Annotated in this window: 64 protein-coding genes and 1 riboswitch (2 of these 65 cut by a window edge); of the genes, 12 read left to right on the top strand and 52 right to left on the bottom strand. The window is 35.5% G+C overall.

The features are described from left to right. The 9 genes from MHI39_RS02520 to MHI39_RS02480 form a co-directional block, all read right to left on the bottom strand. Positions 1-444, bottom strand: the 5' portion of a protein-coding gene (locus MHI39_RS02520; protein WP_342540634.1) for a GNAT family N-acetyltransferase. It extends 141 nt beyond the left edge of the window; the window shows 444 of its 585 coding nt (coding positions 1-444); the start codon lies at positions 442-444; its stop codon lies beyond the left edge, outside the window. Then, positions 429-743, bottom strand: a complete 315-nt coding sequence (locus MHI39_RS02515; RefSeq protein WP_342540633.1) for a hypothetical protein — start codon at positions 741-743, stop codon at positions 429-431. The genes MHI39_RS02520 and MHI39_RS02515 overlap by 16 nt, the downstream gene beginning before the upstream one ends. Beyond that, a complete protein-coding gene (locus MHI39_RS02510) occupies positions 733-873 on the bottom strand; it encodes an SCP2 sterol-binding domain-containing protein (RefSeq protein ID WP_342540632.1) in 141 nt (46 codons plus the stop codon). The genes MHI39_RS02515 and MHI39_RS02510 overlap by 11 nt, the downstream gene beginning before the upstream one ends. 27 nt (positions 874-900) lie before the next feature. Beyond that, positions 901-1,083, bottom strand: a complete 183-nt coding sequence (locus MHI39_RS02505; protein WP_342540631.1) for a hypothetical protein — start codon at positions 1,081-1,083, stop codon at positions 901-903. Continuing rightward, positions 1,083-2,636 carry an ATP-binding protein gene (locus tag MHI39_RS02500; RefSeq protein WP_242598343.1) on the bottom strand — a complete coding sequence of 518 codons (1,554 nt, stop codon included), beginning with the start codon at positions 2,634-2,636 and terminating at the stop codon, positions 1,083-1,085. The genes MHI39_RS02505 and MHI39_RS02500 overlap by 1 nt, the downstream gene beginning before the upstream one ends. Before the next feature lie 89 nt (positions 2,637-2,725). After that, positions 2,726-3,943, bottom strand: coding sequence for an MFS transporter (locus MHI39_RS02495; protein WP_341041179.1), 1,218 nt, complete (start codon positions 3,941-3,943; stop codon positions 2,726-2,728). Between the two features lie 86 nt (positions 3,944-4,029). Next, positions 4,030-4,605, bottom strand: a complete 576-nt coding sequence (locus MHI39_RS02490) for a metalloregulator ArsR/SmtB family transcription factor (RefSeq protein WP_058004023.1) — start codon at positions 4,603-4,605, stop codon at positions 4,030-4,032. Between the two features lie 336 nt (positions 4,606-4,941). Further along, positions 4,942-5,877 (bottom strand): M15 family metallopeptidase, encoded by a 936-nt coding sequence (locus MHI39_RS02485; RefSeq protein ID WP_342540630.1) that lies wholly within the window; start codon positions 5,875-5,877, stop codon positions 4,942-4,944. A gap of 141 nt (positions 5,878-6,018) precedes the next feature. Further along, complete coding sequence (locus MHI39_RS02480) at positions 6,019-7,113, bottom strand: citrate synthase/methylcitrate synthase (protein ID WP_342540629.1); 1,095 nt, start codon at positions 7,111-7,113, stop codon at positions 6,019-6,021. A 160-nt stretch (positions 7,114-7,273) separates the two neighbouring features. Here MHI39_RS02480 and MHI39_RS02475 point away from each other — a divergent pair, with 160 nt between their 5' ends. Then, entirely contained in the window at positions 7,274-8,152 is an 879-nt protein-coding gene (locus MHI39_RS02475) for a LysR family transcriptional regulator (RefSeq protein WP_341041176.1), read from the top strand. A gap of 86 nt (positions 8,153-8,238) precedes the next feature. Here MHI39_RS02475 and MHI39_RS02470 read toward each other — a convergent pair whose 3' ends face one another. From MHI39_RS02470 to MHI39_RS02390, 17 genes are all read right to left on the bottom strand, one after another. Beyond that, positions 8,239-8,766, bottom strand: coding sequence for a GNAT family N-acetyltransferase (locus tag MHI39_RS02470; protein WP_212946144.1), 528 nt, complete (start codon positions 8,764-8,766; stop codon positions 8,239-8,241). 161 nt (positions 8,767-8,927) lie between these two features. After that, on the bottom strand, positions 8,928-10,361 hold the full coding sequence (locus MHI39_RS02465) for a HAMP domain-containing sensor histidine kinase (protein ID WP_341041175.1): 1,434 nt from the start codon (positions 10,359-10,361) through the stop codon (positions 8,928-8,930). Then, positions 10,349-11,029, bottom strand: a complete 681-nt coding sequence (locus tag MHI39_RS02460) for a response regulator transcription factor (RefSeq protein ID WP_212946142.1) — start codon at positions 11,027-11,029, stop codon at positions 10,349-10,351. The genes MHI39_RS02465 and MHI39_RS02460 overlap by 13 nt, the downstream gene beginning before the upstream one ends. Positions 11,030-11,036: 7 nt before the next feature. Beyond that, complete coding sequence (locus tag MHI39_RS02455; RefSeq protein WP_212946141.1) at positions 11,037-11,807, bottom strand: ABC transporter permease; 771 nt, start codon at positions 11,805-11,807, stop codon at positions 11,037-11,039. Positions 11,808-11,819: 12 nt separating this feature from the next. Next, positions 11,820-12,647, bottom strand: a complete 828-nt coding sequence (locus tag MHI39_RS02450; RefSeq protein ID WP_342540628.1) for an ABC transporter permease — start codon at positions 12,645-12,647, stop codon at positions 11,820-11,822. Beyond that, entirely contained in the window at positions 12,644-13,348 is a 705-nt protein-coding gene (locus MHI39_RS02445) for an ABC transporter ATP-binding protein (RefSeq protein ID WP_071975556.1), read from the bottom strand. The genes MHI39_RS02450 and MHI39_RS02445 overlap by 4 nt, the downstream gene beginning before the upstream one ends. Before the next feature lie 183 nt (positions 13,349-13,531). Continuing rightward, positions 13,532-14,581 carry a HAMP domain-containing sensor histidine kinase gene (locus MHI39_RS02440; RefSeq protein WP_342540627.1) on the bottom strand — a complete coding sequence of 350 codons (1,050 nt, stop codon included), beginning with the start codon at positions 14,579-14,581 and terminating at the stop codon, positions 13,532-13,534. Further along, complete coding sequence (locus MHI39_RS02435) at positions 14,578-15,252, bottom strand: response regulator transcription factor (RefSeq protein WP_071975558.1); 675 nt, start codon at positions 15,250-15,252, stop codon at positions 14,578-14,580. The genes MHI39_RS02440 and MHI39_RS02435 overlap by 4 nt, the downstream gene beginning before the upstream one ends. 18 nt (positions 15,253-15,270) lie before the next feature. Continuing rightward, the gene (locus MHI39_RS02430; RefSeq protein WP_342540626.1) at positions 15,271-17,028 is read right to left on the bottom strand and encodes an ABC transporter ATP-binding protein; all 1,758 of its coding nucleotides are present in this window, start codon (positions 17,026-17,028) and stop codon (positions 15,271-15,273) included. A gap of 88 nt (positions 17,029-17,116) precedes the next feature. Continuing rightward, a complete protein-coding gene (locus tag MHI39_RS02425; RefSeq protein WP_071975560.1) occupies positions 17,117-17,428 on the bottom strand; it encodes a hypothetical protein in 312 nt (103 codons plus the stop codon). Positions 17,429-18,320: 892 nt separating this feature from the next. After that, on the bottom strand, positions 18,321-19,298 hold the full coding sequence (locus MHI39_RS02420; RefSeq protein WP_071975509.1) for an LCP family protein: 978 nt from the start codon (positions 19,296-19,298) through the stop codon (positions 18,321-18,323). Between the two features lie 409 nt (positions 19,299-19,707). Continuing rightward, on the bottom strand, positions 19,708-21,027 hold the full coding sequence (gene brnQ, locus MHI39_RS02415; RefSeq protein ID WP_342540625.1) for a branched-chain amino acid transport system II carrier protein: 1,320 nt from the start codon (positions 21,025-21,027) through the stop codon (positions 19,708-19,710). Between the two features lie 304 nt (positions 21,028-21,331). Further along, on the bottom strand, positions 21,332-22,528 hold the full coding sequence (locus tag MHI39_RS02410) for a M20 family metallopeptidase (RefSeq protein WP_280618439.1): 1,197 nt from the start codon (positions 22,526-22,528) through the stop codon (positions 21,332-21,334). An 84-nt stretch (positions 22,529-22,612) separates the two neighbouring features. Next, positions 22,613-23,461: a MetQ/NlpA family ABC transporter substrate-binding protein gene (locus MHI39_RS02405; protein ID WP_058004007.1), complete on the bottom strand. Its 849-nt coding sequence runs from the start codon at positions 23,459-23,461 to the stop codon at positions 22,613-22,615. Between the two features lie 45 nt (positions 23,462-23,506). After that, positions 23,507-24,169: a methionine ABC transporter permease gene (locus MHI39_RS02400; protein ID WP_058004006.1), complete on the bottom strand. Its 663-nt coding sequence runs from the start codon at positions 24,167-24,169 to the stop codon at positions 23,507-23,509. After that, positions 24,159-25,184: a methionine ABC transporter ATP-binding protein gene (locus tag MHI39_RS02395; RefSeq protein WP_058004005.1), complete on the bottom strand. Its 1,026-nt coding sequence runs from the start codon at positions 25,182-25,184 to the stop codon at positions 24,159-24,161. Before MHI39_RS02395 ends, MHI39_RS02400 begins: the two co-directional genes overlap by 11 nt. Positions 25,185-25,268: 84 nt before the next feature. Further along, positions 25,269-25,387, bottom strand: a riboswitch (SAM riboswitch). 146 nt (positions 25,388-25,533) lie between these two features. Then, complete coding sequence (locus tag MHI39_RS02390; protein ID WP_342540624.1) at positions 25,534-25,872, bottom strand: L,D-transpeptidase; 339 nt, start codon at positions 25,870-25,872, stop codon at positions 25,534-25,536. A gap of 337 nt (positions 25,873-26,209) precedes the next feature. Between MHI39_RS02390 and MHI39_RS02385 the strand changes: the two genes are divergently transcribed. After that, positions 26,210-26,683 (top strand): hypothetical protein, encoded by a 474-nt coding sequence (locus tag MHI39_RS02385; RefSeq protein ID WP_058004003.1) that lies wholly within the window; start codon positions 26,210-26,212, stop codon positions 26,681-26,683. A 35-nt stretch (positions 26,684-26,718) separates the two neighbouring features. Here the strand turns inward: MHI39_RS02385 and MHI39_RS02380 are convergent, their stop codons facing one another. The 10 genes from MHI39_RS02380 to MHI39_RS02335 all read right to left on the bottom strand — a co-directional run bounded on the left by MHI39_RS02380 (position 26,719) and on the right by MHI39_RS02335 (position 36,171). Next, positions 26,719-26,955: a spore germination protein gene (locus MHI39_RS02380; RefSeq protein WP_058004002.1), complete on the bottom strand. Its 237-nt coding sequence runs from the start codon at positions 26,953-26,955 to the stop codon at positions 26,719-26,721. 216 nt (positions 26,956-27,171) lie between these two features. Further along, positions 27,172-27,405: a hypothetical protein gene (locus MHI39_RS02375; RefSeq protein WP_078109280.1), complete on the bottom strand. Its 234-nt coding sequence runs from the start codon at positions 27,403-27,405 to the stop codon at positions 27,172-27,174. A 48-nt stretch (positions 27,406-27,453) separates the two neighbouring features. Continuing rightward, on the bottom strand, positions 27,454-27,681 hold the full coding sequence (locus MHI39_RS02370) for a hypothetical protein (RefSeq protein ID WP_058004000.1): 228 nt from the start codon (positions 27,679-27,681) through the stop codon (positions 27,454-27,456). Between the two features lie 93 nt (positions 27,682-27,774). Beyond that, on the bottom strand, positions 27,775-28,974 hold the full coding sequence (locus tag MHI39_RS02365; RefSeq protein ID WP_342540623.1) for an MFS transporter: 1,200 nt from the start codon (positions 28,972-28,974) through the stop codon (positions 27,775-27,777). Then, a complete protein-coding gene (locus MHI39_RS02360; protein WP_342540622.1) occupies positions 28,975-30,015 on the bottom strand; it encodes a metalloregulator ArsR/SmtB family transcription factor in 1,041 nt (346 codons plus the stop codon). Between the two features lie 157 nt (positions 30,016-30,172). Further along, positions 30,173-30,853, bottom strand: coding sequence for a diphthine--ammonia ligase (locus MHI39_RS02355; protein WP_342540621.1), 681 nt, complete (start codon positions 30,851-30,853; stop codon positions 30,173-30,175). Between the two features lie 65 nt (positions 30,854-30,918). Then, positions 30,919-32,016 (bottom strand): endospore germination permease, encoded by a 1,098-nt coding sequence (locus tag MHI39_RS02350; RefSeq protein WP_071975519.1) that lies wholly within the window; start codon positions 32,014-32,016, stop codon positions 30,919-30,921. 46 nt (positions 32,017-32,062) lie between these two features. Further along, positions 32,063-33,157, bottom strand: a complete 1,095-nt coding sequence (locus tag MHI39_RS02345; RefSeq protein WP_078109276.1) for an endospore germination permease — start codon at positions 33,155-33,157, stop codon at positions 32,063-32,065. 265 nt (positions 33,158-33,422) lie between these two features. Then, positions 33,423-34,595, bottom strand: coding sequence for a Ger(x)C family spore germination protein (locus tag MHI39_RS02340; protein ID WP_078109274.1), 1,173 nt, complete (start codon positions 34,593-34,595; stop codon positions 33,423-33,425). Positions 34,596-34,632: 37 nt separating this feature from the next. Further along, entirely contained in the window at positions 34,633-36,171 is a 1,539-nt protein-coding gene (locus MHI39_RS02335; protein WP_342541412.1) for a spore germination protein, read from the bottom strand. A gap of 205 nt (positions 36,172-36,376) precedes the next feature. Between MHI39_RS02335 and MHI39_RS02330 the strand changes: the two genes are divergently transcribed. Further along, entirely contained in the window at positions 36,377-37,786 is a 1,410-nt protein-coding gene (locus tag MHI39_RS02330) for an FMN-binding glutamate synthase family protein (protein ID WP_071975521.1), read from the top strand. A 20-nt stretch (positions 37,787-37,806) separates the two neighbouring features. Here MHI39_RS02330 and MHI39_RS02325 read toward each other — a convergent pair whose 3' ends face one another. From MHI39_RS02325 to MHI39_RS02310, 4 genes are all read right to left on the bottom strand, one after another. Then, positions 37,807-38,700, bottom strand: a complete 894-nt coding sequence (locus MHI39_RS02325; protein WP_071975522.1) for a D-alanyl-D-alanine carboxypeptidase family protein — start codon at positions 38,698-38,700, stop codon at positions 37,807-37,809. 237 nt (positions 38,701-38,937) lie between these two features. Continuing rightward, entirely contained in the window at positions 38,938-40,053 is a 1,116-nt protein-coding gene (locus MHI39_RS02320; RefSeq protein WP_058003990.1) for a HAMP domain-containing sensor histidine kinase, read from the bottom strand. Beyond that, positions 40,043-40,732 carry a response regulator transcription factor gene (locus MHI39_RS02315; protein WP_058004144.1) on the bottom strand — a complete coding sequence of 230 codons (690 nt, stop codon included), beginning with the start codon at positions 40,730-40,732 and terminating at the stop codon, positions 40,043-40,045. Before MHI39_RS02315 ends, MHI39_RS02320 begins: the two co-directional genes overlap by 11 nt. Before the next feature lie 354 nt (positions 40,733-41,086). Further along, positions 41,087-42,265, bottom strand: coding sequence for a nucleoside transporter C-terminal domain-containing protein (locus tag MHI39_RS02310; RefSeq protein WP_058003989.1), 1,179 nt, complete (start codon positions 42,263-42,265; stop codon positions 41,087-41,089). A 442-nt stretch (positions 42,266-42,707) separates the two neighbouring features. Here MHI39_RS02310 and MHI39_RS02305 point away from each other — a divergent pair, with 442 nt between their 5' ends. Further along, positions 42,708-42,917, top strand: a complete 210-nt coding sequence (locus MHI39_RS02305; RefSeq protein ID WP_058003988.1) for a hypothetical protein — start codon at positions 42,708-42,710, stop codon at positions 42,915-42,917. A gap of 217 nt (positions 42,918-43,134) precedes the next feature. Here MHI39_RS02305 and MHI39_RS02300 read toward each other — a convergent pair whose 3' ends face one another. Next, positions 43,135-43,623 (bottom strand): DinB family protein, encoded by a 489-nt coding sequence (locus MHI39_RS02300; protein WP_342540620.1) that lies wholly within the window; start codon positions 43,621-43,623, stop codon positions 43,135-43,137. A gap of 168 nt (positions 43,624-43,791) precedes the next feature. Between MHI39_RS02300 and MHI39_RS02295 the strand changes: the two genes are divergently transcribed. Then, entirely contained in the window at positions 43,792-44,469 is a 678-nt protein-coding gene (locus MHI39_RS02295; protein ID WP_058006963.1) for a helix-turn-helix domain-containing protein, read from the top strand. A gap of 32 nt (positions 44,470-44,501) precedes the next feature. Continuing rightward, positions 44,502-45,356 carry an IS3 family transposase gene (locus MHI39_RS02290; protein WP_139254916.1) on the top strand — a complete coding sequence of 285 codons (855 nt, stop codon included), beginning with the start codon at positions 44,502-44,504 and terminating at the stop codon, positions 45,354-45,356. 57 nt (positions 45,357-45,413) lie between these two features. On the opposite strand, the gene MHI39_RS02285 is transcribed toward MHI39_RS02290, so the two are convergent. From MHI39_RS02285 to MHI39_RS02275, 3 genes are all read right to left on the bottom strand, one after another. Beyond that, complete coding sequence (locus MHI39_RS02285; protein ID WP_342540619.1) at positions 45,414-46,010, bottom strand: DedA family protein; 597 nt, start codon at positions 46,008-46,010, stop codon at positions 45,414-45,416. 215 nt (positions 46,011-46,225) lie between these two features. Next, positions 46,226-46,636, bottom strand: a complete 411-nt coding sequence (locus MHI39_RS02280; protein ID WP_342541411.1) for a YkvA family protein — start codon at positions 46,634-46,636, stop codon at positions 46,226-46,228. 55 nt (positions 46,637-46,691) lie between these two features. Continuing rightward, positions 46,692-47,588 (bottom strand): LysR family transcriptional regulator, encoded by an 897-nt coding sequence (locus MHI39_RS02275; protein WP_058006873.1) that lies wholly within the window; start codon positions 47,586-47,588, stop codon positions 46,692-46,694. A gap of 121 nt (positions 47,589-47,709) precedes the next feature. Here MHI39_RS02275 and MHI39_RS02270 point away from each other — a divergent pair, with 121 nt between their 5' ends. Both MHI39_RS02270 and MHI39_RS02265 read left to right on the top strand, forming a co-directional pair. Continuing rightward, a complete protein-coding gene (locus MHI39_RS02270; protein ID WP_058006872.1) occupies positions 47,710-48,114 on the top strand; it encodes a CidA/LrgA family holin-like protein in 405 nt (134 codons plus the stop codon). Continuing rightward, positions 48,080-48,760, top strand: a complete 681-nt coding sequence (locus MHI39_RS02265) for an LrgB family protein (protein WP_058006871.1) — start codon at positions 48,080-48,082, stop codon at positions 48,758-48,760. Before MHI39_RS02270 ends, MHI39_RS02265 begins: the two co-directional genes overlap by 35 nt. A gap of 70 nt (positions 48,761-48,830) precedes the next feature. On the opposite strand, the gene MHI39_RS02260 is transcribed toward MHI39_RS02265, so the two are convergent. From MHI39_RS02260 to MHI39_RS02240, 5 genes are all read right to left on the bottom strand, one after another. Further along, positions 48,831-49,250, bottom strand: coding sequence for an NUDIX hydrolase (locus tag MHI39_RS02260; protein ID WP_342540618.1), 420 nt, complete (start codon positions 49,248-49,250; stop codon positions 48,831-48,833). Continuing rightward, a complete protein-coding gene (locus MHI39_RS02255; RefSeq protein WP_342540617.1) occupies positions 49,247-49,696 on the bottom strand; it encodes a DinB family protein in 450 nt (149 codons plus the stop codon). Before MHI39_RS02255 ends, MHI39_RS02260 begins: the two co-directional genes overlap by 4 nt. A gap of 19 nt (positions 49,697-49,715) precedes the next feature. Beyond that, positions 49,716-50,234: a DUF6886 family protein gene (locus MHI39_RS02250; RefSeq protein WP_342540616.1), complete on the bottom strand. Its 519-nt coding sequence runs from the start codon at positions 50,232-50,234 to the stop codon at positions 49,716-49,718. 322 nt (positions 50,235-50,556) lie between these two features. After that, complete coding sequence (locus MHI39_RS02245; RefSeq protein WP_058006867.1) at positions 50,557-51,366, bottom strand: ABC transporter permease subunit; 810 nt, start codon at positions 51,364-51,366, stop codon at positions 50,557-50,559. After that, positions 51,363-52,253: an ABC transporter ATP-binding protein gene (locus tag MHI39_RS02240; protein ID WP_058006866.1), complete on the bottom strand. Its 891-nt coding sequence runs from the start codon at positions 52,251-52,253 to the stop codon at positions 51,363-51,365. Before MHI39_RS02240 ends, MHI39_RS02245 begins: the two co-directional genes overlap by 4 nt. Positions 52,254-52,343: 90 nt before the next feature. Here MHI39_RS02240 and MHI39_RS02235 point away from each other — a divergent pair, with 90 nt between their 5' ends. Further along, positions 52,344-52,991 carry a TetR/AcrR family transcriptional regulator gene (locus MHI39_RS02235; RefSeq protein ID WP_342540615.1) on the top strand — a complete coding sequence of 216 codons (648 nt, stop codon included), beginning with the start codon at positions 52,344-52,346 and terminating at the stop codon, positions 52,989-52,991. Between the two features lie 232 nt (positions 52,992-53,223). Here the strand turns inward: MHI39_RS02235 and MHI39_RS02230 are convergent, their stop codons facing one another. Continuing rightward, the gene (locus MHI39_RS02230) at positions 53,224-53,493 is read right to left on the bottom strand and encodes a hypothetical protein (protein ID WP_058004154.1); all 270 of its coding nucleotides are present in this window, start codon (positions 53,491-53,493) and stop codon (positions 53,224-53,226) included. 217 nt (positions 53,494-53,710) lie between these two features. Between MHI39_RS02230 and MHI39_RS02225 the strand changes: the two genes are divergently transcribed. From MHI39_RS02225 to MHI39_RS02215, 3 genes are all read left to right on the top strand, one after another. Beyond that, on the top strand, positions 53,711-54,043 hold the full coding sequence (locus MHI39_RS02225) for a helix-turn-helix domain-containing protein (RefSeq protein WP_058004155.1): 333 nt from the start codon (positions 53,711-53,713) through the stop codon (positions 54,041-54,043). A gap of 249 nt (positions 54,044-54,292) precedes the next feature. Next, positions 54,293-54,778: a C40 family peptidase gene (locus MHI39_RS02220; RefSeq protein WP_342540614.1), complete on the top strand. Its 486-nt coding sequence runs from the start codon at positions 54,293-54,295 to the stop codon at positions 54,776-54,778. A 255-nt stretch (positions 54,779-55,033) separates the two neighbouring features. Beyond that, a complete protein-coding gene (locus MHI39_RS02215; RefSeq protein ID WP_342540613.1) occupies positions 55,034-56,086 on the top strand; it encodes a hypothetical protein in 1,053 nt (350 codons plus the stop codon). A gap of 1,072 nt (positions 56,087-57,158) precedes the next feature. On the opposite strand, the gene MHI39_RS02210 is transcribed toward MHI39_RS02215, so the two are convergent. Continuing rightward, positions 57,159-57,314 (bottom strand): hypothetical protein, encoded by a 156-nt coding sequence (locus MHI39_RS02210; RefSeq protein ID WP_161809585.1) that lies wholly within the window; start codon positions 57,312-57,314, stop codon positions 57,159-57,161. A gap of 4 nt (positions 57,315-57,318) precedes the next feature. Next, a protein-coding gene (istB, locus tag MHI39_RS02205) for an IS21-like element helper ATPase IstB (RefSeq protein ID WP_058006956.1) crosses the window boundary here: on the bottom strand, positions 57,319-57,671 show its end. Its footprint extends 421 nt past the window's final position; the window shows 353 of its 774 coding nt (coding positions 422-774); its start codon lies off the right edge, out of view — the gene reads right to left on this strand; the stop codon is at positions 57,319-57,321.

The raw sequence follows: 57,671 nt of genomic DNA, 5'->3' as shown, positions 1-57,671 counted from the left end.
TAAAGCAGACCTTATCAATCGTTTTCCGACACCTTTTTTACGATGGTCTTGCGAGACACCAATATATTCCAGACTTCCTTCATGAAATTCAGGATTTGCCTCGAAATATACATAGCCCTGTAATTCCTCGTTATCCTTAGAAATAAGAACTTTTCGATCATCGTTTAATCGTTGAATAATGTCCTCCCCATTATAATATGTATGAGGAAACAACTCTTGATGTAAAGTAATAAATGTCGGAAATAAATCGCTTGTTATTTCCTGAATCCCTTCATCACAGAGAGAATCGTCTGGAGATGGTTTAGCAATTAATATATAATGAGCATTTCCCTTCTCAAATTGAAGCTGATCCATAAATGGAGCTGCATACTGATGTTCCTTATGATAAAAGCCGTTATATTGTTGGACAGAAATAGATAACTTTTTTATTAACCCATCCCACATCTTTGTGCAACATCTAACCAATCATCCCACTGGATAAAAGGGCCCCAAATTTCTACTTCTTGAGAATCCTTCTCTATATCTAACCCAAGAACACCTACAAGCTGATCATGGTGAAAAGCCCCAATCAATGACTCTGCAAGGGGCAGATCCGAAAAGTCATATTCAAGGGTATGTAGAATTTCCTTCTCATTCTCACCGCAATAGCCAACATGCTGATGGGAAGTGGAGTTGCATTTTGATATAAATGCAGCTGCAACTCTCAAGTCGTCTATTGCTTTAATTTCTAAGTTATAGCTCATATTCACCTAATAAGCTTTCCAGCTTCAATGCTAATCCAATACTTCCTTGTACTTTTAATTTCCCCATCATAAATGCTGCAGCACTATTCATCGTCCCTTGTAAAAACTTTTTGAAGTCAGTTACCTTCATTTTAAGTGTACATTTCGGCTCTTTAAACTAATTACGTAAAACCTTTACTGTTTCATTGGAAAATACCAGTTGAAAGGTTCCACCATCTTCCCCAGTTAAATCAAATTGATAGATCACATTTAAATCCTTAAATGGAATAGGATTCTCATTCATCAGCCTTTCGATGTCAATCCATATTTGATCAACTGTTTTATTTGTTAGATCAGTCACTATACATCTCTCCTCATCAAATATTTCTCCAAAGCCTGATTTAACGTCCCATATGTTTCCGCTTTATCTGTAATAGTTAAATTTAAATCAATCATTGTATTTACACATTCAGGACGAATCCCTGTAATAATCGTTTTACATCCCATCATACTAATCCCTTCTAAAATTTTTAGAAAGTAAAGAATGGCCTCCTCTTCAATAATAGCAACCCCAGAAAAGTCCATGATGAGCGTCATAATTTTGTATTGACTGATTTGATTAAAAATCTTTTCCTTCATCCCCAACATTCTGTCATTATCCACCTTGCCAATTAAAGGCAATATACACATCGAATCGATAATCGGGATAATCGGCACTGATAAATCTTCTATTATCTCCTGTTGGGATTGAAGTACTTCTTCTTTATAGTTCGTATAGCTAATAAAAAAGCTATTTAAAAATTGATCAATGAGGTCATTGATATTTTTTTCCAGAGTAAAGAACTCTTCACGATTCGTTTCAGTCCCTCTAATACGATCAAAATTATAAAGGAAATTCCACAGCACACGACGAATGGCTTGAAGCCATTCTAACTTAAACGCAATGGTTAACGAATGTTTTGCCCATGCTTCCCCTTCTTTTTGAGCAAACATCATCAATTCGTGACGGCGATTTTCTACTATGAACAAAACTAGTTTTTGTGCATTCCCTAACAAATCAATATTTCCTATAGTATGTATTTCGTTAATTTTATCGCGTACGTTTACTGCCTCTGATAATAAATGCTGTTCAAACACATCTTGATTTTCTAATAAGTATTCCTTCAAATTTCCACTTTCTACATTTTTAATATTCAATCTAACCACTCCATGCTGTATATGTGATATATCTATCGGAAGGATAATACGGAAAGTTGTCCCTACATTTTCTTCACTATCCACTTCAATACGACCACCATGCTGGTAAATCGTTGTAAAAACCTGTGTTAACCCCATTCCTGTCCCATTTTCCTTTGTAGTAAAAAAGGGGGTACCAAGCAGCGCACACTTATCTTTTGGTATCCCAACTCCCGTGTCTTTAACTAAAATATATACATACCCATCACGAATAAATTGATTCACATAGATGGTTCCCTTATCAGGAATCGCTTCAAACGCATTCTTAAATAAATTAAAAAAGGTCTTTTTCAACTGATTTCTTTTACCTGAGACAATAGCTGAATCGACGTTTTCAAAATTAGTTTCTAATTTCACTCGATATTGTTGGTCTTGAAATAAGTAAAGGATCGATTCTATTTCTGCACATAAATTAAAAGTGGATAATAATTCATCTTCCATATCCGGTTTAGAAACTTGAAGGAGGTTCTCTAGAGTAAGTAATGCATTGTTCAATTCCGCCTCAGCTACATCAATATAGGTATCAGGACTTTTTTCTTTTAATAGCTGTAAAAAACCCTTTACAGAGGTTAAAGGATTCCTTACCTCATGAGCAATTCCTGCTGCTATTTGTCCAACTGAAGCTAATTGTCCTATATGAACATCACTTATTTGATTATTCATTGGATCATTTCCCATCGTTTGAACCCCCATTTATCTAGTTGTATTAATCATAATGTTCCAATAATTATTTTACACCACATTTCTCCTCAAAGTAATATATTCATCTAAATATTGCGAAAATATTTTACATATTTCTTCCTTTTTATCTTCAACATAAAAATCAAAGCAATGGCTACAAACATAAAAGATATGCCTCCAAGACATCCTAATAATCGTGGATCAATGATCTCTAAGACGATACCAGCTAAAAACATCGATATTCCCAGCAATGTATTCGATATTGTGGCAGATAGAGCAAACATTGTACCTTGATATTTTTCGGGTACCTCCTTCATTAAAACTGTATCAAAGCAAGCATTTCCAATCCCCGACATAAGTGCAATAAAACAGAAAACCACAAACGAAAGGAATACCAAATAGACCTGACTTAATAGGACTAGTCCCAATCCTTCCAATATTAAACAGAAAAGTCCTATTATTAAAAAATGCTTCTTTATTCTCTTTGCAACTGTAAAGCTTGTAATTAACCCAATCCCAAGCGCTCCATAAAAAAGCCCAACCCCTACTTCGCCAAGTTTGTATTCTTCTACTGCGTAAATACTAATTAACACATTATCGATTCCATTCAGCAATGAAATAATCAATTCACATAATAAAATCACTTGTAAAGGTAAAGAAAGTATAATTACCTTTTTTAGTTCAGAAAGAAATCTTGAATTAGATGGATTTGAATTGTTGTCTAAGTCTATTTCAGGAAAAGCAATGCTGGAAATAAAAAGAGCAGCAACTAAAAATGATAGTCCATTCAACCAAAAAGTCATATCTGGTCCAAATAAATAAGAAACGAGGCCACCTGAAAATGCCCCTCCAATTAATACAATACCAACCATTACTTGTTCCAAACTATTTACCATTAATAGGTTTTCTTTTTTTACCATTCTAGGAATCGAGGCCTTTCGTGTCGGGGCATAAATTGCTTCACCTGCCGCTAAAATGAAGGAGCCTATATAAATAATCCAAATATCCTCTTTACTATTTACAAGTAAAAAAGATAATGCGAAGAAGATTCGCACAAGATCCGTTGTGATCAGCACCCGTTTTCTTGAAAAGCGATCTGCAAGCCGCCCACCTAATGGACCAAATAACAGGAAAGGAAGTAAACGAAGAGCCATTGTTACTCCCACCGCTAGACCAGATCCTGTTAGTTGAATAATTAAAGTAAGCATAGCAACCTGGCTAAATCTGTCCCCAATTCCATTAATGATTCCCGCTGCAAATAATTTTCGGTATGATTTTTCTTGTTTCAATAAGGATATCTTCATTTTATCCACCTACTTTAATGATTATCTAATTAAATAAATGTCGAATTAGTTGAGCAAAAAAATATGGATAGGTTCTATCCATTTTTTTAGCGCAGCCACCATAATTCAGGCGGATTCATTTCATACTCATTATTTTCTCGGTACATAAATTGACACATAATCAATTCACGTCTTAAAGTTGCATAGTCTTCATGAAATTGCTTTAAGTATTCATTCACTTCTTTTTCAGGATACACCTTTCCAAATTCAAAGCCTCTTACAATATGCGCTAATATCACCAGCTTTTTCTTACGTTGCGCAGGTATAGTTTTTAACTTACCATCCCTTGTAAAGAAATTATTAATAATACTCGCTCTCTCTGTTTCTGTAACTGTCATTTCCATATGATCTCCCCCTTTTCCTACAGTTAATATCGCCATGGCACTTCCTTTAAGAATCTTTTCATTTAAAGAAAAATAGATAGTATTTTTTTCACGCCTTTCCTTAATTAGCCCCACCTCACGCAGCTTTGCTATATGATGAGTAATAGTTGGCGGCTTCAAGCCTAGCTTTCCTGCAATCGCCTGTCCATGAAGAGGTCCTTGCTGTAACAGTGCAATAATCCTCACTCTCGTTAAATCCCCCAAAGCTTTATGAAAATCAACAATTTTACTCATTTGCATACTAAACACCCCTAATTCAACATATATCTAATTAGATAATAATAAAATTAACTTGTTTTTACAAGTCTTTTAGAATATTTTGTAGCCTATTATTCAATTTGCCTAGTTCATTACGATCACAATGGGTATTAGTATTCTTAAACTGTTTATGTGGTTCGATGCTTTTTGACTGGTTTATACACTTTTTTGAGTGGTTATCGTATATTTTTATTGGTTCGACACCTCTTTTGAGTGGTTCATTTTTCCCTTTGTATAATAAAAAATAATGGCCCATACTGATAACAGTACAGGCCATTAGAATCTATATAAAATGCGGGGGGCGCATTGATTTGCTTCTTAAATTCCCTTTTTATTTTGAAAATATTCTTCAAGGGTGATTCCCTTATGGTAGATTTCAGTTGCAATTTCCTTTCCTACATATCGAAAATGCCATGGTTCAAATTGATATTTTGTAATATTCTCTTTTCCCTTTGGATATCGAAGAATAAATCCATATTCATGGGCATGTTCTGCTAGCCACTTACCTTCTGGTTTGTATTCAAAGCTTTCATCTAACGTATAGTTCATGCTCGCTGCTGAAATATCCATTGTTAATCCTGTCTGGTGTTCACTCGTTCCCGGTTTCGCCACTGCAAGCTCCGCTTTTTGGCGACCAACCTGTTCAATTTCCCGATTGAATAAATATTCTTGGGTTTCATAGGAACGAAAACCTGATGCAGCATAAAGCTGAATCCCATTTGAGGAAGCTTGATTGAACATCCTCTCTAGTGTATCTGCAGCTTCTGCTCGCATTAATGCCTTATCTAGCTGCTGACTCCCGAAAGTAAACTTCACCTTTGGACGGACGAGATCATTTGGACGATATCCTTTAGGCAGGGCATTGGATTTATTGACCATAACAGTTATCGCAGTCGGATTACCAACAACAGAGACAGAATCCTGCTTGGAATGATCAACAACTTTATCTGATGATTGACTTATTTGATCATTCTGAGGTACTTCTTTCCTCTGATCTGATTGCGTCTCGTTATTTTTATTCTGATCCTGTTTACTACCGTCATTTTCCTTTGTATTATTTTCAGTTATTCGTTCACTACTATCGCCTTGAATGTCTTCCTGTCGATTATTATCGGTATCTTCTTGTGATTGATTATTATCAACCCCTGAAGATACTTCCTTATTCCCTGTTGCCTGATTAGACGGGTGATCTTTGTCACCACATCCCGTAAGAAGGAGGATGATTAAGCATGAAGCAAGAGCCAATTTATTCATTAGAAGTCCCCTTATTTATTATCACTATTACAGACGTTTTAAGGTGGAAAAAGGTTTCAATATTTCTGTTCAATATAGAAGATTTTTTCTCTACAACATCATAGGAGCCATCTGACTGTCAGATGGCTCCTCTTGAATTTTTTATGATAAAGTAGGTAATTGTCCAATATACTGAGATTCCGGTCGAAAGATAACATTTCTCTCTGCTTGCTCTAATACATGTGCTGTCCAACCTACTATTCTACTCGCTGTAAATGTCGGGGTGAACAAGTCATCCTCCAAATGAATGGAGCGCATGACTGCAGCGGCAAAAAACTCAACATTTGTGTACAGCTTTCGGCCCGGTTTATATTCTTCTAATAGTTGAATGGCTGTTTCCTCAACATACAGTGCAAGTGCAAGCCACGGATCATCCTGACCAACCTCTAATGCTTTTTCCTTCAATGCTAATGCTCTCGGATCCTTTGTTTTATAAATCCTATGACCGAACCCCATTAGTCTTTCTCCATTTTCCAATTTCTCTCTCAACCCACTCTCAGCATTTTCCTTTCTTCCGATACCATTGAGCATTTTCGTTACATCTGAAGGTGCTCCCCCATGAAGCGGGCCCTTCATCGTTCCAATAGCAGAGGTAATCGCAGATACCATATCCGACTCAGTGGAAATCGTCACTCTTGCAGAAAATGTCGATGCATTCATTCCATGCTCCAATGTTAATATCATATATGTTTCTAACGTTTTCACATGAACATTGGATGGTGTTTCACCAGTTAACATATATAAATAATTCGCAACATGATCATAATTTTCATGTGGAGCAACGGGAGATTTCCCTGCTTTTCGCCTATGCCAATAAGCGATGATCGTTGGAATAATAGCTGTTAATTGAATTGCTTCCTCGACAGTTGGCTTCCATTGGAAATGCGAATTCCCTAAACTTGAAATCAACGTTCTTAGTACACTCATTATCTCCATATCAGTTGGGAGAAGATGAAGCATCTTTTCCATATGCTCGGGTAATACCCGATACTTCTTTAATTTTTCACTAAGTAACTCCACCTCTGTTTGAGAGGGCAGGGACCCATTCCATATAAAATGTGCTGCTTCTTCAAATGAATAATTCAGTGCAATATCCTTCGCTTCCAGCCCCCGGTATACTAAATGCCCTTTCTCCCCATCGATATAGCTAATTGCTGTTTCAGCAGCAATAACTCCCTTTAATCCGTGTTGAAGCATTTTATCATCCTCCTTGTTTTTATGAGAATTCAATGTGTTCTAATTTCTTCATAATCAACTATCTCTATTGGTTATCTTAAGTATAGATGCTATAATCGATTAAAAAAATTAAACATTTTTAATCAATTCAATTAATTTTTATAATTAGGGGTGAAATATAGTGGAATTAAAATGGTTGCATACCTTTATTGCGGCAGCTAGGCACGAGAATTTTCGCAAAACAGCAGAAGAACTTTTTATTTCTCAACCAACTGTTACAGTCCATATTAAACTCTTAGAAGAAGAAATAGGCAGTTCATTGTTTGAAAGAGAAGGAAGAAAAATTATTCTAACAGAAGCAGGGAAAAAGTTTATTCCCATTGCTAGAACTATGATTGGAGTATACGAAGAAGGCAAAGCGGAAATGGACCGTTTTCGACAGGGCTACACACAAAAACTAATTTTAGCGATGTCTCCCTTAATAGCCGAGTCCATTATGCCCTATGTCCTAAAAAAATTTATGCTTGCCTATCCAAACATCGAAATCTCCGTTCAAGTTTTAGATTCTATCAAAATACCTGAAGCGGTTCTGTCTGGAGAAGTTGATTTAGGTCTATCACGTTCAGAAATAAAAAATGCCGAGCTGACTTGTCGACCCTTATATGAAGATCCCGTTATTCTTGTAGTCCCACATGATGGAAGAGATAGTGAAACAGCCCCACCGCTTGATGCCGAGGAGCTATTAATGAATCATTATTTAATTACCCATAACCATCCTGAATATTGGGATGGACTTCTTAGATCCCTTCGCTTAAAAATTCCTACGATTAAAACAATGGCTGTATCACAAGTACATGTAACAAGGCGTTTTATTATGGAGGGACTTGGTATATCCTTTCTACCTTCTTCAACTGTCCGACGGGAATTATTAGAAGGACGCTTACTCGAAGCACCCTGTCCTTTTTTACACCTACCTGTTGCTAAAACCTACGCTATTCTCAAACACGAAAGCGAAAAAGAAACTCAGTTTTTACAATTTTTATCCCAGTTCCGGTTATAGTGCTCTTTTTATTCCACTAAGAAAAGAGCTACTAACAATACGAAAACAACCAAGTAAAAAAGTGTAAATCATTATAGATTTACACTTTACTTAGCTTTTCTATTATATTTTAAATTAAACGTATCCTTCATAAAGGCTACAAGAAACTCCTTATCCGTTTCATAGACTTTTCCAAATCCAAACCGAAGTAGAGCATCATGTCCTTCTATATTATCCTTGTTTGTGGAATACCTCATGATTTCTCCATTCCACACATTAAAATAGTAGTCGAGCATCAGTTTTGCCGCTTCCGATGCATAGCCTTTCCTTCTTTCACCAAAGGCAATTTTAATATTAAGGGTTGCTGTTTTGGCAATCTTATCGAAATCATGAAAACTTATTTCTCCAACTGGCTTATTTTCCTTGTTGAAAATCAGACAGTAAAAATGCTTTCCGTTACTAGGGTTTACAACAACTTCATACCAGCGTCTTTTTTCTTCCTCGGTGAATTGAACCGGGCCACCGATTGTTTTCATTGTTTCTTCATCCGCCCATAGCCATGTCACATACTCTAAGTCTTCGAAACTAGGTTTTCTCAGTGAAACGTTTTTTCCTTCTAAAGCAAACTGATTCATCGATGATCCCCCGCTATTTCTGTAAAATAATATCCCGTGTATATATTATACGGGATTTTTAATTAAATTCCTTTGGTTAATGTTACCGTTTTCATTTTGTTTTAATGTAAATTTGACATTTTCGAATAATTGTCAAATTTACGTAAAAACAAATGATGCTATCATGTCATTTCACTGATGATTATTTTTGTAAATGCTCCACCCTCAGGTCGATTTTGAATAGTTATAGCTCCATGATGTTTCTTTACAATCGTTTGTGCAATATAGAGGCCTAATCCGAAATTGGCTTCGTTTCCTGACCTAGACTCATCTTCACGATAAAATTTATCAAACACTTTCTCAGTCGCTTCACTATTAAAGCCGGGTCCATTATCCATGATTTCAAAAATGATGGTCCCATAACCAATTGTTGTATCCCAATTAATTCGCCCCTTTTCTGAGCAATAGCGAATACTATTTGTAATAATATTGTCTAATACTTGCGAAATACGGTATGGATCCATTTTCATTTTTTCTTTCCCTTTTATAGAATATCTTAGTGTAATCTGTTTCTTTGAACAAAGAACTTTATATTCTTCGACCTTATTCTGGATAAATTCTTCTATATCTACTAGCACAGGCTCAATAGTAAAATCACTCCGGTCAATTGCTGATACTTCATTTAACTGATCTATCAGTCTAATTGAACGTTTCGTGCTTGATTCAATCGTTTGTAAATATCGATTGAGACGTTCGGTATTATGGAAACCACCCGCTAATAGCCCTTCAATATGTCCATTAATTATCGTCAAAGGTGTACGCAAATCATGTGCAATAGCAGCGACCATTTCCTTCCTCTCTTCTTCTAATTGCCACTGTCTAAGAAGAGATTCTCTCAGAGCAAGTCGCATCTCTTCAAATGAACGAATCAGTTGATTTAACTCTTTAGATGACTTTGATTCAATTAATTGAAAATCCAAATCTTGTGTTTGAATTTTCCTTGCTCCCTCCATCAAATGTTGAAATGGTATCTCAATTTTTTTACTAAATCTTTTTCCAATCAGATAAGAAAAAAGATAGAAATAGATAAATGGACAAGCAAATGAGAGAATGAGAAGTGCCCCCAGTAATAAACTTTTCTCTGGATTTGCTCCTATTAGGCTAAGCTTATAGCGAAAGCCAATAGCTCCTACCTGCTCCTTTTTTTGATTAAATAAGGGATGCATAACAATAATTCGATCTCTATCATATATATTTTTATTAAAACTGCTTACTAATTCACGTTCGTTTTTCACATATTTCTTTTTCATTGACCCAAAGAGAAAACTTCCATCTTTACTGAGTACTTGATACTCCAAACCATCTAATGGAATTTTCTTTTCTAATTTCGCTTGGTTTTCTATTCTCACCCACTGGTCCCCGTCCTGATCAATCTCTTTAACTATTCGCGGAATTTGCTGTTCATAGTAGTTTGCTGGGTTCATATTATTCGATTGAAAAATAAGCAAAAGTAACAAAATCCCCCATGTTAGAGCAGTTGCGACAATGCTGAATAGGAGAATTAAGTAAAAGGAGGTAGCGATTTGCTTTCGAAGCGGACGAGCTACTTTTCCCATTTGTACCCTACTCCCCAAACGGTTGATATATAACTCCGATCTGGATCATGTTTCGCTAGTTTTGAACGTATCTTTTTAATATGTTCCGTTATTGTTGAAGAATCCCCCTCTGCATCATATCCCCAAATTCTTTCATACATACTTTCTCGAGAAAAGACCTGACCCGGATGAAGAGCAAGAAATTGTATCATTTCAAACTCCTTCGATGTAAAGGAAAGCCTTTCATTTAAGTAATAAACCTCATAACCTTCTAAATCAATCATTAAGTTGCCAAAATACAAACATTTCTTTGTTTCTTCGGCTACCCTATGCTCCCTTCGTAAGTGGGCAATAATTCTTGCATGTAATTCTTTTAAGCTAAATGGTTTAGTAAGATAATCATCTCCTCCAACCATTAATCCTTTGATACGATCTTCCTCACTATGTTTAGCACTTAAAAAAATAATGGGACATGTAACCCTCTTTCTAACTAACTCACAAAGTTCAAATCCATCCATACCAGGCATCATAATATCAAGAATAATCATGTTAGGTTGTAGTTGAAGAGAATGTAATGCTTCTTGTCCATTGTACGCCGTTATCACTTGATATCCCTGATCCTGAAGATAATCCTTTGTAAATGCAACAATCTCAGGTTCATCGTCAACTATTAATATTTTCGTATCCATTTATCGCTCATCCCATCCATTGCTTCTTTTTCCAAATACCTACATTCAATATCGTACTTATAAAGAATAGCAGAAATAGACTAACATAAAAACCACTCTGACCGATTCCTCCTAATACAGAGAATATAGAATCAGATACAGATAGCAGGTAAACGAAATGGTCCGAAATATAAACGCCGCCTACTAAGCAACCTAACGTTCCCACAAAAGCTAGAATTGAGTTAGGCATAATCACGCTAATCAAACTACAAAGCCCAATTACGCTTAAGAAGATGAGAAAAGTCATTGAATAGAATTTCAAGGTATAGATCATCCCCTGAAAGGCATCCATTTTTCCTGTATGAAAAAAAGTGGTTTCACTGACATGTTCCATGACTAGACGTCCAAATAGAGTGGATGTAATCCATGTAATAATTGTTATTCCTAAGAAAATACTTGCTTGAACGACCCACTTCGCTAAAAATAATTTCAATCTTGCTTGCGGACGAATTAACACTAAACGTAAAGCTCCCGAAGTATATTCCCCATTAAAACTATCTACTACCAGCATAGGAATTAAAATAAAATTGATAAATATGCCTACTTCCCTTATAAAGAATGGTGCTGTATTTATTGAATTTAATTGCACTGAATGTTCAGGATCATAGAAACTTAAACCATTCATTCCATACAAAAATAAACATTCGAATGCTAAAACAATACAATAGATAATTAAACCTATTACCGTTTTCTTTCTTTTAAATGTCCGTTCATACTCACTAACTAAGATTCCTTTCATTTCGTACACCCCTCACAAAAAATTATCCTTTTTCCTTGTTACAAAAAAGAGTAAAAGCCCAAATAACAGAATATATCCAATCAAAATGTAGTACATCCAACTAAATTGCTGAGCATTTTCTGAAAGCATTGCGGTTATTCCTTCTGTTTGAATCGCTAGTATAGAAGAAAAATAGAGCTTTGTAGTCATTTCATTACCAAGGATCGGTTGGAATAGACGTAAAGTATATTGAAAAACTAAGCTTAATAGTAAAAATCCCACACCTGCACCTAGTGCAGTCGTCGTGGAGTAGGAAATAGTTGCGATAAAAATCAGAACACAACTCATAGCTAATAAAGTAAGCCATGCGACTCCATAAAACTTCAGATTATATAAGAAGCCTTCTAATAATGTAAAAGAGTCCTTATGATAAAATTGTGAATAAGCTTCCGGACGCGAAAACATTAAGGAACCAATCAAGTAGCTAATTATGAAATATATGATTAAATACAGTGTCAATACGCCCACCATTACGATGAATTTCGCGAAAAACACCTTTTGAAAAGAATAGGAACGAATCATTACCATTCGTAGCTGTCCTGTTCGATATTCATCTGTAATTATAAACGCAGCCAAGAGTAGAATAATTATGTTAAATGCTGTCATTAGCATCTCTGAAAGTCCAAGAATAGGGAAATTCCCAGCTACAGCAAACTGTGGATCATTCTTTGTAAAAAATAGATTCTGTTTCTGATAATATTTTGCTGCAGCAAAAACTAGAATTGGTATAGCAACAAATAAAAGCCATGTTGTTTTTCGTTTCCATAATCTTTCCCATTCACTTATGATAAGCTGTTTCATTTTGACACCAACTCAATAAACATTTCTTCAAGGTTCTGTTGATCTTTCAGTTCACCTGTCCATACCAGTTCACCTTCGCGAATTATCACTATTTCATCGCATATTTTTTGTAATTCATCTAGAAGATGACTAGAGATGAGAATGGTCTTTTTGTATTGATGTTTTAAAGAAAGAATCAGTTCCCGTAGCTCCCGAATGCCCATTGGATCAAGTCCATTTGCAGGTTCATCCAATATGAGTAGATCTGGATCACCTAATAATGCCTGTGCAATTCCAAGCCGCTGCTTCATTCCTAAAGAATACGTTTTTACCTTTTCATCTGCACGCTTCTCTAATCCGACAATTTGTAGCACTTCTTCCACTTTTGGTTTCGTTCCATTTCCATGTAATCTTGCTAAATTTCTCAAATTTTCTCTTCCTGTCATATAAGGGAAAAAGATTGGTGATTCTACAATTGCACCTACATTTGTCATCGCCTCTTCACGATTTTCTACTACATTTTTACCATTAATGAAAATTTGACCTGATGATGGGCGAATGAGACCCGTTAGCATACGAATAAAAGTAGTCTTCCCTGCCCCATTTGGTCCAAGCAATCCACATATGGCTCCTCTTTCCACCTGTAACGTCAAATTATTAATTAACTTCCTACCTTTCACCTTTTTGGATACGGATTTAAATTCCACTATTTTTTTCATCATTAAATTCCCTCCTATAGGTGGAGTATAAAATTAAAATATAAAGAATTTATAAAGTAAGGTGGAATATTCATTTTTTATTCTAAATCTAGTATTGGTTTTGTTGGACTACAAATCACGTGAAGCTAGAATTTTCAAGACTTTCAAATGCGAGCTTATCATTCCATAAAAAATAGGATGGTAAATCTACCATCCTAGCGGAATAATTACAGTAAACAAAGCCCCATTTCCCTCTTCACTTTCAACAAAGATTGTTCCATGATGCATTTCTATGATTTTTTTGACGATGGATAATCCTAATCCACTTCCTCCCTTTGATCGTTCTCTCGCTTTATCTGCTTTATAAAATCGTTCAAATATGTGGATTTGATCTTCCTTAGACATTCCAATACCAGTATCTATAATTTTCACAATGGCTTTGTCATCTACTTGTTGTAATTGCACATGTATCGTACCAGAAGGAGGAGTAAATTTAATACTATTATGAATTAAGTTCATCCATACTTGACTCATTAAATCCTCATCTCCAACAATCGTCACCTTGTCCAATGAGATATCTAATTCTAAATCCTTTTCAGCCCATTGTGGTTCGCAGGTTAAAATGATCGTTCTAATTTGCTTATCCAAAGGAAACTCCTTTTGATCAAATGGATGATTCGTTGATTCAAGTGAAGTAAGTTTCAACAAATTATCACTTAATTTGGATAATCTTTTACTTTCCGTTTCAATTATTTGGAGGTAATGTGCTCTCTCCTCCTGGGTCAGTTCTTCATATTGGAGTGCACGTGCAAAACCACTGATCGATGTTAATGGGGACTGAATTTCATGAGATACATTTGAGATGAACTCCTGACGCATATCTTCCATTTGTTTCAGTTTTACAGCCATATGATTAATATTATCGATAATTTTTGTATGCGGATGTTCCCTATTTGTCTTGAATTCCAGATGAACATCAAAATCACCCTTGGCAATTTTTCTTAACGCATCAATTACCTCTTGAAAGTGAGTTCGTTGCTTCGTTCGAGTAAATAAGGAGATCGTAAAACCAATCCCCCCTAGAATGAAGAAACCAAGAATAACTGCTAGTAAATGCCGAATATAATCAGACATTTGAAAGTGAAACACTGGAAAGATATCATTCACGATAAAATAACCTACAGAAAAACTAACGGACATGAGAACAAGAAACATTAGGAACCCAAAAAGATGCTGTAGAAAATTTTTAACTTTCATTTGAGAACCTCAAGCCGGTACCCTAATCCTCTTATTGTTTTTATTCGAAATGGAAATTCTTGATCGGAAAAGCGCTCCCTTAGTCTTTTAATATGCACATCCACTGTTCGTTCATCCCCCTCATAATCATATCCCCAAATATCCTCAATGAGCTGTTCTCTTGAAAAGGTTTTTCCAGGATAGCTGGCCAATTTAAATAACAGCTCAAATTCCTTTAAAGGAATAGTAAAATCCTGATCATAAAACGAAATTTCATGTGTCCTTCGATTAAGTGTAAACCCACCTATCTCAACTGTTTGCGATATAGTAATATTGTATCTTTTCAACAATGCTTTAACCCTTGCCACCAGTTCAATCGGTTCGAAAGGTTTGACTAAATAATCATCCGCTCCTAGTTCAAAGCCCTTTACCTTTTGTGTAGTTTCTCCTTTAGCTGTGAGCATTAGAATAGGAATATCACTATATTCCCTAATCTCTTGACACAACTGCCAGCCATCCATATTGGGCATCATAATATCGATAATTGCAAGATCCATCTTCATCTTTTCCATTATATTTAATGCCTGTTTTCCATCTGACGCTTCATAAAGCTCGAATCCCTCCTTCTTTAAAAAAAGAAGGACGAGCTCACGGATATATGAATCATCATCAACTATTAGCAGCTTTGACATGGTCCGTCATTCCTTTCCCTACACTGGTTCCTTCATACGTAATTGTTGATTGGCAAATTCACGATAGAGAGCATGTAATTGTACGAGCTCCTCATGTGTACCTTGCCCTGTAATTTTCCCCTTTTCAAAGAATAAAATTTGATCCGCATCAATAACTGTCGATAATCGATGGGCAATTACAAGAGTGGTACGTCCCTTCATTAAGTTTTGTAAAGCTTGTTGAACAACAAGCTCTGATTTGCTGTCCAAACTAGAGGTGGCCTCATCAAGCATTAATATTTTTGGATCCCTCAAAAAGGCGCGAGCGATCGCAATTCTTTGTCTTTGACCACCAGACAGCTTAATCCCTCTTTCCCCTACTTCAGTGTCGAAACCTTGAGGTAGCTCAGTAATAAACTGATCAGCATAAGCCATTTTTGCTACCCGATATAAATCTGCTTCATCAACTTTTCTATCTAAACCATAGCAAATATTATCACGAATCGTCCCTGAAACGATGGGACTTTCTTGTGACACATACCCGATTTGACTTCTCCATGATAACAAGGAGAAATGATGAATTGATTCCCGTCCTAATCGAATTTCTCCTTCCTGTGGTTGATAATATCTCTCTAATAAAGAAAAGAGTGTCGTTTTTCCACTTCCGCTAGGACCTACTATTGCCGTTACTTTACCCGATTCAACTGAAAAGCTAATGTCCTTTAGCACTTGCTCCCCATTACCATAGGAAAAGCTAACACGTTCAACAGTAATAGGCTGGTTCACATTTTTTACTTCCTGTTTGATCTTATGCTCTTCTTCCTCTGTTTCTAATATTGAAATGATTCGTTCCGTTGCACCTGTTGCTTTTTGAAATTGAGTAAAAAATGTGGTTAATTGTCCCATAGGCATGACAATTTGAAATAAATACATGATAAAAGCGACTAAATCACCTGCTGTTAATACTCCGGAAGAAACTCTCATTCCTCCATAACCAAGAATAACAACAAGTAACAGCATAATCACTAAACCAATCAGCGGTGCGATCATGGCTTGAATTTTTGCCTCTTTGAGGCCAAATTGAAATAACTCTGTAATGCCTTTTTTGCCATTTTTATATTCAATCTTTTCCGCATTCGATGCTTTTACTAAACGGACTTCCGATAGTACTTGTTGAATAACAGAAGTAAACTTTGCCGTCTCATCCTGCATTCCTTTTGACACCTTGTGCATTTTCTTCCCTAATGGAAATAAAATAACAAATGATAATGGAATTGCTATAAACATAAGTAATGTCATTTTCCAGTCTAAAATAAGCAAGACAATAATTGAACCGATGATTGAAATAATCCCCGTTAGAAAATTAGCTAAATGGTCGGTAATCAATCCTTTAACCACCGCTGTATCATTTGTCATTCGACTAACCGTTTCACCGGTTTGATTCTCATCATAATAGGATACAGGCAAAACAAGGAGCTTTTTCCATAAACGATCCCTAATTCCCGCTACCACTGACTGTCCGATATGATTCAAAATATAGATGGATATACCACTGGCTAATGCTTGAATAAGCATGGCTACTACAAGTAGTATAATTTTACCCGTATTTAAAGAGCTCAACGAGAAATCATTGATTAGATTTTTCGTAAATAAAGGAACTAAGAGTCCAACAATTGTTGTACTAACACTTAGTACCAAGGCAATACATAATAGTAATTTTGATGGTTTTGTTTGCTTGACTAACCGAACAAATTGCCGCCACCCCTGTTGTTTTATTGTATCTTCCATTTCCTTCATCCTTTCATATCTTGTAAGCACACTATACAATGTTTTTATGAACTGAATATGAATAGTTTAAAAAGTCCCCTGCAAATCATATAGTATATTAATAAAAAGCGGAATAATCACTATTATCACCACTTTTTAACAGGATAAGGACATGGCGAATGACATAATTAAAGGCAGTTTTCGTAGGGTTTGTTGCCTTTGTAAAAGCCAAACTGCATGTTAAAGGATTCAGAGCGGTCTTATGGAGTTTTCCGCTTTTTTCCTTTGAAATGAAAAGGAGGGAGTTTATTTCTTTCTTCAGGGTAGTCAATCGCTCTCTTTCTTTACGGGCTCTCGCACTTTTCTCCTTCCCGGTAACCAATCGCTCTCTTTCGTTACCGGGCTTTCGTGTTTTCCTCCTTCTCGTCATCTATCGCTCTCTTTTGTTACCCGACACACATATTTTCCTCCTTCTTGGTAACCAATCACTCTCTTTTGTTACCCGACACACATATTTTCCTCCTTCTCGGTAACCAATCACTCTCTTTCGTTACCTGACACACATATTTTCCTCCTTCTCGGTCATCATTCGCTCTCTTTTGTTACCCGACACACATATTTTCCTCCTTCTCGGTAACCAATCACTCTCTTTCGTTACCTGACACACATATTTTCCTCCTTCTCGGTCATCATTCGCTCTCTTTTGTTACCCGACACACATATTTTCCTCCTTCTCGGTAACCAATCACTCTCTTTCGTTACCTGACACACATATTTTCCTCCTTCTCGGTCATCATTCGCTCTCTTTTGTTACCCGACACACATATTTTCCTCCTTCTCGGTAACCAATCACTCTCTTTCGTTACCCGACACACATATTTTCCTCCTTCTCGGTAACCAATCACTCTCTTTTGTTACCAGACACACATCATTTCCTCCTTCTCGGTAACCAATCACTCTCTTTTGTTACCAGACACACACGTTTTCCTCCTTCTCGGTCATCTATCGCTCTAAAAGTTCTCGCACTTTTCTCCCTCTCAAGATTCACACACTCTCTTTGGGTACTGCTTATTGATTTATCTTTACTCTTAAATAGCAACAATGTTTGAGAAAAGAGACAAAATAAACAATTAGCTCTAAAAGCAAGCCAAGCAATCGAAAAAGAAGAGGATCGCAAACTTTTACTTAGTGACCTAGATACCATTTCACTAAAAAAGAGCTACAAACCTCATAAGAACATTTATAAATATCAAAAAAACAAAAAAGAGGATACCGATAAGTGTTTTGTTTTCCACTCCTATCGGGTACCCTCTTTTCAAATTTTAAGGATTCGTATCTTCATTTGTTGTATCTGTGTTTTCCTTATTCCTGTCATTTAAGAAATCATCGATTGCCTGTTTATTTTTTTCTAAATCCACTTCAAGAACGGATCCAGCATAATCTGAGTAACCAGGTTGATAAGCACCCTGAACAGGCACAGTTAACGTTTCAATTTTATCTGGTTTGTTTAATAACACCTTGGTTAATAAAGCAATACTATCTGTTTTGCTCATATTTGTTTGTATATAAGGTTGAATCGTTCCGAAGAGCTTTGGTGCCTTCGTAATACCATTTACACTTAAAACTTCATCTTTTAATGCATTAATAACCTTTTGCTGACGTGCAACACGTCCAAAATCAGCTTCAGCATCATGTCTGAATCTTGCATAGCCCAAAAGCTCTTTACCGTTTAATCTTTGTAATCCTGGTTCAAGCGTTACATCAATATTTTCGGACATTTTCTTTTCAACATCCATTTCAATTCCGTTCGGAGCAAGTGTATCGACAATTTTCTCAAAGCCTTTGAAATCTACCATGACATAGTATTGAACATCTAAACCAAAGTTTTGCTGAATCGTTTTTCTTAATAATTCAGGACCATCTAGGAAAAACGCAGTATTAATTTTCCATTTTTTATAACCCGGAACATCCACAAACATATCACGCATTAAAGATATAATTTTAACATCATCTTTTTTCGGATCATATTGTGCAACCATTATCGTGTCAGTATGAGATTTTGTTTCACCTTCACGCTTATCTATACCTAGTAATAGGAAGTTTACCCTTCCTTTTGCGTCCTTTTTCCCATTAAATTTAACATTTTCTTGTTTCTCAAAACCTTCACCAGCTTGGTTTTTACCTATATAGTATTGAGTTACTGCATAGCCAACAACCCCTAAGATCAATAATAAAACGATAAAGAGAAACACTCTTCTTTTACGTATTCTTCTTTTTTTTCTTTTATATCTAGAATTCATATAATCCCTCAAATTTTTTGTTTTTTAATTATCATGCTATTACTAGCATTGCCTTTATATTATCTTAAAAAAACATAAGTTTGTCATCTACAAATATTATTTTTGATAAAATTGGATAAAAAAGTGACGAAATTAAGGGAAATTTGTTATATCCAAGAAAGTTTTTATTAAAAGGCTCTTTTCTCAAACATTGTTGCTATTTAAGTAAAGTTATAAGTATAAATATCGTCTGAGCATCGCTACACGTTTTATTTTACTGAGAAAAGAACTGCAATCCCCATAAGAACCGCTAGAATCCTTTATTGGGAGTAAAAGCCGGCAGTTGGGCTTTTACAAAAGCAACAAACGATACGAAAACAGGCTATAAAAAAAAGAAATCTGTTGTGATTCCTTTTCAATTCATTCTATTCTATCTTATCTTTTTTATATAAGAAAGTACAAACCCTAAAAACCCTCCAATAATCGCTGGAATCAGCCATCCCATTCCAACTGAATAGAAAGGAAGGATACCTTCTAATAATTGATCAAGTGATCTTATATGTAGTCCCGCCTCTTTCAAGCCATCAATTAAACTAATGATAAAGGTCAAAAATAAACTCCCTATATAAACCTCAGATTTACCCTTAAACATTGAATGAAAGAATGTTAAGAAAATTAAACAAATAGCTAATGGGTAGATAGCAACTAATACTGGTTCGGAGATACTAATTAACTTCATTAAACCTACATTGGCAAAAATCGCACTAATGATCGACAAAATAACTGAAAACATCTTATACGAAATTTTTGGGAATAGTTTATGAAAATATGATGCACTAGATGTAATTAACCCAATGCTAGTTGTTAAACACGCAGCTAGAACAATGAACCCTATTAAAATTTTTCCGTAGGAACCAAAATAATGACTAGATACACCTGCTAAAATAGTTGCACCATTATCTAACAAACCAAGTTCATTAACACTGCTTGCACCAATATAAGTAAGTGCTGAATAGATAATGGCCAATAATATAGCTGAAAGTAATCCTGCTTTTATACAGGTAATCATAATGTTACCTTTACTTACAATTCCCCTGTCTTTAATCGTCTGAATAACGATAATTCCAAAAACGAAAGCAGCTAAAGTATCCATTGTCAAATAACCATCCTGAAAACCTTTAAAGAATGAATGATTTAAATAAGGTTTTGTAGGGGATTGAAACTCACCCATTGGATGAATAATTGCTGTAATAATAAGGATAGCTATAAAAATTAAGAGTAAAGGCGTTAAAATTTTCCCAACAATATCAACGATCTTTGATGCATTCATCGAAAAATAACAGGTCATTCCAAAAAAAATAATCGTGAAGATTAATAATGGAAGAAAACCAACAGCTTCAGGTAAAAATGGTCTTACACCTATTTCAAAGGAAACACTTCCTGTTCTCGGAATAGCAAATAGTGGACCAACAGCTAAATAAAGCACGGTAGTAAAAATAAGGCCAAAAACAGGATGTGCTCTACTTGCCAAAGCTTGCAGATCACTTTTCCCAGAATAACCTAATGCCAATACCCCTAGTAATGGCAGACCAACTCCTGTAACAATAAAACCTGCATTCGCTAGCCAAATATTAGAACCCGCAGATTGACCTAACATAACTGGAAATATTAAATTTCCCGCCCCAAAAAACAAGGCAAAAAGCATAAAACCAACTGCTATCACAAACATAAATGATTCTTTCTTTGACAAATGTTTCTCCTCCAGAAAATCAACTAAATAATCAAAATTTACTTAATATTTCCTTTCCAAAAAGGCTATTTTGGAATGAAAGGACTTGTCGGTCTTCCAAACTTTTTATTCGTTTTAACATTCCCTAAATAGCAACGATATTTGAAAAAATAGTTTTAGAAAAATATTATAGCTAAGTTATCTTATCATAATTTCTGAAGGAACTCTAAACTAATTTTCAATAAAAATAAGGTGTAAGACAAATGTCCTACACCTTTGTTTTTATTTACTCTCTCGAGAGATTAGTATATTCAATGTTCATTTCTTACTTCTTTAATTGTGCCTCAAAATCAGCACGGACTTTTTCCAGTAAGCCAGGCTCTGTTAAAATTTGATATCCAGTAAAGGCCAATGCTTTCGCTCCCGTAATTAATGCTTTATCCCCGAGTTCTGATTTAGCACATTCCCGAAATTCATTTGTATGGCCAATTAAATCATCAGGGCCAATTTTAATATATGGATGTGCGGTCGGAACAACATGACTAACATTTCCAGCATCCGAAGATCCAATCCCTTTTTCCTTTTCTGTCGATACCACTTCACCTAGTAATTCAAGTTCTTTCTTTATTACTTCATCGAGCGTATCATTGATGACGAAATCATGAACCTCATTTTGGAAACGTTCAACTTTTACTGTACTTCCCGTCGCAAGTGCTGCTCCTTGAGCGATATTTCGTACCTTCTCAGATACTTCTTCAGCACGCTTCCATGTACTTGCACGGATAAAGAATCGAGCAGATGCATATTCAGGAATGATATTTGGAGCTTCTCCACCATGTGTAATGATACCATGAATTCTCACATCTGTAGGTAATTGCTGGCGTAATGCATTGATTCCATTGAATAATTGGATAACAGCATCCAACGCATTAATTCCCTTTTCAGGCGAACCAGATGCATGGGCTGCCTTTCCATAAAAATGAAAATCTAGCGGATCTACAGCAAGAAAAGGTGTCGTGATACCTGTTTTTCCAGAAGGATGAATGATTAAAGCAATGTCAACTCCTTCTAATAATCCATGTTTAACGAAGCTTCCTTTTGCACTGCCATTTGGCCCTCCTTCTTCCGCTGGTGTCCCAAATACTACTACTTCTCCACCTGTTTCATCAATTACTTCAGCTAAGGCAATCCCCGCTGCTACACTTGTCGTACCAATGATATTATGACCACAAGCATGACCTAAGCCTGGCAAAGCATCATATTCGGCAAGAAATGCAATTCGAGGTCCTTTTTTAGCTGAAGATTTTCGTGCAACAAATCCTGTTTCATGCCCTGCAACATTACGAGTTACCTCGAAACCAGCTTTTTCAAGAATAGCTGTTAATGTCTTTGCTGCAAAGAACTCTTGATTTCCTATTTCAGGATTTTCGTGAATTTTATGGCTTGCCTCAATGTATAGCTCCTTTGAATCCTCAATGCTTTTTACAATACTTTCTCTTAAACTTTCTGTTTGTATTGTCATTATTTTTCCCCTTCCTATTTCTTGTTTTTCATATATGTTTAATCAGAATTAAAGGTAGTGAATGCTAAAAAAATCGACTAGTCCTTATTTAATAATCCCATCAAGATCTTTAATTGGCATATCAACCACGATTGATCCACCTTTTGTATCTTTTTTGATTGCTTCCTCTACTTCCTTACTATGATAAATTTCAAGAATTTTTTTATAGATTTTGTTATCCTTTTCCTTTGTTCGTGCAGCAATAATATTAATATATGGCTTTACCGAATCACTATTTGGATCCTCGAGATAAATAGATTCCTTTGTAATATTAAGACCAGCTTGGCCGGCCACCCCATTATTAATGACTGATGCAGCAACATCTTTTAGAACACGAGGTGTTTGTTGCGCCACAACTGGTGTAATCTTAAGCTTCTTTGGATTTTCTACAATCCCACTTGGGTCACCAAATAGACCAAAATCATCCTTTAATTTAATTAGACCTGCTGATTGTAATAATAATAGAGCACGTGCTTGATTTGACGGGTCGTTAGGAATCGCAATTTCTCCTCCAGTCGGGATGTCATCAGGATTCTTATATTTATCAGAAAACATTCCCATAGGTGCGATTTGTGTAGTTCCAATTGGTGTAATATCTAGGTTATGTTCTTCTTTAAATTGGTTTAGAAAAGCTATATGCTGAAAGGCATTCAGATCGATATCTCCATCGGCTAGTGCTTGATTTGGAATCGTATAATCAGAGAATTCCTTCAATTTAACTGTTATACCCTCTTTTTTTGCCTTTTCCTTAATAATATCCCACATTTGTCCGTCCGATCCTGTCACTCCAATCGTCACGACTTTACTATCTTTTCCACTAGTTTCTTTGCCACATGCAGCAAGAAGGGAAAGAGTGATTACTGCAATAATGCTTAGTAAAAATGATTTTTTCATTTATATTTCCTCTTTTCTTATGATGTTTTTATCATTGCTTTATTTTTATCTACGAAGGAAAATTCTCGCTAAGTAGTTGCCAACAAATTGAGCAATTTGTACAAGAATAATTAATAACACAACTGTCACAATCATCACTTGCGTATCAAAGCGTTGATAACCATAGGTCATCGCCAAATCTCCAAGGCCACCGCCGCCTACTGTACCTGCCATGGCTGAAAAATCAATTAATCCAACGGTGATAAAGGTAATTCCTAAAATTAGTGGACCCAAGGCTTCACGAATTAATACCCCGAAGATAATTTGTAGCTTACCTGCCCCCATGGCCTTCGCTGCTTCTATAATTCCCGGATCGATGGATACAAGATTGTTTTCGACCACACGTGCAATTCCGAAGGATGCTGCTATTGTCATCGGAAAGATAGCTGCAGCTGTTCCAATGGTTGACCCCATCACCATCCTAGTAATTGGGCTAATGGCAACGAGAAAAATAATAAATGGAATCGGTCGAATAATATTTATTAAAATATTTAAGATAGTAGATACCGTTTTATTTTCTAAAATATTGCCTTTTCGAGTGACGAAAAGGAGTAAACCAATAATCGTTCCAATGATTGTTGAAAAGATTAATGTAAAAATAACCATAGTCACTGTTTGACCCGATGCCTGCACTACTCTGGGCCAAAATGTACTCCAATCAACTTGCATGAGTTGTAACCTCCTTTATTTGTACAAATCTTTCTAAATGCTTCACTGCCTTATCAACTTCATGATCTGTCCCTTGTAATTCAACGATAAGCTGGCCAAAAAGCACTTCCTGTAACTCGCTAATATTGCCGTAAATGATATTAACATCTACTTGATAGGACTTCGCAATATCAGAAAGCAACGGTTTACTTGTCTCTTCCCCAGTAAAAACTAATCTGTATAAGCGACTTAATGGGTTAGATCGTAATTTTTCAAATAGTTTAGAAGAGATTTTGTCATTTAAAACAGAACTAATAAAATTCTTAGTTGTTTGTGTTTTTGGATTCGTGAAAATATCAAAAACCGATCCTTCCTCTATGACCCTTCCGTTTTCCATCACTGCTACTCTGTCACATATATTGCGAATGACTTGCATTTCATGGGTGATTAATAGAATGGTCACATTGTACTCTTCATTTACCTTTTTTAACAGATTCAAAATATCACTAGTAGTTTCTGGATCTAATGCAGAGGTAGCCTCATCACAGATAAGAATATCTGGGGATGTAGCAAGTGCTCTTGCAATACCTACCCGCTGTTTCTGACCACCAGACAATTGTTCAGGATAATACTTCGCCTTATCTGCTAATCCTACAAATTGTAATAGTTCTGTTACTCTACGATTAATCTCCTGTTTTGGCACTTTCGCAAGTTTTAATGGATAAGCAACATTTCCAAACACCGTTCGGGAGTTAAATAGATTAAAGGTCTGAAAGATCATTCCAATTCTTTGCCTCATCATCCTGAGTTCCTTCTCTGTAAGCGATAAATTTTCCTGATCATTGACAATCACTTTTCCAGTTGTTGGTCGTTCTAATAGATTTACCAGCCTAAGTAGGGTACTTTTCCCGGCTCCACTGAAGCCGATGACCCCAAATATTTCCCCTTTTTCAATCGACAAGGAGACATCCTGCACAGCTGCAACTTCTCTGCCTTTTGACTGGAAAACCTTACTTACACCTTCAAACTTAATCATGTTGTATTCTCCTCTCAAGAACAAAAAAACCCTTCTTCTTATCCGCACACAGATAAGAAGAAGGGTTTATATTAACCGCTCTACTTCTTATCTTTCAAGCTGATAAAACAATCAGCTTGCAGGAATTAGCACGGTATTTGCAAAATAGCAAACCCGTTGCCGAGGCTTCGCAGGGCCAGTCCCTCCACCTCTCTGGATAAGTAATAGTCATTTTATTTAATTTTTGTTCAATTAATTATGTTCAATAATATTCCGAAATATAATATAAGTCAATATCTTTTTTTATTTTTCTTAAATAATTTTTTTGAATGAAGTCTGTGGACTCGACCTAGTGGATACTTTTTAACCACTAATTTCGGCTTATCCTCACCTTAGTGCCTATCGGAACAATTTTCGAAAGGGAAAGAACATCCTTATTGTACATTCGAATACACCCATGTGAAACCAGCTTCCCAATTGAGGCAGGATTATTAGTCCCGTGTATTCCATAGTGCGGCTTCGATAATCCCATCCACATGATACCGAATGGACCTCCTGGATTTGGCTGTTTATTGATGATTGTATATACCCCTTTAGGTGTAGGGGTCAGCATCTTCCCCCCCCCGATTGGATAGGTTTTGACAACTCTTCCGGCATTCAACAATGTCAAACGGCGTTTTGCTGTTGATACATGAATTTCATATGCCACTTTCCCCACCTCCATTCATACATTATGCATACTCATGGATAATGAACCAATAGACATAAAAAAATTTAGTATGTATCAAATAGATGCAATCATTTTCAATGCCTCAAGACTCGTTTCCTTTGAACCAAAAGCTGTTCAGATAGTTTGTTGCTTTGCAAAGCCCTATTGCCGGCTTTTCTCCTAATAAAAGGTTCAGTGTTATTATGAAGTTTGTAGTTCTTATCTCGGTGTCATGAAAGGTTCTCTTATTCTTAACCTATTCTATTAGAGACAAATAACATCATGGAGGAGAATTTTTGGTAAAATATATTTAACAATCATAAGGAGCTTGATAATCATGAGCAAAAGTGATTTAGAAAAATTAACATTCGAATTAAATAAAATAAAAGAACTAAATAGTAAATTATTGGAGAATAATATTCAACCGATATTGAAAGAAAAAGTTCAGGATTTTTTAGATGCCTTTGAAGATTATTTTAGAGAAAGAGGGCTTGTTGTAAACGCAGGTCACTTGACTGTTCGCGCAGCTTTCGATTCCTTAGAGTTTACTGCTTTTTCAAAGGGCGACCCGACTATATTTATATTAAAGGATAGAGAAACGATTGCCTCCATATCTGTTAAATACAAAACACCAACACGGTCCGCATCATATCAGTTTGACACTGAAGAAGAACAGTTAAAATGGGAAATAAAAAAGGAAAACACATTATTTAGTTATCTGGAGAATCCTGAATTCTACTATACCGGTAGCGAATTCGGAAGACCATATTATGATCCTTTGGTTGTACTTGAGAGTATATTTCATGTGTAAAAGCACTCATTATCGTGCTTTTACACATCCATATACTAAATAAAACTGTTTTTGGCAGTTGCACTATCACTAATATCCGGATCAACAACAGAGGATAAGGGGAGATTCATTAAAGAAAAATCCCCATTCTGTTCTCCGAATGCCTGGTTCCGCTTATATGAAGTAAACTGGTCAATGGCTTGAACGGGGCCAGCATTAATTACAGATGAATTATCCACTGAATTAATCTTAAAGCCTAGCATATTTACAACTGTTGGTGTGAAAAAGAACATTGATAACCACTCTCAAAGCTTCTGTCATTTATATTGGCTCTTTCCTTAAACAATTTTGCAGTTTAGTAATGTTTTAGTAAATAACTATCATCTGAAGACCGCTGCGCTTTTCATTTCAAAAGAGCTACAAACTCCATTAAAATTGCTGAATCCTTTATGGGTGTAAAAGCCGGCAGTTAGGCTTTTACAAAGGCAACAAACTATAAGGCAACAGCCTTATATAAGACTATTTTTGACCGATGGTGAATCGAGAATATCTGAATCAGCTACCGCTGAAACTGGTAGTAGCATTTGAACAAAATCACCATTTTGTTCACCAATTCCTTGATTTCTCTTATATGAAACAAAAACATCTAAATATTGATTCGTTCCCATATTTAACACTGCAGAATGATCAAGGGAATTTACTTTTAAGGTTTGAAAGTTAATTGTAACTGGAGCAAATATCATCGAATCTCCCCCTTTTAGGAAGGAATAATCTAGCAAACACCATGTTTTTTATAACGAATGTTTGCTACTAAACATATCCTCAATATCATCGTCAATAGTCATACTAACTGGAGTAATATGAATGATAGAATCAGCTACATTTTGACCAAATGCTTGATTTTTCTTTGCATATACTCTCTTGCCAATCATCACTGTTGAACCGAAAGAAATTGAACTTCCATGATCCGAAGAGTTAATTTTTATATGATCTAAGTTAATGTTTGTTATTTCAAACATGAGTAATTTTCATCTATCCTCCTTCCACATCCCACTATAAAATTTATATTCCCCACAATGAAAAGAAGAACAGCTATTTGCCAATACCATAAATCACTGGATTACATGTTCGCGTTTTGAAGAATACATAACTAGATAACATAAACCCAATCCAGAGACGAAACAAATAATTCCTCCAATCGATAAAAATAAAAAGGGTAGACTAATTTTTGTAGCAACGAAAGTCCCATAAACAATCCCTAAAGGAACAACTGCTTTTGTTAAAAGAAAACGGACGGACATCACCTGACCTAAAATTGTTTCAGGGACAAGCCGCTGATATAGCGTGGTACTAAAAACATTCCAAAATGGCATGACGATTCCGGCAATTGTCTCAATCAATAAGGCGACGATGATTGCTTTTGTTAAACCTAAACCTATATAGGTACAACCACCAATAAATAAGGAGGAACTCATGACTACATATAAATATTTTTTTGGTTGCTTCAACTTCCCTACAATAAACGTCCCAATGATATAACCAAATGGAAATGCAGCAGCAAACAGACTATATTCAAAGGAGGAACCATCTAATACTTCAGATACATAGGGAAGATACATTGCTTGTGTGGCAAAAACTCCAAAACTAGTAACCGATACTAATAACCCTAATAAAAGGAGGATCTTATACTGTTGATAGATCTGGATTCCTGCCTTGAATTGTTGCATCCATGTTTGTTTGCGAGAAACTCGACTTTTTGGTTCATGAATGAAATATAAACTACTTAGAGAAAAGCTATATAAAATTATAATAAGGAGTAGACTTTTCACACTTCCTATATTCCCCATTATGAATCCAGCAATAGGTAAGGAAAGGAATCTCATCAGCTGAACGAGTCCAGATATTCTTGCATTGATTTTCACTAGATGATCACTATTGACTAACTTTGGAATTAAGGCACTTGCTGCTGAATCATAAACAACAATCGAACTGATAAATGAACAAATATATAAAATCCCTACTGAGTTTTGGTTAAGCACCCAAAAAATAAAAACGAATAAGTAAGTACATACTCTTAACCATTCTGATAGTTTCATCATCGTTATTCGTTTCCAGCGATCAATAAATGGACCAGCAAATAACTGTACAATTAACTGGCCGATTATACTTACAAGCCACAGCCCTCCCATCGCCATTTTTGAACCTGTTACATCATAAACAAGCCAAGAAATACAAAATGTTCCAAATGTACTAGCAAATGTTGAGATTATTTGACTAAGAAATAATAGTGTAATAGAATAATCTCTTTTCATTCACTTATTGTCCTCTTCTTGTAAAAATTCTAATAGCTTAGGTTTTAGCGTACTTAATGTATGATGCACCAAAGAATAAGTTGAATCTTTCATCTTAATTATTTGTGCAGACCGCAAAATCACTAAATGATGATGAACAGTCGTTTTTCCAATTCCTAAACTATCAGTTAATTCCTTTAAAGATCGATCCTTCTCATGGAGGAGTTTGATTATTTTTAATCTCTTTTCATCACCAAGAGCCTTATAAAATTGGGCTAATAATGCAACATCCGGCTCATCAGAAAGACTTGTTTGGCTCACCGGGTAATAAAAGACTTTCGTACCTTCTAAATTTGCATGAATTGTCCAGGGGCTGTAAATATAGTGTGGAATAAGCAGTACCTTACTTATATTTGTTTCCGGTTTATATTCCTCTCCTGTAGCCCATTGGACAAATTCCTCGGCGGATACTTTATTCATCATCCTTTGTTTTTCCTCAAAGTCCTTTTTCAATATTCGTTTTGTTTCTTCTTTATCTTTTTCAATAACTTCAAGGAACCACCCATTCATTAAACAAATGAGGTGACGTCTTAACTCATTTTGATCAACCTCTGAAATAAAATGAATCAGATTCGGAAAAAAAATATGCTGTCTACTAGCTAAAATCATTTCGCTAAAGGCATCTTTATCACCTTTTGAGGCAGCCTCTCGAACATGCTGTTGGGATTCTTCTAAAAATGGTAGCGCATGATAGACTAATTGTTGGTTTGATACATTTGCTAGAAATGCTAAGAAGCTTGGGAGGGAATCAAAATCCTGTGTATGTAAGAGCTGAAGAAGTATTTTCCAAGTATTATGTTCCTGGCAATATTGCAATTCTGCATCCAATGATTCTGAAAGACTATTTCTTAAATGCTCCCAATAGGATTCAGACTTCTCTAATTTCCCCTTTAATTTAGGATAAGTAATCATCGCTATCCCTAAAACACATTCATATAAAATTGAATATTTTACTTCTACCTCATAGCTTGTTCGTTTAAATGACATATCAATTACATTCAATTTGCAGCCCCCCTTTTTCTATGTATTGTAAACTTTCTGAATAAATTATTCAATATTTTTCGAACACACTGTACTATTTTTATAGAACGGAATGTCATTTTCAGTTCAAAAAAAAGCGATCAATTCTTTATTGGAGAATCAATCGCTTCTTCTACTACTATTCTAAAAGGAAAACTTCTAATCTATTAGATAAATCTTCCTTAAGCTTGTTACCTACCCGAATCTTAATTTCTTCATGAAACAATGGACCATCATAAACAAATGTATGATACTCTCCAGACTCACCCATCGGACAAATATCATATTTTTGAATATCCTCAAGAAACTGGCCATCAAGCTGTTTTCCAAGCCACTCATCGGATAATTTTTCGCGCATCACCCGAATGACGATAGCTCGGTATCCAGAATCAATAAATTTTGAAAGCTCAAGTAATGTATCCTTTTGTTGCATCCATAAAGGATACAGAGCCTCTAAACCCGTATCCTTAGCTAAAGCTTCTCCCCATTCTCGATGACCATCTAAATACAAATCCCCGAAGGCAATTCCCTTTAACTGGTAACGATCCTTTAATTGAGTTAGCTCTTTTCGAAAATCATCTGTGTATGTATCAAAAGTACAATGAATAATATGGACAGGTATTCCTAAAGACCTTCCTTGTGCCTCTATGAGTTCAATTCTCTCTCCATGTGCGAACGTTACACCGGTTTCTTTAGGAGCAGTAGTCACTAGACAACTCACTTCAAAGCCCTGATTTGTTAGTTCCTGAAGAGCAAAACAGCTATCCTTTCCACCGCTCCATGAGAGAGCAATTTTACTCTTTACTTGTCTGACATCCATTTTGTCCATCCTCCTTTGTATTACTTATTGTACCATGGAGGGCATGTACATAATTGCACCCAATATCATGTAGATGCATTCTTCTTTTTTCGATTTTTTATTATTGCTATAACTAATAAGATTAGTGGAATTAGGGTCTGAATCAGTACACCATAAAAAGGAAAAGTGAAATTATCGTAACGCTCCACTTCCGTCCTACTGGGAAGTGCCCAAAAGCTGAATTCTACTATCAGAATGCCAATTGGCCATACTAACGGCTTAACAGTGGATACATTCAACCAATTGGCAGTCACTATTGCCGTCACATAATAAAAAACTGATATTTTAACGAATGCTCCTAATATCCAAATTGCCATTATGAACGATTCAAGATTTTCAAACACTTGGCCAATACTTATATATCGTCCTACCACCATTAGCGGATAATCCTTTGAACTCACTGTTGTCCCAAGAACAAAAAGGACAATTAAGTTGACTAGAACTAACGATAGCATAACGTATACCACCGCTAAAATGCCATATTTCATTCCCTTTTGTTTATCATTTAAAAAGGGAAGTAAAAAACTAATAATGAAAAATTCAGTAAACCAGCCCCCTGGAACAACAGCTCCTTTAAATGCAGGGGTTACCCCTTTCTCCAGTATGGGAAGAATATTACCAAAATCAAGATCAGGACTAATTAATATCGTGAAAAACAAGAGTGGTACAATTAATAGCGGAAATATCAATTGAGCCATTCTTCCCAAAACTTCTACCCCACCATAAACTGCCAAAGCACAGAGTAAAATCATTGAGCCAGTAATAACACTAATTGGTGTTTTACTTAAAAAGGCAGAAACAATAAATTCACTATAGGATCGGACAATTTGCCCAGTATTTAATAAGTAAAAAAACAAGATAATAAGGCCAAGCAGCTTCCCAAGAAATTTCCCAATAATACGATCACTTATTTGAATAAAAGTCTCACTGGGATACATTTTATGTAATTGTGTAGTGATATAGACAGTTATAAACCCAAATATTGCCGCAATTATAGGAGAAAGCCATAAATCCTGATTTGCGTATTTAGCTGTTGCACTAGGTACCGAAAGAATAGCCGTTGCAAGAATGGTTGGGTACATTAACAACACCATTTGAAGGGATGAAATTTTTCCTTTCTCCATCTGTTTGCCCCTTTGTAACATAATTAACTATACTCTGTTTACTTCATCACATATTTTTACTTTCCCTTTTCTTTTGTATCGTCGCAATTAATAGTAAAAATACAGGTATAATTACTTGTATGAAAATAGCGTAAAAAGGAAAGGCAATAAAATCAAAACGAGAATATTCCATAATATTAGGAATGGACCAGAAACTGAATTCCACTATCAAGATGGCTACGGGCCAGATAACTAAACGGAAATCTGATAAATTAAACCACTGTGCTATCCCAGAAGAAACTGCATAGTAGAATACAGATATTTTCACAAAGGCACCCATGATCCAAATCGCCATCGAGATTGACTCCAAATGCTCAAAAAAATCCCCTACTCCGATATATCGACTTACATTCATCAAAGGATATACTTTCGTCGCTGTAGTAGTCCCGAGAACTAATTGAACGGTCAGATTAACTACCACTAGTGTTAGCATAACTACCACAACTGCTACCATTCCATATTTCATCCCCTTTTTCTTCTCATTTAAAAAAGGTAGAAGGAAAATCATTATAAAAAATTCGCTAAACCAGCCACTTGGAACAATCGCCCCTTTCATCGCTGGGAAAAAGCCTCCCTCCAGTATAGGGGAGAGATTACTTATTCTAAATTCTGGAATTAATAAAATGATTAATATGATAAGAGGAATGCAAAATATCGGTGAAAATAATTGAGCTACTCTACCTAATACTTCGATACCTCCACGAACAGCTAAGGCACAAAGGAATACCATTGACCCTGAAATAATCGTAATAGGTGTTTTGAAGAAAAAGGAACCAACAAGAAATTCACTATAATCCCTAACAATTAGTCCAGTAACATGAATATAAAAGAAAAGAAAAAATAATGTAATCAGTTTACCTGGAACTTTACCCATAATGTTTTCACTCATTTGAATGATTGTCTTGTTTGGGTACAGTTTATTCAAACTGCACGTTACATACACTGTAAATAAACCCACCACTGATGCTAATATTGGTGAAATCCATAGATCCTGTTTTGCATATTTCGCAGTTAAGCTTGGAACAGCAAGAATAGCAGTTGCTACAATCGTAGGATACATCAGCAATGCCATCTGAAGTGAGGTTATTTTCCCCTTCTCCATTAACTAACTCCTTTCCACAAGAAAAACAGAAGCAGACTCATTCTTCCATGAACTGACCGATTGGTCTAAAAATTGCAGTAACCCATGTGATCGGGCCACTCATATTTGATAAATCAAACATGGATAGCATCCAGCCAATAAATAAAAGGATAAAAAATGCAAACTTATCTTTCTTAGGTTTCTTCTTTAGTTGAGACTTCTGAAATACAATGATGACCAAAACAATTAATGTAGTTATAGCAAATGCACCCCATCTCAGTTTCCCTCACCTCTCTTCTCTACTTTTAACTGATTCGTTTATATTCCCCTGTCTCCGTATATTCCCTTTAACATTTACATTTACTTTTACTTGTGGAAAAATTTCATCCCAACGATTTTTAACACTCCTCCAATGTTTCGGATATTTATGATGAAATTCCTTGGCAAAGTCTAAAATATCGGTATCTAACTCTTGCTGTAATTCGTGAATTGTCGATTCAATTCGATGTTTAATATCCTTCTGAAATGCAATTTCCGCTAATCGAATGGAGCTAGGATTAGTAAGGTCCATTGTTGTGCTATTTTGTACAACTGCTCCCTCCGTTCTAATGTTTACATCCATTTCCCACTCATCATTATAAATATGGGGAATCATTGCGACATGAGTAGAGACCGGATTAAGCGATATATCTCCATCTATGTTTTTAGGTTTCAACGTTACTGTGTATTCCTCTATTTCATTTTTCAACCAAATGACTCCTCTTGTTTTAGCTAAGGATAGCGTACCAACCATTTTGTCCTTTTTAAAAACAGCTGTACCTACAATATGTGGATATTGATAATCACTTTGTGTGCCTTTTTCTGTAGATAGTTTAATAAAAGGGAGAGCAGCTGCTTGAGCTTCACTTGATAGCATTTCATCTAACTTTTGCATCGTCGTCTTTAATCCCACTCCTAAGTTTGCCTGACGGCGAATGGTCTCTGCGGAAAAATTCTCCAAACGTGTTTGCAATTCTGTCAATGGTCTTGCCTTTCCATCACTAACAAATACAAACGCCCTCTCCCTAGGCTGTGGATGACGTAGCAAAAAATCTAAATGATCTTGTATCCCTTCTCTCGCCACTTCTTCCCCAAAGATAAAAATATGACAATGTCCCCAGAAAACTTTTCTAGGTAACTCTGTCTGAAGTTTTGAAAGAGCTTCGGCTAAATTCTTCCCTTCGTAAGATGATACAAACGTTACTGGCTCACCACTTCCACCACCGCCTCCCTGCCCTCCTCCACTGCTCATAGCTCTTGGGATAAACACTTGGAGAGACAGTTCAATGCGATCATCCTCTTTTTTATCAATAGCCGCTGCTGTGATAATAGCTAAATCATTTACTTCTACTCGATCCCAGCAACCCGACAATAAAAGAAGGGATCCACCAAATAGAGCCAAGTATATGATACCTCTCATCAAATGACTTTCTCCTTCCAAAATGGGATGTGATATACTAATTCTCCGTTTCTCCTCCCCTATTTGGATTCGGTGATTGATCTGTAGGTTGACGATATTTATTATATGATCCAGTAAAATGTGGTCGTTGGTCCATCATCCATAAAGGAGATTTCCACAATACGTCCTTTAATTCTTTGCTTTTCAGAGGTGCAATCGGAGCTAAATAAGGCTCACCCAAGGAGCGGATGGTACATAAATGAATGGCTATCGCTATTAGTCCCATAACAATTCCTAGCAAGCCGAAAATACCAGCAAGGACAATCATTGGAAAACGAATCATTCGTATAGCAATCCCAGCAATATAGCGTGGGATCATAAACGAGGCAATTCCGGTAATAGCAACGACAATCACCATTGGTGCCGATACTAACCCAGCTTGTACGGCGGCTTGTCCTATAACAAGTGCTCCAACAATACTAACAGCAGCACCGACCTGCTTAGGTAAACGAATCCCTGCTTCTCGAAGCGCTTCAAAAGTAACTTCCATCATTAACGCCTCTACTAAAGCAGGAAAAGGAACCGATTCCCTTGCTGCTGCAACACTAAGGAGTAAGTCACTCGGTACCATTTCCTGATGGAACGTCGTAATTGCTACATAGAGAGAAGGTAATAAGAGCGAGATAGCAAGGAATAAATAACGGAGCCAACGTATTAATGTCCCTACCAAAAATCCTTGATAATAATCCTCTTGAGACTGTAATAAACTAAAAAAAGATATTGGTGCTATCAATACAAAAGGAGTACCTTCAATTAAAATAACTACACGACCCTCTAATAAGTTGGCACAGGCAATATCCGGTCGTTCTGTTGACAGTACCTGGGGGAAAGGTGAAAATGGATAATCTTCAATTAATTCTTCTATATACTCACTTTCTAAAATTCCATCAATCTCAATCTTCTTCAAGCGATTGCTTATCTCTTCAATTAAATTTTTGTTAGCAAGTCCATCAATATACGCAATAGCTACCGTTGTTCTCGTATATTTTCCAATAATGATTGATTGGATTTTTAAAGCTGGGCTTTTAATGATTCTTCTTAGCTGTGATGTGCTAATACCTAAAGATTCATTAAACCCCTCTCTTGGTCCCCTAATGCCCGATTCTGCTACAGGTTCTTCAATACTTCGCTTTTCCCATTTAGCTAACCCTAAAGAAAATGCGTTCACTTCTCCTTCGTAGAGTAAAATTGGGTTTCCGGTAGATATTGATTCAATACAATCTGCTAGCAATTCCGCCCGTTTCACTTTTGCAATAGGTATTCGATACTCCAGTAATTCTGTAGAAATTGTCTCTAAATTCTCTTCTTTCATTAATGGCGAAAGTACATATTCTTCAATCCCATCAGTATTTGATAAACCTTCAATATAGATAATCATCGCCCGTATTTTTCCAAAAAGAAAAAAGGAACGAAAAACCACATCTGTACTATTTTCATATATCGACTGGAGTGCTTGGACATTTTGCTGAAAATCCGCTACCAGACAATCCTGAGGTTTAGAAATCTGTTTTTTTTGATCATGATGATCCTTGATCATCGTCTTCTTAAGTAGCTTGCTTACATTACGAATCAAACTTGTCCCTCCAATAACCAGGTCGATCTCCATCATAGTTAGGATTCTTCTTTCCTTCCAATTTATTCACCAAAATCCTTTAATTAGTTAATTTACAACTATAATTTTCATTTCTTAGTAAATAATAAAAAGTGCTTATACTTATTCTTTAGAACTAGGAGAAGAAGATATGCCAAACCTACTATCTCTTTTGGCAGATGGAATGATCTTATTAACCGTTATCGTTCTTATAATTCTGCTCCTTTTTTGGCGCTGGATAATGAGACGTCTAGTTAAAAAGATTGGAAAGATCATTTTAACTGATAGTTATCAAGAAAATCTTATGGAACTGCTACCTGGTTTCAAGCATATGGGGATTCAAAATGTTCTAGAAAATAGCCTTCGTGCTGAAACTGGAGATGTTTTACATCGACCGCTAGGTTCCTCAAAAAAATGGCCTCATTTCGATCCGATTACATTTATCCCAGCACAGACATTGCCATTCCCCATCGATGGACAGGAAGAGGTGGACGTAACAGTTACAATTGGACCTAAAGCAGAAAAACCTCTTAAGCTTAAAATCCCTCTTATTATTAGTGGAATGGCCTATGGAATCGCCTTAAGTGAAGAGGTTAGAATCGCGCTAGCTAGAGCAGCGAAAAATACAGGTACAGCCATTAATTCCGGTGAAGGAGGTATTTTACCAGAGGAATTGGACGCTGCAGGTAAATACATATTGCAATTCTCTAAAACTGAATGGTCAAAAGAAGAAAATTTGATTAAGCGTGCAGACATGATTGAAATTAAATTAGGACAAGGGGCTCTAGTCGGTATGGGAGGAAAAATCTCTCCTAAAAACCTCACAGGTCGAGCTCGTAACATTATGGGGCTCAAAGAAAATGAGGATGCTGTAATTTATGAACATTTTTTTCAAAATCAAACTCTAGAAAATCTAAAGGAACTGATTGAGGAACTGAAAAATATTTCCGGAGGTGTTCCGATTGGAGCTAAAATAGGGGCAGGGGGGAAAATAGAAGAAGATATTGACCATTTAATTGAACTAGGTGTTGATTATATTGCCATAGATGGTGGTCAAGCAGCAACACACGGTGCCCCTCCGATTTTATCTGATGACTTTGGTATCCCAACCCTACATGCGGTTGTTAGAGCTGCGAATCATTTTGAAAAAAAGCAAATAAAGGGACAAGTTAGCTTAATTGTATCTGGAGGACTCTTCGTACCAGGGCATTTTCTAAAAGTGTTAGCACTCGGCGCAGATGCGGTATATATTGGATCAGCTATGTTATTTACTGTTTCACATAGCCAATCAACGAAACCACTTCCATTTGAACCTCCTACTCAAGTCGTTTGGAATCAAGGGAAATATAAAAATCAATTTGATCTTGAAGAAGGGGCAGCATCTGCAGAAAAATTTCTAACAGCAAGTGTAGAAGAAATGAAAATGGCTCTACGAGCAATGGGAAAGCATTCATTAAAAGATCTTTCTAAAAAGGATCTAGTGTCCTATGAAGAGTTGACTGCACGGATGATTGGTATACCATTTTCATTTGAACCATGGGTTGATAGCGAAACAAAATAAAGGATAGAGGAGAAGTTCCCTCACTTACTTGCATACTTCTCCTCAAAACCATACTCTAGCATAGCCGTTGAATCACTCCAAACATCCGAATTGGTTGAATGTAAAACAACCGCAATAAGATTTTTCCCATTTCTTGAAGCAGATGAAACTAAACAATATCCTGCCTGATCAGTGAAACCTGTTTTAATGCCATTAGCTCCTTGGTAATAATTTTGACTACCTCGATTCACTAGTTCGTTACGATTGTAATAAGTATGGTTAGCATCCTTATACATCTCCTCACTAACTATTTCACGGAATTCAGAATTCCTTCTAGCCTCTCTTGCAATAAGGGCTAAATCCTTAGCTGTTGAATAGTGATTAGGGTTATGAAGTCCATGAGGATTAACAAAATGTGAATGTTTCGCTCCTAGCCTATTTGCTTCCTGATTCATTAGTTGTGCAAAATAATCTAAAGCCTCTTTTGATGACATTTGTGGATTATTACTCTCTTTTTTGGCAACATATACTGCTACACTTCTTGCAGCATCATTCCCGGAAGGTAGGAGCATTGCTCTCAATAATACTTTTAGAGAAAGACTTTGGCCAGGTTTTAGTCCAGCAGAGCTTTCATCTGGTTCCCTTAATGTTACTTCATCTCCTATATGGACAGTATCATTTATATTTCCTTTATTCAAAGCAATTAAAGCGGTTAGTATTTTTGTGGTACTTGCTGGGAATAAACGTTCATTTGCATTTTTTGCATAAAGGATCTCACCACTATTTTCATCCATCAAGACTCCCGCTTCCCCATTAATTAATTGTTCGCTTGATGATACGGATATTTCCTTTATGCGATCTTTAATACCATCGGAATACTTATATAAAATACCGGTTAAAAATAAGACGAAACATAATAAAATAAACTTCTTCACTTATTGCTCTCCCCTTAAATTCTTCTAACTGAAAATCATTTCCTGTTCATGCCATTATGAGAAATGTGTCTTTTCAATCTACCCTATTTTGTTTAAGTGCATTGTAATAATTTCTTAAAAGTTTCTTAAGAATGAAGATAAGGTAGATTATTCCTGAATTTATCTTTGCCTTTTTTTACTAATTACAGACATATTCGCTTCCATCTTTTGCGTAATAGAAGAATAAAAAAAAATCACCTACTCAATATAGGCGATTTGATCTAAAGGTAAAGTAATTTTAAAATTCGTTTCGATTTCATTACTTGTTACTTCAATTTTCCCATCATGAAGATCGACGATGCTTTTAGCAATCGCAAGACCTAAGCCAGTTCCTCCTGTATCTAGTGAGCGAGATTTCTCTACACGATAGAAACGGTTAAAGATGTATGGAAGATCAACCGAAGGAATCGGATTTCCGTAATTAATCACTTCAACCACGGCAAAATTGTCTATTTTTTTCGCTCTTATTATGATTTTCTTACCATTTTCTCCATACTTCATCGCGTTAGATATTAGATTATCGAACACCCTCACTAATTTATCAGGATCAGCCTTAATCATCATATTTTCATCCTTAGTAACTAATGCTACTTCCAATCCAACTTCCTCAAGAAGCGGAATAAATTGAGAGGTGATCTGTGACAATAGTTGAATAAGATCTATTTCCGTTTTATTTAGACGTAAGGCACCGAAATTCACCCTAGTATATTCAAATAAATCACTGACCATCTTTTCAAGGTTCATTGCTTTCTCATAAGCAATATTTACATAATAACGAAGCTCTACTTCATCCTTATACCTATCCTCTTCAATTAAACGCAAATAGCCCATAATTGATGTAAGAGGGGTCCGTAAATCATGAGAGACATTAGTGATTAACTCGTTCTTGGCCTGAACAGCCCTACGTTCTTCCTGGATCGATTGATGTAATTGTTCAGAAATCCGATTGATATTTCCTGCCATCTCTCCAAGCTCATTATTCGAATACACAGGGACTTGGAAATCAAACTCCCCTTCAGAAATTTTCTTAGTCCCAAGTAATACCTTATAAAAGTCCTTCCCCCAAGCTCTGCTAAGTAAGAGGACAAATAAGAAAAATAGAAGGAAAAAGATAATAACCGTTATATAAAAATATCCATACTTTTGGTCAAAACGATATAAACTATATAAAAATCGATAAGGAATCACAGACATGTTTTTCAAAATATATAAAATAAAAAAAAGGATTGCCTCTGTAATAACTGATAACAATAAACTGCTTAAAATCAGAAGCATGATCTTTCCCTGTATTTGATTGACAAATCTATTCCTCAATCTTATACCCCACTCCCCATACTGTTTTAATCAGTTTATATCCTAATTCTTTTTCAAGCTTGTCCCTTAAATGACTAATATGAACCATGACTGTATTATTTGATGCAAAGTATTTTTCCACCCATACCCTTTCAAATATCTCCTCCGTACTAAACACTCGACCACGATGACTCGCAAGTAAATATAAAATATCAAATTCCTTTGCTGTTAAAGTTATCGGGAAGCCATTATTTAATACTTGATGGGACGCACGATTGATTTCAAGTGAATTTATTTTAATGATTTCACTTTCTGTCGATTGTGTCTCCAATTTATATTGATAAGAGCGTCTAAGCAGGGATTTCACTCTAGCCATTAATTCCAATGGATTAAAAGGTTTGATCATATAGTCGTCTGCTCCCGTCATTAACCCAAGAACTTTATCCATATCCTCACCTTTTGCACTTAGCATAATAATAGGAACTTGATTTTTTTCCCTAATCGTACGACATAATTCTATTCCATCCATTTCAGGCATCATAATATCCAGTATCATCAAATCTACCTGTTGATTCGTAATGATCTGTAAAGCTTCAACACCATTATATGCCTTTAACACTTGAAACCCATCATTTTGCAAATAGATGGTGATTAAATTGACAATTTCTCGTTCATCATCTACAACCAATATATTTTTCATATGAATCTCCATTCATTAATGATATTGATCATTCGTTAGAAAATACTCCTCTATAAGAAAGTCTACCAATGAATGAGGAAGAACGAAAGTCTGAATTTATTAGGAGAATAAAAAAGGCTCATTTGTAAAATTTCTAATACAAATGAGACTTTTAAATTATGGATGTTTTCGTAAAGTTTATTGCTTTTGTAAAAGCCCAACTGCCGGCTTTTACTCCCAATAAAGGATTCTAGCGGTACTTAATGGAGATTGCAGCTCTTTCTCAGTAAATTGATACTTGTAGCGATCCTCAGTCGATATTTAATAGTTATAACTTTACTTAAATAGCAACAATGTTTGAGAAAAGAGCCTAAATTATAAAACAAAACTGACTATTATCGCAGATAAGATACTAACTAAAGTAGCACCATACAATAATTTTAATCCGAATCTGGCAACTGTATTTCCTTGCTTCTCGCTAAGCCCTTTCACTGCTCCAGCTATAATGCCAATAGATGAGAAGTTTGCAAATGATACAAGGAACACTGAAATGATCCCAATAGATCTTGGGCTAAAGCTTGACTGGATTTTGGTTAAATCAATCATGGCAACAAATTCATTGGTCACAAGCTTTGTAGCCATAATTCCTCCTGCTTTAATCGCTTCCGACCATGGGATTCCCATAATAAAGGCAACTGGAGAAAAAATGTATCCAAGGATATCCTGAAATGAAATGCCAAAGATCAAGTCAAACACACTATTAATAGCTGCCATTAAAGCAACAAACCCAATTAACATAGCACCAACAATAATGGCTACTTTAAACCCATCGAGAATATATTCTCCTAACATTTCAAAGAAGCTTTGTTTTTCTTCCTGAATCTCCAATATATCTTCCTTATCTTCTACCTTATATGGATTAATGATAGAAGCAATAATGAATCCACCAAATAAATTGATAACAAGTGCCGTAACTACATATTTTGGTTCAATCATTGTCATATATGCCCCTACAATAGACATTGACACGGTCGACATAGCTGATGCGCATAATGTATAAAGGCGGTGTGCAGGCAGATGATCTAATTGTTTTTTCACTGTTATAAATACTTCAGACTGTCCTACCATAGCAGACGCAACAGCATTATATGATTCTAATTTACCCATACCATTTATTTTGCTTAATAATAATCCAATTCCCTTCATGATTAAAGGGAGAATTCTTAAATATTGGAATATCCCTATTAGAACAGAAATAAAAACAATTGGAAGTAATACTGTTAAGAAAAAGGGGGCTTCTCCCTTATTCGCTAATCCACCAAATACAAAAGAAATCCCTTCTCCTGCGTATTCTAATAGCTTTGTAAATATTTCTGCAATTGCTTTAATTAATATTAATCCAAATTTTGTATTTAATAATAATGCGGCTAATGCAATTTGAATCACAATCATTAAAATGATCGGTTTATAATGAACCTTTTTACGATTATTACTCGCTATAAGTGCTAGTCCCAAAACAACCAGCAAACCGATGATAGAAATGATATACTTCATCTTTTTTCCTCCATTCTGATGTATTTCTCACCTTGCGTACAACATACAATGGCGGAATGAAGACCCCCTTCCATCCTTCCCCATTAAATATTTTATTAATATAATAAATGCAAGTGATGTTACATACATATTCTAATTTTTTCAAGTTTAACGCATGATGAAATTCTTTATCGACTTTAAAAATAACACCAGTGAATTAAACTCCTTTCAAATTAAAACATAAAAGTTTCCGATTCACAATGGAAAGGGTTGCATTCAGAAATATTGCACTATACTCTCTATTCCAATATATTTTCACCCAATATTTTATAGTATTTGTAAAAGTATGAGGAACATGTCACTTTTTATTAATAATCTTAATAATGTCTTAAAAAAATCTTCATTGTAATTTAAACATTAACCTTTATCATTAGCTTAAAGAGAAAGCTTAGGAGGGATTTACATGGAGCAAACCAAAGAAATACAACCAATAACAGCAGAAGTGTTGAATGGTGCAAATGTAGAAAAAACATTAGCGAAGTATTTTGGGCTTTCCGTCACAAAGTTAGAAGTACAGTCCATAAAAAAGGCACTCCAGAAAAGGGATAAAATGAAGATTGCTCATTCCATTGAAGACTTACTCCATAAACGTTGGAAATTCTCTCAACAATAAATTAAATGACATGTCACCTTATCTATAGTTCACATCTCTTTTTAATAGGTCTTTTTTTCTCAAACATTTCAGCTATTTAAAAACAGCCTATGAATAAGTAAACATAGTAATCAGCGTACATCATTATTGAAATCATGCTAAGAATAAAATGGTCCCCCCATTTTATATAAAAAGAGGGTTGTCTATTAATAAATAGTCAACCCTCTTAATGTTTAGCCTAATATAAATCAAACATATTTACCTCTTTATTTAATTCCTTCAAATAGTTAAATAGCTGCCCGCGGTGGTGAAAGGCATGTGTAGTTATTTCAATCAACCATTTTGCTTGCGTATGTCCTTCCATATCAGGAGTAAAATAAAACGGCTTAGTCACCTTACCAACGAATTCTTCTTCTGACATCGATTCATAATAATTTTTAAGTTCATTAAAGCCTGTTTCCATCACTGTTCCCAGCTCATGTACATCATTAGAATATAATTTCTTTTCCAATTCTCGAATCTCTTCCTCACTTTTTTCTTGTCCAATTGCAAGATCTATGAAAGGAATCTGCACTAAATGATTGGCTAGTTCCAATAAGCTCCGCATTTTATCATTCGGTTGAAAGGAAAAATCCTCCTCTGTAATTTTCTTCAACAGCTCCTTAGTTGTCCGTACAGCTACGTATAATTCCGAAAATAAAAGATCCCTTATTTGGCTTGTACTCATCTTTAATCCACTCCTTTAAATGTTATGCTTATACTATGAATTCTGTATCTTCTTTAAAAAGTCCTTTTAGCAAACATAAAAAAGGCCAATCTAGATAGACTGATATGCTCCCCTTAAAGTGGACAGATGAAAAAACAAAAATCTGTCGTTACTCTAGGGGGATTTTTTATGTCAAAAAGAAGTAAATATTCTACCGAGGAGAAATATCAAATTTTAATGAAATACATAGAGGGGGAAATGAGCCCCAGCAGTTTGATAAAAGAATATAAAATATCTAAATCCACACTCCATAGCTGGAAAGATAAATATGAATTATATGGTATTGATGGTTTAAAGGAATCACGCAGATGGAAACAATACTCGGATGAAATAAGATTAAGGGCAATTCAAGACTATATATCTGGTGATTATTCCATGTTGGAAATATGTAGAAGGCATAAAGTGAGCCGTGGCGCCCTCAGGGGTTGGATAAAGAACTATAATAATCATAAGGAAACGAGACAAACAAGTCAGGGGGAATCCCTTATGATTCATTCTAGAAAATTGTCTTTCCAGGAGAAAGTGGAGGCAGTTCATTTTTGTATAAAGAATGGCCATGACTATTCAGCTGTCATGAAGAAATTCCAAATTAGCTACCAGCAAATATACAGTTGGACAAAAAAATATGAAGCAGATGGACCAGAGTCCCTACGGGATCACCGTGGAAGAAAGAAACCTCAAGAAGAAATGTCAGAACAAGAGAAATTAAGGATAAAGATTAAGGAATTAGAAGCAAAAAATTATCGATTGGAAGCTGAAAATGCTTTTTTAAAAAAGTTGGAGGAAATCGAAAGAAGGCGGTACTAAGCAAGGTTCGGAATGAAGTCGCTTATTGTGCAATACGGGAATTAAATGAAAGAATGAATTACCCTATTCAGCTCCTTTGTACAATAAGTCATACCAATCGGTCTTCATACTATAAATGGGTCAATCGAAAGGAAACGGATCAGGAACGCGAAAATCGCGGATTACTTAAAGAAATTAAAGCGATTTATCAAAAGGTGGATGGAATATACGGTTATCGACGTATTACCATGAATCTCAATCGGAAAATGAATAAGCATTATAACACAAAACGAATTCATCGTTTAATGCGATTAGTTGGCCTACAATCAAAGATACGACGGAAAAAGAAATGGGATCATCGCCCATCTGATAATAACGTGGAAGAGAATATCTTGAACCGAGAATTTACGGCAGTACACCCAAATGTAAAATGGGTAACTGATATAACAGAATTAAAATATGGGAATGGTCAAAAGGCCTATCTAAGCGCTATTTTAGACCTGTATGACAATTCTATCGTATCCTTTGTATTGGGACATCGAAATGATAATAATTTAGTCTTTAAAACCATCAAAGGTGCCTTAACGAAGAATCCTTTACATGATGAGCAACGTTTAATTCATAGTGACCGTGGCTTTCAATATACATCAAATGGATTTAAAAGGATAATCGAAAAAAACCATCTTATCCACAGTATGTCTAGAGTAGGAAAATGTATTGATAATGGATGCATGGAATCATTCTGGGGGACTTTGAAAGTAGAAAGATATTATCTTCATCATTATCAATCCTTTGAGGAGCTTCAAAAGGATATCAAAGATTATATAAAGTTTTATAATCAAGACCGTTTACAAGCCAAATTTAATGGCCTTAGCCCGATAGAATATCGAACTAAGGCCATTGCCTAATTTTATTTTTTTATACTGTCTACTTGACAGGGTGCAGTTCAAACGGCCCAAATATGCTTATTTATTTTTTTGTTTTTTTATCCACTTATATATGAAATATAACATGATTAGCCCAATTGCAATGATCATTGCTGGTTGAATATACGGCTTTGCAAATTCATCCACATGTTTCCAATTCGAAGCCAGTTTATCACCTAAATAGACGAATAAAATGGACCAAGGAATGATTGCTAGCGTTGTATATATAGTAAATTTTTTCAGAGACATTTTCGTAATACCTGCTGGAATCGAAATAGCATGCCTCACAACAGGTATAAATCTCGCAGTAAAGATTACTCCTGATCCATACTTATTGAACCAATCTTCGGCTATATCAATGTGCCTTTCATGAATAAAAATATATTTACCATATTTTTTCAAGAAAGGTCTACCACCATATGCTCCAATCCAATAAATAAAAAGTTGTGCGATCGTTCCACCGATTACACCAGCTATAATGGCTCCGACAAAGTTGATATGTCCTTGTGAAACGAGATATCCAGCATAAGCCAACACGATTTCGCTTGGAATAATCTCAATCATGAGACCTAGAGCGACCCCAAAATAACCAAGGTCAGTTAAAAAATTTAAGATTGATTGAATAAACTCTCCCATTTTTTCCTCCATATATGACCAAGAAACCTAGATTGCCTCTTATACGAACAAGACTAAAGACAGTATACCGTATAAACAGATCATCTGGCTTTTATTTTTTAATCATTGCTAAAATTGTTAAAGAAAACAGGAAATGGATAGTGATAATTCTTTCGCAAAAAACAACGGTTAAATTAGTGGCAATGCTTTAATGACAAGCACCCGTATACTAGAAATTAGTTAATTAATTTTTCATCAATGGATGAAGTATCAATATCTTCTCCAAACCAAGTAGATAATTTGTTTTTGGCTTTATCCTTAATATCTTGGTCAATATGAGTGGCGACTTGTAAAATAGCTGCTCCAAGTGCACCTAAATCATCTACATAACCTACTCCTGTAATAAAATCTGGAATTAAATCTATAGGTAAAATAAAATAACCAAGCGCTCCAATAATCATTGCTTTAGTTTTTACAGGCACACTTGGCTTTTGTAAAGTGTAGTACAGTAAAAGTACGGCATATACTACTATGCCACCTGCTTTTTTTCCAACACTTTTCAGCTTGTCCCAAAGCTTTTTATTCGAATAATGCTTTTTTGCTCTTTCCATTCTTGTTTTTAATTCTTCTGTATTTATTGGCTCCATTTCATTTGCCATTTTCTTAAATTCCCTCCTATATGCCTACCTTTACACTTCTATTTTATTGACTCTTCTCTCTCATCATAAACATTTGTGTAAAACGAATCCACTCTCTTGCTGCAAATGACAAATATCGATCCTTTCTCCATATAATTCCTAAATGCCAAGGAATCACTGGATCAATCAGCGGAATACGTGAGACCCTGTCATGGCCAATTTGTTTACAAATCGTTTCAGGAAGAAGCGCCACCCCATTATTAGCGGCAACCATTTCACTAATGAAATCCCATTGTGAACTCTCATAAATAATATTTGGATGGAATCCTTTCCGCACGCATTCCATTATAATTCGATCATGTAGGGCAAAATTTTTAGCAAATAAAATAAATGGTTCAGCCTCTAAATCAACGAGCTGGAGTTGTTTTCTTTTACTAAGTGGATGGGAAGGATGAGTAACAACCATTAACTTCTCATTTACAAATGAAAAAGTATGAAACTGATCTTCATTTATCGGTAAAACAACGGCTCCTAGATCTAGTGTACCATTGCCAACATCTCTTTCAATTTTTTTAGCCCCATCTTCAACAAGCTGTACAGTTATATTCGGATATTGTTGGTGAAAGGCTTGTATTACCTTAGGGAAGAAGCGTGACCCCACCATTGGAGGTAAACCAATATGAATGATTCCTGTTTTTAACTGCATTAAATCATCTAATTCCGATCGCAAGTTTTGAAAGGATTTAATAATATTTTGCGCTTGAACGAGAATTTTTTCACCAGCATCTGTCAGCTTTGCATGCTTACCCGTTCGATCAAATAGAATGACACCAAGTTCATCCTCAAGATTTTTCACCATTTTACTTATCGATGGTTGTGACACATATAGCTTTTGAGCAGCTTTCGTAAAATTTCCTTCTGTAGCCACAGCTACAAAGTAATTTAAATGTTGAATGTCCACTTTTGGTACACCTCTTATAACTTTTGAGAATGACTATTATTCTATATATTCATTTTACCTATAGCATTACCCGATGTACACTTTATTAGAGGGAAATTTTTTCACTAGAAGGGTGTACAATATGAAAAAAATATTTATTGGTTGTCTTCAAATAATGATCCTTTGTATCTTTACTTATATACTAGGAGAAGTCTCAGAATGGCTTCATCTCAACATTCCAGGTAGTATTTTGGGATTAGTTATATTATTTATTTTATTACAAACGAAAGTCGTAAAGCTAAAGTGGATTGAAGTTGGAGGAAATTGGTTAGTTGCTGAGTTGCTCCTTTTCTTCGTTCCTTCAGCTGTTGGAATCATTCAATATAAACATCTATTAATGGATAATGGACTTAAAATAATAGCAGTTATCGTTATTAGTTCCGCTATTGTGATGATTTGTTCAGGATTGTTAGCTGAAAAAATGGCCAAACAAAAGGAGGGGAAAATAAAAAATGCTGATCCTACTATTCTTAATTCTCACCGCTAGTATTTATTGGGGAGCGAAATGGTGGTATACAAAAAAGAAGAAAGTATATTTCTCTCCGCTATTGCTGGCACCCATATTAATCATATTTGTCCTAGCACTTTTTCATATTAGTTATGATTCTTATAATTCCGGAGCAAAGTGGCTAACTAAGTTACTGCAGCCGGCGACAGTTGCCTTAGCCATTCCACTTTATCGTTATTATCCTATTTTAAAAAAATATTTACGTGAAATTTTATTTAGTGTGTTACTTGGTTGTATGATGTCTATTCTTGCTTCATTTAGTATTTCATGGCTTGTACAGTTAAATAAAACATTGGTTACAAGTATTATCCCCTATTCGATCACCACTCCTATTGCAATGGGAGTTTCATCTAAAATAGGAGGAGTTCCTACCATCACTGCAGTGTTTGTAATTATGACAGGAATTATCGGCATGATCCTTGGACCTTGGATTATTCGTATCTTTGGCTTTAAGAGTGAAATTGCAAGAGGCGTATTACTTGGTACAAGCTCACACGGAGCAGGAACCTCGAAGGCACTGGAGCTTAGCAGTGCAACAGGGGCCGTTTCTAGCGTTTGCATGGTATTAGCAGCGATTACATCATTCTGTATTTCTCCTTGGATTTATATGCATATCTTGCATTAATATTTATCTGAAAAAGGGCTAACTATTAGCCCTTTTTCAATTTCGAAAAAACAATAACTAGTAGAAGTGATTATTTTTTTAGTAGATCAACATTCTCCATTTGGTGTAAAAGAAAATCCTGATCCTCAGGAAAGGCTAATTCTATTTCCTTCAAGGCATCTTTCGCCACCCATGCGATTTCATGAATTAATTGATCAGGATCCTGGATTACTGCCTTCCCTCCTACAATCCTTATAGAAAAGTAATGTACCTCAATGTTATAACCGTCCAATTCTGTATGCTTAACAAATAATTTATCTATAATTTCTGCTTCATATCCCGTTTCTTCATATACCTCTCTCTTACAGCACTCCTCCAGTGTTTCCCCCCTCTCCTGTCCTCCTGAAGGCACAGACCATTTTTTCTCTTCCTCAGGTTTTCCCTGGAGTACCATTAATAATTCCCCTTGTGCATTGACACAAACACCTGCTGAACCTACCCAATTCTTCATTTCCCTAACTCCTTTAGTTGTTTTAAATGGTGGAGATCATGCTCATATTCCCCTTTCATATAGGACTCCAGATTGTGCTGATTTCCATTAATAATGAAACTTTTCGATAAATCTAGTTGGCGCAAGTTCTCCACAAGTCTTGTTCTCTGCTTAATGGCTCCATCAATAATTTCGTATAAACTGATCCCAGAGTGAGCATAGCTTTCAGCATCTTTATTCATTTCCTCTACATCCTCTGCAGTGATTCCGGCTAAACTCCCCCCCTCAATCATGCTTGGCAAACGTTCTTCATAAAAGAAACGATCCCAAAACATAATGTGAGTAATTATTGCTGCTATTGACCATTTCCCCTCACTAATCGGCTGAAAAAATTCCTCATGGGTTCCCTCTTTTATTTTCTCTAAATAATCTTTCCACTGTGTTAACTGATCGACAATAGGATTCACTCTTATCTCTCTCCTGTTTTTATCTATTTGGTAATTTCCCAGCATTTCTAAACCGAATAATAGAAAAATCTAGTGTAGATGCAATAACTCGATTACGAATAGGATGTAAATCTGGTGTAAACCGTAATTCTACTTTTTCATTTACAAGCTTACCTATGAGGTCAGTTATTGGCTCTATTTTTTCCGGAACAACTTCCTCATGCGACACATAATAGCCTGCTACCTGATCGAATAGTTCAAACCCTTCCTCCGAAAAGCTATAAACATATAATGTCGTATTCCTAATTTGTTCTAGCCATTGATTTTCAACGACGATTATCTTGTCAGCGTTGGTATCTGAAAAAAACTTCTCAATATCGCTAACCTCTGTACAAGCTCCTTTACTATAAATCACTCTGGGACAATCACGTGGAAAATAATAATGTGAAGCATGCTCCCTGTCGATTGCCCAAACAGCTGGGGCCAGTTCAGGGAAGGACGCGGATGGTCTTGGTGAAAAAACACGAATATTCGGTTCTTCGCTAAAGTGAAAAAGCAAGGATATAGCCTCCTTCTAACAATGACTTACCTTTTCATTCGCTATGATTGTAAGAAAATCCTTTCATTTCTGCTAGGCTATTTTCATGCTGAAGCTCTTTGATGAGCAATTTCAGGTAATGATCAAGGACTTTGTTCAATTTTTAAGGTATGTCCTTTATAACATGAATGAAAGACATTTACCTTCTTACCTTCGTGATTTGTTCTTCATCTAATGAATCAAGGACACTGCGCCATTTAGCTTTACCTATTGACGTGTTTAAGAAAAGATCCTAATAAAAAAAGACCTGTTCCATTCATGAACAGATCATATGTTCAAAACACTATAATGGTAAATCTCTCTTTTTAAATATAACAATGGCAATGACAAATAATGCAATTCCTGTTCCTCCCAATGCGATTGAGACTGGTAAAATATCAACGGTTCCTTTTGCAATTTCAGTCGGTTGAAAGGCTGAGAAAATAGTAAATTTCTTTAACCATTCAAAATCCTCACTCATTTTTGCTACGAGATTAATGGCAAAAAAGATAATAGATAAGCCACCAGAGATTGCGAGTGCACGTTTTTCGTCATTGAAAATACATGAAAATAAAAAGGAGTATCCACTTATGACAAAAAACAATAGAAATCCAACAATATTCATTTCAATAAATCGCAAAATATTAATATCGGCATCTTCAATGATCCAGTTCGCTCCTAATAGAACAGGAAGGATCGAAAATAATGTGATGGTAACCAGGCCCAGAACTAAAATAATGCTTTGTGTTATAGCAATTTGACTTCTAGAAGTGGATGTAGATAAAAGATAAGCCATAGATCCTCGATCTACTAATCTCGCAATTAACTGGGTAGCTGTCACGACACTAAATATCATTAAAATAATCAAAAACAATAGTCCATAATACTCGGCTGCTAGGAATCCACTAAGATCTCCTAACATTCCGCCATCAATGCCAAAGGCACTTAAATACCCTTGGGGCATCTCTTTAAACAGTTGCTCAAGTGCATCAGATTTCGCAATCGAAGGATAGATCCAGATGACTAGGAACATATAGAATGCTGCTCCTACCGCATAGCTTACAATACTTTTTCCATTTGTCTTTAACATCGCTTTAAAAAGGGAAGCATTCATGAACGTGATCCCTCCTTATCATAATAGTGCATAAATATCTCCTCTAATGACTGAGTATGAATATCCAAATGCTGAATATGACATTGCGATAACACTTTGATAAATCGGTTATAGTCTCCCTGTACTGCCACTTTAAGCCGAAGATGGTCGATACTTAAAATCTCTATTCCAGCTTGCTTTATGGTTTCCACATCATTCATCGTTTCTACTAAAATATCAAATAGTTTTCGCTGTTTTGCTTGTAGGTTCTTAACGTCCTCCACAGCTACTAATCTACCATCTTTTATAATACCTACTCGGTCACATGTACGATCAATTTCCTGAAACATGTGGGAAGACATAAGAATCGTTTTCCCTTTTGACTTCTCTTCCAAAACTAATTCAACGAATAAGCTCTGCATAAGCGGATCCAGTCCCGATGTCGGTTCATCTAGAATCAATATTTGCGGATCATGCATAAAGGCTGCCACGATTCCTACCTTTTGCTTCATCCCCTTAGACATTTTCCGAATTGGTGTTGTTACATCAAATTGTAACCGCCTAATTAATTGGTCCCGATAGGTTCGATCTTTCATTCCTCGCATCCCTGCAAGGAGCTCCAGAAACTCTAAACCATTGATTCCATCCAAAAAAGCAATTTCTCCAGGGAGATACCCGACTGTCTTTTGTATTTCTGCGCTATTCTTCCAACAATCCATCCCATTTATTTTTGCTGAACCCAACTCAGGTTTCATAAACCCCATTAAATGCCTAATCGTAGTTGATTTACCTGCCCCATTCGGACCTAAATATCCAAACACTTCTCCCTTCTTTACTTCGAAGGATAAATCAAATATTCCTTTCCCATTGGGAAAGACTTTCGTTAATTGATTCATTTGTATTCCCATTTCCAGCATCCCCCTTTTAAATGTTTTGAACTATTCCAATACATTTATTACATATTAAAACAATAAAAATAAAATGACAATAGGTTTTGAATGAAATATATTGTTTCATTTCAAAAAGTTTTGTATTATTATGTTGAGGTGAAAGCAATGGACGGTTATCAACGAAGGACAGAAAAAAAGAAGGAAAATATTCGAAATGCTGCTTTTGAACTTTTTAAAGTTTATGGGGTTGAGAAGGTGAGTATAACGGAAATCGCTAAAAAGGCAAACGTCTCCCCTGTTACCATATATAATTATTTCGGAAATAAAGATGAACTTTTTAAAGAGGTTTTGTCTGAGTATATGAATAATGAATTAGACCAATATATGGAATTACTTCACTCTAATCTTCCCTTTCCGAAAAAATTAGAAAAGATGGTTTTCAATAAAACTGAAGCCGCCAAAACCCTTAGTTCGGACTTTCTAAAAGGAATAACCGACCCATCCCTACAAGAAGTCATCGAGGATTTTGCTAACAATAAAGCGATTCCCTTAATGATGGAGATGATTGAACAAGGAAAAGCGGAAGGGTATGTTAACCCGGATCTTTCAACAAATGCCATTCTCATTTACATTCATACATTCAGTGAAATGACGCAGCGTCCCGAATTATTTTCAAACACTCATATGAATGAATTACTTGATTTAAGCAATCTTTTCTTTTACGGCTTACTTGGACAGCCAGTGAAGGATTCATAAAAAAGCTATATTTGTATAGTTTATTGTTTTTGTAAATGCCCTACTGTCGGCATTTACAAAAGGAATAAAGGGTTCAGCATTCTTTTAAAATTTACAGCTCTTTTTCTCAGTGGAATGAAGGACTTGTCGATCTTCAATCCATTTTGATTAGTTAAAACATTATCTAAATAGCAACAATGTTTAAGAAAAGAGCCCAAAAAATAAGGGGCCCTCTAATAGAGCCCCTCTAATTTTAATCTTCTTGTTCTACAACATTATAGTAATCAACACTGTACATCGCACCTTCACTCACCATTTCATTATCAGCAAAATCATACGGATCGGAGTGTCCAACCTTTGTCATTGGAGACTTCATGTGCTTCTTCTTTGTCATCCAGGAGTCGGCTTTTGTTTTCATATTGTTTATCATTACTCGAGCTTTTTCTCTGTTATTCTTCGATGAGAAATAGGAAATACCTGCAATCCCAATACCAGCTAACACAACATGATTCATTTTAACCATTTGATCGTCCTCCTTGTCCATTTCTTTTCTTCTACCCGAAAATTGTCCATATCATGCATATATTACAAATATTTCATCATTTTAAGACAAAATAACTCTTTTAAAATATTTTCGTAAAAATAAACTAACTAACTATTAGTAAGTTTACAAAAGGTGTATAATAGATGATAAATAGGAAGAAAGTTATACCTATTTCCATATAGGAGGTGTATCAAATATGGAAGGATCACGCCTTTGTCCAAAATTTGAAAAGGCATTTCAATTATTAGGAAAACGTTGGATTGGTGTCATTATCCGCGTTTTAGAAAAACAACCGATGCGTTTTAATGAGATTGCTGAGCAAATTCCACATATAAGCCAAAAAATGCTTTCTGATCGTTTAAAAGAATTAGAAATGGAGCAAATCGTCATTCGAGATGTTTATCCTGAAACACCTGTACGGATTGAATACCGTTTAAGTGAAAAAGGCCATGCTATTACTCCTGTTCTCGAGGAAGTACAGCACTGGGCTGATAAATGGGTAACAATGGATGATTGTTGTAATGAATAACCTTAGCTTAATGGCTAAGGTTTTATTTTTTAAATCGATATTATTTGAATAGTCGCACCAACAAAACTTGATAAGTACCACTAATTCCTTTATTAGGTGTAAAAGCCAGCAATTGTTTTTTCAAAATAACATACTATAAAGAATCGCCTCTTTTAAAGTTCTTTCGTTCAAATTAGAATCTTTCTTCTTTACCCTTCATATATTGTTATCGTGTGAAAAATATACAGATATATTGGGGGTAAAAAGGAAATGAAATGGAGGCTTCAAAAGAAAGGATTTTTACTAGCCATTACAGCCTATTTTGCTATTGCAGTCACATTCTTATTTACACCACTTTTTCAGGCATCAGCTTCTATCAACTATGGTGAAGAAGTTGTATCATTTGCACAAATGCATGAAGGAAAAAAGTTTAAAATGGGAGGCACCAGTCCTGAAGGATTTGATGCCAGTGGATATACACAATATGTATACAAAACAGCTGCAACTCACTTGCCTATTCCTAGAACTAGTAACGATCAATACAAAGCAGGAAAATCGATAAAAGCAAACAAACTGCAGTTAGGTGATGTCGTTTTTTATGCTACAGGTCATAAAAAAGGAAAAGTAACATTTTCTGCAATTTATATAGGAGAAGGAAAATTTATCGGAGCTACTTCAAAAGGAGTCAAAACGGTTAACATGTCCGATAAGTATTGGAAAGAACGCTATGTAGGTGCAAAACGTTATATTCAATAACTTTTAAGACGGCTCTCATTATGAGAGCCGCTTTTATTTTTTCCAAAGCTTTAACCATTCAATAAGGCAAATAATTATAAACATTACACTATATATTTAACTAATATTCCATCCCCACGAAATTTAATCAAACGTTTGATTAAATTTTGCTATTCAATATTTACTCTTTAGCGAAAAAATAATTATATTTAAACAAAAAACTCATTGCATTAAAACGTAATTTATATTACTATTAAAAGTAAGGAGGTGTAAATATTGGAAAATTCAGATTCACTTAGATTAAATGTTGCATTGTTAAGAAGAAAAGTACCTAATTTAACAACTGCTGCTCGTTCAGTTGGTTTACGACCAGCTACAGTTTCTAATTTATGTACGGGAAAAATTCCAGTTGGCCGTGCAGAGGTACGAACTTTGGTAGCTTTAGCAACATTAGCCGAATGTAGTTTAGATGAATTAATTTTAAGAGGGGAGAAAGTCGAGATGATTGAAACTGGAATTAAAACTCTAGATCTATTTGCTCCACTTGCGAAAAATGGGACCGTCGGATTAGTTGCTCGCCCAGGTATGGGACAATTGGTCATTTTAGCAGAACTATTCTACAAAATGAAAAAAAATGGTTATGCGAATGTTCTCCTTATGCCTGAAGGTGATCACCCCGAATTAAATGATCTATTAGAATTTGTGGATATCATTGCTTATACCATTGATGAAGCCTACGAAAAAATGGCATCATACGATAAAGGCAAGGATCTTATTTTTACAGCTGATCGTTCACATGTCGTTTCTGGAGAGATCTATCAATTGCAGGAACGATTGCAAAATATCGGTGTAGAAAATGTAACAACCATCTTGCTTGATCTATCAGGTGAAGTTGTTGATGAGGAATTACCTTACGGACCACTTGAGACCCTTTGGCAATTTGATGCAGATCTAACAGCAAGACATCGTTTTCCAGCAGTTAATCCTATTTTCTCCACATCATCCGTTTTAGAGGGTGCTCATCTAGATCAAAATCACTTCATGATCCAACAACGTGCTCAAAAGCTTTTACGACGATACCGCGAATTGCGTTCGCTTGTCACTGTTAGCGGCATAGAAAAACTACCTACTACAGAAGTTCAAACCTATAAACGTGGGGAACGCTTGGAAGCCTATTTAACCCAACCTTTTTATGTAGCTGAACCTTTCACAGGAAAAAAAGGAGAATCCGTTCTATTACAGGACACACTTTCAGATGTGCAGAAAATTTTAGACGGGGTAACAGACACCACTGATATCGAACAGTTAGATTTTATAGGGAAGCTTTAGGAAGATTAAAGTGACACCACTTAACATTTGAGTGGTGTCACCCTTTTTTTATTTGGTTCTTCTTTTTTTTTGACTTGTTTCCTTCTTTTTTTGTTTGGTTCGCTTACTTTTTTAAGTGGTTCTCTATCGTTTGTGGGGTTTCACCCTTTTTTTATTTGGTTTACCCTTTATTTTGACCGGTTTCTTTCTTTTCTTGTTTGTTTCTCTCACTTTTTTAAGTGGTTCTCTCTCGTTTGTGGGGTTTCATCCTTTTTTTATTTGGTTCATCCTTTATTTTGACCGGTTTCTTTCTTTTCTTGTTTGGTTCACTTTCATTTTTAAGGGGTTCCCTCTCGTTTGTGGGGTTTCACCCTTTTTTTATTTGGTTCATCCTTTATTTTGACCGGTTTCTTTCTTTTTTTGTTTGGTTCGCTCTCTTTTTTAAGTGGTTCCCTCTCGTTTGTGGGGTTTCATCCTTTTTTTATTTAGTTCATCTTTTATTTTTTTATCGGTTTCCTTCTTTTTTTGTTTGGTTCACTTACATTTTTAAGTGGTTCTCTCTCGTTTGTGGGGTTTCACCCTTTTTTTATCTGGTTCATCCTTTATTTTGACCTGTTTCCTTCTTTTTTTGTTTGGTTCGCTCTCTTTTTTTAGTGGTTTCCTCACGTTTGTGGGGTTTCACCCTTTTTTTTATTTAGTTCATCTTTTATTTTGACCGGTTTCCTTCTTTTTTTGATTGGTTCTCTCTCTTTTTTTAGTGGTTTCCTCACGTTTGTGGGGTTTCACCCTATTTTTTTTGGTTCATCCTTTATTTTTATAAATGTCAACGGAATTATGTACATTTTTGATTGTTTTAGAATGTACAATAATGTTTGTGAATGCAAACGTAAAGTGTTTATTTAATCAGTCCCCTACCTTTCGGAAGGGGAAATTTTGATTAAAATGGTAGTATTCCTAACTGTTCTTCTAGGTTATATATTATTTCTTTTAAATTATCATTTTCATTTTTTAGCTTTTTTATCTCATCTATTAATCTTGCGATTTTCGTTTGATCATCAATTCCTGGCTCATATGCCGTTCCTTTGCATCGCCATCAATCACTAAAAGCATACATATCCCATTCAGTAACTTGGTCATTTCTGTTAAGCGTGATTGTGCTGTTCATCCATTCTTCTACATCACTTTGGCTGCATTTTACCTCGTGCGAATGAAAAAAATTAGTTGCCCCTATGGCTGTATAAGTACCCATTCCATTAATCTCCTTTCTCAGTCATTCGTTCATTTTCTTTATCAAAATGATTTTTAAGACGATATGAGTCTCCTATTATATTGACTACAGTTGCGTGATGGAGGACTCGATCTAAAATGGCATTGGCTATTTTGGGATCCTGGAAAATTTCTCCCCATATTTTAAAGTTGGCATTTGTAGTTAGGATGGTGCTTTTCTTTTCGTATCTCATGTCAATTAGCTGAAAAAACAGTTTTGCATCTTCCGCGTCAATTGGAAGATATCCAATTTCATCGATAATAAGCAGCTTATATTTGGCATAATGCTTTAATCTATTTTCTAACCGATTTTCTAGTTTTGCCCTTTTCAAGTTCATGA

This window comes from Heyndrickxia sp. FSL K6-6286 (assembly GCF_038630395.1).
Taxonomy (GTDB): domain Bacteria; phylum Bacillota; class Bacilli; order Bacillales; family Bacillaceae_C; genus Heyndrickxia; species Heyndrickxia oleronia.
This window is presented reverse-complemented; position numbering and strand designations above follow the sequence as displayed.

Bases quoted from the DNA above. Each gene is read 5' to 3' on its own strand.
- MHI39_RS02515 (WP_342540633.1), bottom strand. From the start codon at position 743: ATGAGCTATAACTTAGAAATTAAAGCAATAGACGACTTGAGAGTTGCA.
- MHI39_RS02510 (WP_342540632.1), bottom strand. From the start codon at position 873: ATGAAGGTAACTGACTTCAAAAAGTTTTTACAAGGGACGATGAATAGT.
- MHI39_RS02500 (WP_242598343.1), bottom strand. From the start codon at position 2,636: ATGGGAAATGATCCAATGAATAATCAAATAAGTGATGTTCATATAGGA.
- MHI39_RS02495 (WP_341041179.1), bottom strand. From the start codon at position 3,943: ATGAAGATATCCTTATTGAAACAAGAAAAATCATACCGAAAATTATTT.
- MHI39_RS02490 (WP_058004023.1), bottom strand. From the start codon at position 4,605: ATGCAAATGAGTAAAATTGTTGATTTTCATAAAGCTTTGGGGGATTTA.
- MHI39_RS02485 (WP_342540630.1), bottom strand. From the start codon at position 5,877: ATGAATAAATTGGCTCTTGCTTCATGCTTAATCATCCTCCTTCTTACG.
- MHI39_RS02480 (WP_342540629.1), bottom strand. From the start codon at position 7,113: ATGCTTCAACACGGATTAAAGGGAGTTATTGCTGCTGAAACAGCAATT.
- MHI39_RS02470 (WP_212946144.1), bottom strand. From the start codon at position 8,766: ATGAATCAGTTTGCTTTAGAAGGAAAAAACGTTTCACTGAGAAAACCT.
- MHI39_RS02465 (WP_341041175.1), bottom strand. From the start codon at position 10,361: ATGGGAAAAGTAGCTCGTCCGCTTCGAAAGCAAATCGCTACCTCCTTT.
- MHI39_RS02460 (WP_212946142.1), bottom strand. From the start codon at position 11,029: ATGGATACGAAAATATTAATAGTTGACGATGAACCTGAGATTGTTGCA.
- MHI39_RS02455 (WP_212946141.1), bottom strand. From the start codon at position 11,807: ATGAAAGGAATCTTAGTTAGTGAGTATGAACGGACATTTAAAAGAAAG.
- MHI39_RS02450 (WP_342540628.1), bottom strand. From the start codon at position 12,647: ATGAAACAGCTTATCATAAGTGAATGGGAAAGATTATGGAAACGAAAA.
- MHI39_RS02445 (WP_071975556.1), bottom strand. From the start codon at position 13,348: ATGATGAAAAAAATAGTGGAATTTAAATCCGTATCCAAAAAGGTGAAA.
- MHI39_RS02440 (WP_342540627.1), bottom strand. From the start codon at position 14,581: ATGAAAGTTAAAAATTTTCTACAGCATCTTTTTGGGTTCCTAATGTTT.
- MHI39_RS02435 (WP_071975558.1), bottom strand. From the start codon at position 15,252: ATGTCAAAGCTGCTAATAGTTGATGATGATTCATATATCCGTGAGCTC.
- MHI39_RS02430 (WP_342540626.1), bottom strand. From the start codon at position 17,028: ATGAAGGAAATGGAAGATACAATAAAACAACAGGGGTGGCGGCAATTT.
- MHI39_RS02425 (WP_071975560.1), bottom strand. From the start codon at position 17,428: ATGACGAGAAGGAGGAAAACACGAAAGCCCGGTAACGAAAGAGAGCGA.
- MHI39_RS02420 (WP_071975509.1), bottom strand. From the start codon at position 19,298: ATGAATTCTAGATATAAAAGAAAAAAAAGAAGAATACGTAAAAGAAGA.
- MHI39_RS02410 (WP_280618439.1), bottom strand. From the start codon at position 22,528: ATGACAATACAAACAGAAAGTTTAAGAGAAAGTATTGTAAAAAGCATT.
- MHI39_RS02405 (WP_058004007.1), bottom strand. From the start codon at position 23,461: ATGAAAAAATCATTTTTACTAAGCATTATTGCAGTAATCACTCTTTCC.
- MHI39_RS02400 (WP_058004006.1), bottom strand. From the start codon at position 24,169: ATGCAAGTTGATTGGAGTACATTTTGGCCCAGAGTAGTGCAGGCATCG.
- MHI39_RS02395 (WP_058004005.1), bottom strand. From the start codon at position 25,184: ATGATTAAGTTTGAAGGTGTAAGTAAGGTTTTCCAGTCAAAAGGCAGA.
- MHI39_RS02385 (WP_058004003.1), top strand. From the start codon at position 26,210: ATGAGCAAAAGTGATTTAGAAAAATTAACATTCGAATTAAATAAAATA.
- MHI39_RS02380 (WP_058004002.1), bottom strand. From the start codon at position 26,955: ATGTTCTTTTTCACACCAACAGTTGTAAATATGCTAGGCTTTAAGATT.
- MHI39_RS02375 (WP_078109280.1), bottom strand. From the start codon at position 27,405: ATGATATTTGCTCCAGTTACAATTAACTTTCAAACCTTAAAAGTAAAT.
- MHI39_RS02370 (WP_058004000.1), bottom strand. From the start codon at position 27,681: ATGTTTGAAATAACAAACATTAACTTAGATCATATAAAAATTAACTCT.
- MHI39_RS02365 (WP_342540623.1), bottom strand. From the start codon at position 28,974: ATGAAAAGAGATTATTCTATTACACTATTATTTCTTAGTCAAATAATC.
- MHI39_RS02355 (WP_342540621.1), bottom strand. From the start codon at position 30,853: ATGGATGTCAGACAAGTAAAGAGTAAAATTGCTCTCTCATGGAGCGGT.
- MHI39_RS02350 (WP_071975519.1), bottom strand. From the start codon at position 32,016: ATGGAGAAAGGAAAAATTTCATCCCTTCAAATGGTGTTGTTAATGTAC.
- MHI39_RS02345 (WP_078109276.1), bottom strand. From the start codon at position 33,157: ATGGAGAAGGGGAAAATAACCTCACTTCAGATGGCATTGCTGATGTAT.
- MHI39_RS02340 (WP_078109274.1), bottom strand. From the start codon at position 34,595: ATGAGAGGTATCATATACTTGGCTCTATTTGGTGGATCCCTTCTTTTA.
- MHI39_RS02335 (WP_342541412.1), bottom strand. From the start codon at position 36,171: ATGATCAAGGATCATCATGATCAAAAAAAACAGATTTCTAAACCTCAG.
- MHI39_RS02330 (WP_071975521.1), top strand. From the start codon at position 36,377: ATGCCAAACCTACTATCTCTTTTGGCAGATGGAATGATCTTATTAACC.
- MHI39_RS02315 (WP_058004144.1), bottom strand. From the start codon at position 40,732: ATGAAAAATATATTGGTTGTAGATGATGAACGAGAAATTGTCAATTTA.
- MHI39_RS02310 (WP_058003989.1), bottom strand. From the start codon at position 42,265: ATGAAGTATATCATTTCTATCATCGGTTTGCTGGTTGTTTTGGGACTA.
- MHI39_RS02305 (WP_058003988.1), top strand. From the start codon at position 42,708: ATGGAGCAAACCAAAGAAATACAACCAATAACAGCAGAAGTGTTGAAT.
- MHI39_RS02300 (WP_342540620.1), bottom strand. From the start codon at position 43,623: ATGAGTACAAGCCAAATAAGGGATCTTTTATTTTCGGAATTATACGTA.
- MHI39_RS02295 (WP_058006963.1), top strand. From the start codon at position 43,792: ATGTCAAAAAGAAGTAAATATTCTACCGAGGAGAAATATCAAATTTTA.
- MHI39_RS02285 (WP_342540619.1), bottom strand. From the start codon at position 46,010: ATGGGAGAGTTTATTCAATCAATCTTAAATTTTTTAACTGACCTTGGT.
- MHI39_RS02280 (WP_342541411.1), bottom strand. From the start codon at position 46,636: ATGGAGCCAATAAATACAGAAGAATTAAAAACAAGAATGGAAAGAGCA.
- MHI39_RS02270 (WP_058006872.1), top strand. From the start codon at position 47,710: ATGAAAAAAATATTTATTGGTTGTCTTCAAATAATGATCCTTTGTATC.
- MHI39_RS02265 (WP_058006871.1), top strand. From the start codon at position 48,080: ATGCTGATCCTACTATTCTTAATTCTCACCGCTAGTATTTATTGGGGA.
- MHI39_RS02260 (WP_342540618.1), bottom strand. From the start codon at position 49,250: ATGAAGAATTGGGTAGGTTCAGCAGGTGTTTGTGTCAATGCACAAGGG.
- MHI39_RS02245 (WP_058006867.1), bottom strand. From the start codon at position 51,366: ATGAATGCTTCCCTTTTTAAAGCGATGTTAAAGACAAATGGAAAAAGT.
- MHI39_RS02240 (WP_058006866.1), bottom strand. From the start codon at position 52,253: ATGGGAATACAAATGAATCAATTAACGAAAGTCTTTCCCAATGGGAAA.
- MHI39_RS02235 (WP_342540615.1), top strand. From the start codon at position 52,344: ATGAAATATATTGTTTCATTTCAAAAAGTTTTGTATTATTATGTTGAG.
- MHI39_RS02230 (WP_058004154.1), bottom strand. From the start codon at position 53,493: ATGGTTAAAATGAATCATGTTGTGTTAGCTGGTATTGGGATTGCAGGT.
- MHI39_RS02225 (WP_058004155.1), top strand. From the start codon at position 53,711: ATGGAAGGATCACGCCTTTGTCCAAAATTTGAAAAGGCATTTCAATTA.
- MHI39_RS02220 (WP_342540614.1), top strand. From the start codon at position 54,293: ATGAAATGGAGGCTTCAAAAGAAAGGATTTTTACTAGCCATTACAGCC.
- MHI39_RS02210 (WP_161809585.1), bottom strand. From the start codon at position 57,314: ATGGGTACTTATACAGCCATAGGGGCAACTAATTTTTTTCATTCGCAC.